This is a genomic window from Streptomyces sp. NPDC045022 (assembly GCF_056432605.1).
Window position 1 is genome coordinate 53,727 of the sequence record NZ_JBWKIR010000013.1, and the last position, 57,671, is coordinate 111,397.

Here is a 57,671-nt window from a genome sequence, read left to right on the forward strand (position 1 = left end):
TCCGCCCCGCGCCCACACCCGTTCCCGCGCTCGCAGCCGTCCCCGAAGTCCGCCCCGCGCCCACTCCCGCGCCCGCAGCCATCTCCGCGCCCGCAGCCGTCCCGGCGCCCGCAGCCGTCCCCGAGCCCGCAACCGTGCGCGCGCTCGCAGCCGTTGCCACGCCCGGAGTCCGCCCCGCGCCCACACCCGTTCCCGCGCTCGCAGCCGTCCCCGAAGTCCGCCCCGCGCCCACTCCCGCGCCCGCAGCCATCTCCGCGCCCGCAACCGTCCCGGCGCCCGCAACCGCCCCCGAGCCCGCAGCCGCCCCCGTGTCCTCCATCCGCTCCGTCGTCAGCATGATCAGGCCGCCTGCCGCCACCACTCCGCAGCCCAGGGCGAGCACGGTGCCGGCGCTGCCGTAGCGGAACGTCTCGCCGAACATGAGGATGCCGACCGCGGCGGCCAGCACCGGATTGACCACCGTCAGCGTGGCCAGCGGGGCGGCCAGGCCGCCGCCTCGGTAGGACGCCTGCGACAGCAGCACACCGGCCGTGGCGAACACGCCGATCACCGCGAGGGAGGACAGGTCGCCCAGGTCGATGTCCCGGGACCAGTCGACGGCGACGGTCTTGGTGAACACCGACGACATACCGAACGCGATGCCGGAGGCGGTGGCGAGGAGCACGCTGCGCACCGCCGGGTGCCGGTGTGCGGCCAGGCCCGCGAACATCAGCGCCACGACCGCCCCGCCGGTGACGAGCGCGACCGTCACCCGCTGGGCGCCGTCCAGGGAGTGCGCGTCGGAGGAGCCGACCAGGGACAGCAGAACGGCGAGGCCCACCGTGGCCATCAGGGCGCCCCGCCAGGCGGTCGCCCCGGCCTTGCGGCCGACGAACAGCGCCGCCATGGGCAGCGCGAAGACGATGGTCAGCGCGCCGAGCGGCTGTACGAGGCTGAGCGGACCGTAGGCCAGAGCCACGACGTGCAGCACGCCACCGAGGCCGTTGAGCGCCAGCGCCCCCCACCAGCTCGGCCGGCGCAGCGGCATGTACGCGCTGCCGGGGGAGGACACCGCGACCTGCTCCTGCATGATCGCGCCGCCCGCGTAGGCGAGGGCGGAGACGAACGACAGGAGCACGGACACCGCGAGGGCGCTCATCGGCGTCTCCTCTGCGTGAGGCGGGGGCCCGGGCCCTGCGGGCGGCGGCGGCCCGGAGCCCGGCGCGGCGGGCGGTCGGCTTCCATGGCCAACACTCTGCCCGCCGGCGGTCTTCCCGTCGTCGTACCTGAGCACGCAATGCGTCCTACTGCCGATGGAGTACACGAGCGCTGCGCTCATCCCTGGGACGGGTGACGTTTCACGCCAACCCCCTGTCCCGGCCTCCGGTTCCGGCCTGGTACTAGTACCTGTCGTGGACCTCGCCCCGGATCTCGCCGCGCTCCGCCCGCTCGGCGGCTTCTTCGTCCTGCGCATGTTTCCAGGCCGGGCCGGAGCGCCTGACGGGCCGGGGCCCGCAGGGCTGCCGACCCTCGCAGAGACTTACGTACGGGCCGCATCGGATGTTCACGGCGATGCGCTGACGTTGCGCGTCGACACGGTCGCGGCCCGGCTCGGAGCCCCGGAGCCGCGGGTTTCCGCCTCCATCGCGCAGCAGGGGCTGGCCGCCCGCCTGTGGTCGGTGGCTCTCGGCTGTGCCGTCCTGTACGGCCGGCTGCCGGACCTCGACGCACGACTGCTGCGCTGGAACCCCCTCGCGTCCGCCCCCGACGACCTGTGGCTCACCGAGCCGCGCCCACTGCCCGGCGACGCGGCCACCCTCGCCGACACCGTGCTGCACGGCCATCTGGAACCCCTAGGGGATGCCCTGAGGGCCCGTTACGGTGTCGCGGCGGGCCTGCTGTGGGGCAACGCCGGTTCGGCCCTCGCCGGCGCGGCCCGCGAACTGGACCGCTGGGCCCGCGCCCATGGCCGTACCGACGCGGCGGAACGGGCCCGCGCCCTCACCGGCGACCTCTTCGCCCACCCCCTGCTGCGCACCACCGGCATCCGCACCGGTACGGCCTTCCGCCGCCGCAGTTGCTGCCTGTACTACCGGGTGCCCGGCGGCGGGGTCTGCGGCGACTGCTGCTTCAACCGCCCGCCGCGCTCTTCCCCGCGCGCCGCATCTGGGCGACCATGAGGGGAACGTGCCGCCGAGACCAGGGGGTTGCCGGGTGCGAGTGGGACTGCTGACCCGGGAGTACCCCCCGGACGTGTACGGCGGCGCCGGGGTCCATGTGGAGTTCCTGGCACGGGAGTTGACCTCCCTGGTGGACCTGGAGGTGCACTGCTGGGGCGAGGGCCGCGGCGTCGGCGTGGTACGCCACCGCCCCTGGGCCGTCCTCGACGGCTCCAACGACGCGCTGCGCACCTTCTCGGTGGACCTCTCCATCGCCGCCGCCCTCGAAGGCCGCGAACTCGTCCACTCCCACACCTGGTACGCGGGCCTCGCCGGCCACTTCGCCAAGCTGCTGTACGGCATCCCGCACGTGGTGACCGCCCATTCGCTGGAGCCGCTGCGTCCCTGGAAGGCCGAGCAACTCGGCGGCGGGTACGCGTTGTCCGGCTGGGCCGAGCGCACCGCGATCGAGGCCGCCGACGCGGTGATCGCCGTCTCCGGGGCCATGCGCGAGGACATCCTCGCCTGCTACCCGGCGCTCGACCCGGCCCGCGTCCACGTCGTCCACAACGGCATCGACACGCACCTGTACCGGCCCGACCACGGCACCGACGCCCTCACCCGGCACGGCATCGACCCCGCACGCCCGTACGTCCTGTTCGTCGGCCGGATCACCCGGCAGAAGGGCGTGCCCCATCTGCTGCGTGCCGTACGGGAGATCGACGCGGGCGCGCAGGTGGTCCTGTGCGCGGGCGCGCCGGACACCCCCGAGATCGACCGCGAGTTCCGCGAGCTGTACGAGGAGCTGAGCCGGGTCCGCGAGGGCGTGTTCTGGATCCCGCAGATGCTGCCGCGCCCCGAGGTGATCCAACTCCTCACGCGCGCCGCCGTGTTCGCCTGTCCGTCGGTGTACGAACCGCTCGGCATCGTCAACCTGGAGGCGATGGCCTGCGGCACCCCGGTCGTCGCATCGCGGGCGGGCGGCATCCCCGAGGTCGTGGACGACGGCCGCACCGGTCTCCTGGTCGACGTGGGCGACGACTTCGAGGCGGGCCTCGCCCGGGCGCTGGACACCGTCCTCGGCGACCCGCAGGCGGCCCGGCGGATGGGCGAGGCCGGACGGGAGCGCGCGGTCGGCGAGTTCGGCTGGGACGCGGTGGCCCGGCGCACGGCGGGGCTGTACGAGGAGATCCTCAAGCAGGCTTAGTCCGGTCGGCTCGGGGCATCCATGGATCATCCAGGGTGAGGGGAGCGGCCATGCGTCGTGGAGGGCCATCGGTTCTCGGGATCGTACTGGCGGGCGGGGAGGGCAAGCGCCTGATGCCGCTGACCGCGGACCGGGCGAAACCCGCGGTCACCTTCGGCGGCACGTACCGCCTCGTCGACTTCGTCCTCTCCAACCTCGTCAACGCCGACGTCCTGCGCATCTGCGTGCTGACCCAGTACAAGTCGCACTCGCTGGACCGGCACATCACCACCACCTGGCGGATGTCCAGCCTGCTCGGCAACTACGTCACGCCGGTCCCGGCCCAGCAGCGCCTCGGCCCGCGCTGGTACCTGGGCAGCGCCGACGCGATCCTGCAGTCCCTGAACCTGGTCCACGACGAACAGCCCGAGTACGTGGCCGTGTTCGGCGCCGACCACGTCTACCGCATGGACCCGCGGCAGATGCTCCGGCAGCACATCGAGGGCGGCGCGGGCGTGACGGTGGCCGGCATCCGGGTGCCCCGTTCGGAGTCCGCCTCCTTCGGCGTGATCACACCGGGCTCCGACGGCACCACCGTCGAGCGCTTCCTGGAGAAGCCGGCCGACCCGCCCGGACTGGCCCACGACCCCGAGTGCGTGTTCGCCTCGATGGGCAACTACATCTTCACGACCAAGGCCCTCATCGAGGCGCTGCAACGGGACGCCGAGGACGGGCAGTCCGTGCACGACATGGGCGGCTCGATCCTGCCCCAGCTCACCGCGCGCGGCGAGGCGCAGCTGTACGACTTCAGCGACAACCACGTGCCCGGCGAGACCACCCGCGACCAGGGCTACTGGCGGGACGTCGGCACCCTGGACGCCTACTACGAGGCGCACATGGACCTGATCGCCGAGCGGCCCGCCTTCAACCTCTACAACCGCCACTGGCCCATCTACACCCACTCGGGTCAGCTCTCGCCGGCCCGGTTCAACGCGGGCGGCATCACGAGCGAGTCCATCATCAGCGCGGGCTGCCTGATCCGCGGCCAGGTCACCCGGTCCGTGCTGTCCCCGGGCGTACGCGTCGACCCCGGTGCGGTCGTGCAGGGTTCGGTGCTGCACGACAACGTCCGCATCGGCCGGGGCGCGGTCGTCCGCGGTGCCGTCCTGGACAAGAACGTCGAGGTGCCGCCCGGCGCGACGATCGGCGTCAACCCCGAGCGCGACGCGGAGCTGTACACCGTCTCCCAGGCCGGGGTCATCGCCCTGGGGAAGGGGCAGCGGGTGTCGTAGGGGGGCGCCGGCCCACCGCTTCCACAGCGGGCTCGGGTCGCCCGCAGCCGTGAGGGAGTCACGCCGGCGCTCTGACCGCCCGTCACCGTTCGGCGCCGTTCAGCACCGTTCGGCCCCGTCGCCTCCGCGACGCGTTTCGCTTAATCCTCACTGGATGCCCGGGTTCGGGCCGTTCGCCCCTCAGGATGCAGGCAACGATGTCGAACCTGCGGAGGTCATCCGACATGAGAGGGACCCGGCGCACGCGGCTGTGCCTGGCCGGGGTGATGGCAGCGTCCACGCTGATCGCCACCCCCGCCGCACGGGCCGCAGAGCGGACCGACGGCCACCTCACCGACCTGGTCAACCCCTTCATCGGGAGCCAGGACGAGGGCAACACCTTCCCCGGCGCGGCCGTGCCCTTCGGCATGGTGCAGCTCTCCCCGGACACCGGGCACAACACCGGCTACGACTACACGCAGGACCGCATTCGCGGCTTCTCCCTGGTCCACCTCTCGGGTGTCGGCTGCCGTATCGGCGGCGACCTGCCCGTGCTGCCCACCACCGGTGACGTCACACAGACGGACTACGGCAAGTACGCGGCGGGGTTCTCGCACGAGGACGAGGAGGCGAGCCCCGGCTACTACCGCGTCGGCCTCGCCTCCGGGATCCGCGCCGAGCTGACCGCGACCGGGCGCACCGGCGTGCAGCGCTACACCTTCCCGGCCACCGACAAGGCCAACGTGCTGCTGAACGCGGCCCAGTCGCTGCACAAGGCGGGCGGCAGCGCCGTGGAGATCCTCGACGACCGCACCGTGCGCACCGAGATCACCGGCCACGGCTTCTGCCGGGACACCGGCCCCTACACCGTCTACACGATCACCCGGTTCAGCCGGCCCTTCACCGCGTACGGCACCTGGGACGGGCCGTCCGTCACCCCGGGCGCCCGGAGCGGACACGGCGGTGCCTACGTCCGCTTCGACACCACCGAGGACCGCACCGTGGAGGCGACCACCGCGATGTCGTACGTGGACGCGCGCGGCGCCGCCGGCAATCTGCGCGCCGAGGGCGGCCGGCCCTTCGACGCCGTACGCCACCGGGCGCGCGAGGAGTGGGAGCACCGGCTCGCCGGCGTCCGTGTCCAGGGCGGCACGCGCACGCTCCGCCGCACCTTCTACTCCTCGCTGTACCGGTCGTTCCTCGCGCCCAACATCGGCAGCGACGCCGACGGCCGCTACACCGGCTGGGACCGCCGCACCCACCGCGCCGACGGGTTCACGTACTACCAGAACTGGTCGCTGTGGGACACCTACCGCACCCAGGCCCAGCTGCTCGCCCTGCTCGCGCCGCGGGAGTCGCGGGACATGGCCCGGTCGGTGGTCGCGATCGACGAGGACGGCGGCTGGCTGCCCAAGTGGGGCTACGGCCCGGTCGAGACGAACGTCATGAGCGGCGACCCGGTCACCCCGTTCCTCACGACCGCGTACCACATGGGCCTGCTCAAGGGGTTCGAGGAGCCCGCCTACCGCGCGCTGAGGAAGAACGCCGACGGCGTGCCGCCCGCCGAGTACCCGGGCATCGGCCGGGAGGCCAACTCCGAATACCTCGCAGGCGGTTTCGCGCCCTACGTCAAGGACCGGCCGCTCACCAAGATGGGCGACTCCGACTACCATCACGGCGCCTCCGTCACCCTGGAGTACGCGCTCGCCGACGCCATGCTCGCCCAGATGGCCCGCGGTCTCGGCCACGAGGACGACGCCGCCCGCTATGCCACCCGGTCGCGCAACTACCGGAACATCTTCGACCCCGCCACCGGCTTCTTCCGCGCCCGCGACGCCTCGGGCGCCTTCACCGGCTCGCCCGACCCGGCCCGCGGAACCGGCTTCCACGAGGGCACCGCCTGGCAGTACCAGTGGCTCGTCCCACAGGACCTGCCCGGCATGGTCGCTCTGATCGGCGGCAAGCGCGCGGCGAACGACCGGCTGGACTCCTTCTTCGCCTACGACCGGCTGCTCGCCGACCCCGAGAAGACCGCCCGCGAGGTGTGGGTGCACGGGGACGCGTACGCCTACTACAACGCCGACAGATACAACCCGATGAACGAACCCGACCTCATCGCGCCCTACACCTACCTCTCCACCGGCCAGCCCTGGAAGACCACGGACGTGGTGCACGCGGCGCTGACCCTGTTCACCGACGCGCCCACCGGCATGACCGGCAACGACGACCTCGGCACGATGTCCGCCTGGAACGTCCTGTCGTCCATCGGCCTCTTCCCGGTCCAGCCCGGCTACGACACCTGGGGCCTGTCCACCCCGGTCTTCGACCGTGTCCACCTCAGCCTCGACCGCCGGTACTGGCCGAGCGGCGGGCTGACGATCACCGCTCCCGGCACCTCCGCCGCCGACCGCTACATCCAGGCCGTCCACGCCGATGGACGGCCGCACGGGCGGACCTATCTGACGACCGGTGGCCTGCGCTCCCTGCGCGCGCTCGCGTTCACGGTCGGCCCGCGCCCGTCTGAGTGGGGTACGTCACCCCAGGCCGGGCAGCCGGTACTGAGGTGACCTCGCGTGTCACCTGGTCCCGCCCCTTTCGGAGGGGCGGGACTTAATCCGTTGTTAACTGAGCGTAGCCTGATAGTACTTGACCGTAATCGGCTGGCGGAGATTGACTGCAGATCTCACCTGTCGTCGACGCGCGAGGCAAGCCCGTGACTTCCGACCTGCTCGCTCCCCTCGACCTGGCCTTCTGGAACATGGAGTCCGACCGGTATCCGATGCACCTCGGAGCGCTCGGCGTCTTCGGCGCGCACTCGCCCACGGCCGGGGCCCACGCCGCCGACCTGCTCGCCGCCCGCGCCGCCGCCGTACCGGGCCTGCGCATGCGCATCCGCGACGTCTGGCAGCCCCTGGCCTTCGGCGGCGCGGCCCGCGAGACCGACCCGGACTTCGACCCGCTCAACCACGTACGGCTGCACGCCCCGACCGCCGACTTCCACGCGGTCGCCGGCCGGCTGATGGAACGCCCGCTGGAGCGCGGCCGGCCGCCGTGGGAGGCGCATGTACTGCCCGGCGAGGACGGGGTGTCCTTCGCGGTGCTGTTCAAGTTCCACCACGCCCTCGCCGACGGACTGCGCGCGCTGAAGCTCGCCGCCGGCGTCCTGGACCCGGTGGACCTGCCCGAGCGCGCGCCCCGCGCCATCGAGCCGCCACGCGGTCTGCTGCCGGACGTGCGCAAGCTGCCCGGCCTCGTCCCGGAGCTGGTCAAGGGCGCGCTGTCCGACGTGGGCCGGGCCCTGGACATCGGCGCCTCGCTCGCCCGGTCCACGCTCGGCATGCGCCCGTCCTCCGCGCTGACCTCCGCGCCCAGCGGGACCCGCTGCACCGCAGGTGTCGTCCTCGACATCGACGATGTGCACCGGGTGCGCAAGAGCGTCGGCGGCACCGTCAACGACGTGCTCATCGCCGTCGTCGCCGGTGCCCTGCGCCGCTGGCTGGACGAACGCGATGACGGCAGCGTGGACGTGGCGCCCCGCGCACTCATCCCCGTCTCCCGGCGCCGCCCGCGCACCGCCCACCCACAGGGCAACCGGCTCTCCGGGTACCTGATACCGCTTCCGGTCCACGACCCCGACCCGCTCGGCCGGCTCGCCGCCGTGCGCACCGCGATGGTCCGCAACAAGGACGCGGGCCCCAACCGGGGTGCCGGCGCCGTCGCGCTGCTCGCCGATCACGTTCCGGCGCTCGGTCACCGGCTCGGCGGGCCGCTGCTGGGGCAGGCCGCGCGGCTGTGGTTCGACATCCTGGTCACCAGCGTGCCGCTGCCCGGCTTCGGCCTCCGGCTCGGCGGCCACGAGCTGACGGAGGTCTACCCGCTGGCCCCGCTGGCGCCCGGTCAGTCGCTGGCGGTCGCGATCTCGACGTACCGCGGCCGCGTCCATTACGGGCTGGTCGCCGACGCGCGGGCGGTGCCGGACCTGGATGTGTTCGCCCGGGCGGTGTCGGACGAGGTGGAGACGCTGCTCTCCGTCTGCGAGGCCTGAGCGCCCGGCCTCCGGCCTTGGACGGGGTTCCCACCCGCACCACCCGTGCGGCTTTCGTCGTCGGGTGCGGGTGGCCCCCGCGGGGCGCACGCGCCGTCGGCGGCCGCGCGATCGTCGGGGGGTGAGCACGCCCCCCCCGAGCGGTGCGGCGTCGGGGCCTGCCTCGGTGCGGGGCCGGGGCTCTCACCGCGAGGCCGGGCGGCTTTCGCTGCGGGACCGGTCAGCTCTTTCCCGCGAGCCCGGGTGGGACGGCCCCGAGGACGGGCGGGAGCCCACCGGGCAGGCGGCCCGGGCCGGGGCCGGGGGGAGGGTCGTGGGGCCGGGAGGTTCTTTCCAGGAGGTCGGGCGGGAGGCCTGGAGGGCACGTGGGGGTCCCGTCCTGCGGGGAGGGCTCGGGCCGGGCAGGGGGGGGGCCGTGAGGCCGGGGGCTCTTTCTAGGGGTAGGGCGGGACGGCGCCGAGGTCGGGCGGGAGGGGTCCGCTGGGCAGGGCGGCCCGGGCCGGGCCGGGCGGAGGGTCGTGGGGCCGGGAGGTTCTTTCCAGGAGGTCGGGCGGGACGGCCCCGAGGGCAGGTGGGGGTCCCGTCCTGCGGGGAGGGGCCGGGCCGGGTAGGAGGGGCGTGGGCCGGGTGGCTCTTTCTGTGAGACCGGCGGGACGGTCTCGAGGCCGGACGGGAGGGCACGGGGCGGGGGGAAGGTCGGGAGGACGGGCGGCTTATTTCGTGTGGTCGGGCAGGATCGCCCCGACGACGGGCGGGCAGGGAGGGCACGGGGCCAGGCATGAGGGCCCGGGGCTCAGGCAGGAGGGCCGCGGGGCCGGGCCGACGGGTCGGGAGGCCGGGCTGTTCGGTGGGGTGGGCGGGCGGGTTTGGCCGTATGCCCCGTCGCTCCGTAAAATCCCCCGTTCGAAGGCGGGCGCGAGTCGGAGCGCTGCGCGGGTGATCAGGGAAGCGGCAGCGCGATGACGGTGACAGAGGACGGGTCTGCGTCCATGGAGGCCCCCATGGACGTCCCCACGGACGCCTCGATGGACGAGGTGGTCTACGGGCCCGGTATCGATCCGGAGCGGCTGGCCGTCTGCCTCAGCGTGCTCGAGGAACTCGACCGGCTCGACGTCGACCACCCCGACGCGATCAAGGTGCGCCGGGCCACCTCGCACATCTACCGGACGGTCAAGCAGCGCCGTCGCCAGGAGCGCCGGGCCGCCAAGACCGCGCACGACCGCGCCGTCACGGAGGCCACGGCCACCGGCTCCGCCGAGCGCATCGACGACGAGACCGAGGGCATCCTGCCCTCCTCGAAGGTCGACGAGGGCAGGATCGCGGGCATACTCCAGCGCCCCCGTTCCTGCTACACCTGCAAGACCCGGTACGTGGAAGTCGACTACTTCTACCACCAGCTCTGTCCGGACTGTGCCCGCCTCAACCGGGAGAAGCGCGACGCCCGCGCCGACCTCACCGGCAAGCGCGCCCTGCTCACCGGCGGCCGCGCCAAGATCGGCATGTACATCGCGCTGCGGCTGCTGCGCGACGGCGCGCACACGACCGTCACCACGCGGTTCCCCAAGGACGCCATCCGCCGCTTCAAGGCGATGGACGACTCGGCGGACTGGATGCACCGTCTGGAGATCGTCGGCATCGACCTGCGCGACCCGGCCCAGGCCGTCGCGCTGGCCGATCAGGTCGCCGAGGCGGGTCCGCTGGACATCCTGATCAACAACGCCACGCAGACCGTGCGCCGCCTGCCCTCCGCCTACGCCGCCCTGGTCGAGGGCGAGAGCGCCCCGCTGCCCGCCGGGGAGCTGCCCGCCCACCACGTGATCGGCGCCTTCAACTCCGGCGCGGTCGACGGACTGGCCGCGCTGCCCGTCGGTATCAGCGGCCTCGACGCACAGAAGGTCGCCGACCTCGCCCTGGTCGCGGGCAACGCCAGTGTCGCCCGGCACCTCGACGGCACGGCCATCGACGCGGGCGGCCTGGTCCCCGACGTCGTCGACACCAACACCTGGGTGCAGACCATCGAGCAGATCTCCCCGGTGGAGCTGCTCGAGACCCAACTGTGCAACTACACATCGCCGTTCATCCTGATCAGCAAGCTGCGGTCGGTCATGGCGGAGGCCGCCCGGAAGGCGCGGAGCGGACGCGCGTACGTGGTGAACGTCTCGGCCATGGAGGGCGTCTTCGCCCGCGGCTACAAGGGTGCGGGCCACCCGAACACCAACGCCGCCAAGGCCGCGATGAACATGGTGACGCGGACCAGCGCCCAGGAGATGTTCGAGGCCGACGGCATCCTCATGACCTCGGTCGACACCGGGTGGATCACCGACGAGCGCCCCCACTACGACAAGCTGCGCATGGCCGAGGCCGGCTTCCACGCGCCCCTCGACCTGGTCGACGGCGCCGCCCGCGTCTACGACCCGATCGTGTGCGGCGAGGCGGGCGAGGACCTGTACGGCGTCTTCCTGAAGGACTACGCACCCGGCAGGTGGTGAGCCGCCGGGCGGCCGAAGGCCGGTGACGTGCCGACCGGCTCGTAGTGTGGCCGGCGGCGGGGCGGCGGGGCGGCGGGGCGGCGGGGCGGCGGCGCGGCGGCGCGGCCGGGCGGGAGAGCGGGGGTGCCGGGTTACTGGCCGTCAATCCACCGCGCCGAGCCGCGAGTTGCGGGCCGCCACCAGTTCCAGCACCGTGCGCCAGTCCTCCAGCACGCCCGCGTCGAAGCCGCCCGTCCGGCTCTCCTCGTGCGCCTGACGCAGGCGCAGCGTATCGTCGTCGGTGGGGCCCGCGTTCCCGAGCACCAGCCGGAACACCCGCTCCCCGAGCAGGGGGCGCACCGCCTCGGCCGCACTCCGGGCCCGCGCCGTCTCGTCGCCCGGGCACAGCACCGGGCCGATGCCGTGGACCAACCCGGCCACCTGGAGTTCCTTGTCGGCGGGCCGGTTGCGACGCAGCAGCGCGGCGGTCCGCAGCGCGCGCTGGTACCGGCCGGCGTACAGCAGGTCCATCAGCTCCTCGACGCTGCGCAGCTCCATGCGTCGGTCCTTCCGCGAGACAGCCGTTGCCCGCACGCCAGCAGACCATGGCGAGCTTGCGGCCCGGCCAACGGCACTTGAATTGCGCCGAGTCCCGCCCCCGGGAAGCCCCGGCCCGTGATCGAAGAAACGTTCGCATGCGTAGGCCGAGTGGGTGATTCACTCTGTCGCGCGAGTGATGCGCGTTGTTACAGATAGCCCCATATTGGGGGGCATTGGGGGGTCAAGTGACATGCATGCGTTACAGCTTGTTTGCACTCCCTATCGAGCGGACGTCCGCTCATTTGGTTAATCTGGACTGGACGGACAGCAGTACGGGGTCCCACCCACACCCACCGTCCGTCCTGGGGTGAGCCGGTCGACAACGGCCTGCTCCGAGACGAGATACCGGCGCCACCGCGCCCGAACTGGCCTTCCATCCAGACCCGAGCGGGCGACGAGTGCCGGAGCGCAGACTGTCCGGTATGCCCCGAGGGTGACCCGACACATAAGGAGTGCGCGGTGACACCGGAGAAGACGAATCGCGAACAGCGCCCCAAGGAACGCACGGAGCGCGCGGGCCGCCGGGCCGGAGAGCTCGGCAGCCTCGAGGTGTGGGCCCGGTCCGCCCCGATCCGCCTCGCGGGGTACGAAGACGACCTCGCCGAACCCCACATCCTGCCCAGCGTCGACTGACGCCGGGGCCGGACCCGTCGCGATCGCCGATGGCATGGGCGTGGCAGACTCACGCCCATGCCGATCAGAGAAGCCGCGGCCGACGACTGGCCGCGGATCTGGCCTTTCTGGCACCGCATCGTCGCCGCCGCCGAGACCTACGCCTGGGACCCGGAGACCACCGAGGAAGCGGCCCGCGCGCTCTGGATGGACCCCGCCAAGCGCGTCTACGTCGCCGAGGACCCCGCCGGAACCGTGGTCGGCTCTGCCTACCTCACCCCCAACTACGGCGGACCGGCCGCCCGCGTGGCCAACGCGGGCTTCATGGTCGACCCGGACCACACCGGCCGCGGCGTCGGCCGGGCCCTCGCCGAGCACGTCCTGGCCGAGGCCAGGGCCCGCGGATACCGCGCGATGGTCTTCAACGCCGTGGTCGAGACGAACCCCGCCGTCGGCCTCTGGACGTCCCTCGGCTTCACGATCCTGGGCACGGTTCCGGAGGCGTACGAGCACCCACGGCACGGGAGGGTGGGGCTGCACATCATGTACCGGGCGCTGGACTAGGGTCTCGTTCTGATCATGCCGGGCTCGCGCATGATCCGAACGAAAGTCCCTGGACCCCGCTGCCGTCCGGCCCGCCACCGGTGCGGTCCGCCACCGGTGCCGTCCGCTGCCATGGGCGCAGGCGCTCCAGTTCCTCCGCCAGGTCCAGCAGGGTGGCCTCCGTACCCGGGCGGCCCACGAGCTGTACGGCGCAGGGGGCGCCCGAGGGCAGGGTGCCGAAGGGGACGGACATCGCGGGCCAGCCGGTCAGGTTCCACGGCGGGGTGAACGGCGAGTAGGCGGTGTTGGCGAGGATGTTGCGCAGCCAGCCGCGCTCGTGCCACGGACCGGCCTGGGGAGAGCGGCGGGCCAGCGCCGGGGTGAGCAGGACGTCGTGGTCGGTGAAGAAGGGCGTCAGCCGGTCGCGCAGGCGTTCGCGGCCGTCGCCGGCGCGGACCGAGCGGACGAAGCGCCGGCCCACCGCCGCGTGCACCCGGGTCCGCCGGGCCAGCCGCGCCGGGTCCAGGCCCTCGGCGTCCACCGCGGTCCCGGCCGTCCAGTGCCGCAACGACGTCACGCCCAGGGAGAGGGGGTACGGCGGCTCGGCCCGCCGTACGCGGTGCCCGGCCCGGGCCAGCAGCCCGGCCGCCTGCCGTACCGCGGTCGTATACGGCCTGCTCACGCCGACCCCGGCCAGCGGGCTGCGCACGGCGACGGCGATCTTCCTGCGTGACGGCTCCTGAGCCCGGGCGAGACCGGTGCCCGCGAGGACGCCGAACATCAGCCGCAGGTCCTCGGCCGTCGTGGCCAGCGGACCGTTCTCCGACATGCCGAACCAGTCGCCGTTGCCGATCTGCGCGGGTACCACCCCGTGTCCCGGCTTCAGCGTCACCAGCCCGCAGTTCGCGGCCGGGATGCGCAGCGAGCCCATGCCGTCGTTGCCGAGCGCGATCGGCACGAGCCCCGCGGCGACCGCCGCCGCGCTGCCGCCCGAGGAACCGCCCGCCGACCGCGAGAGGTCCCAGGGATTGCGGCTGATGCCGTACACGCCGTCGGTGGTACCGAAGACACACAGCTCGGGCACGTTCGTCAGGCCCACGACCACCGCACCGGCCGCCCGCAGCCGGGCCACCGTGACATGGTCCTCGGCGGCCGGTGTGTCCGGACCGGCGGCGGTGCCGTTGCGGTGGGACTCGCCTCGCACCGCCAGGTTGTCCTTCACGGCCACCGGCACGCCCGCGAGCGGCAGTTCGGCCAGCTCGGCACGGGAGGCGACCTCGTCGGCCTCGGCGAGCGCGGCCTGCGCGCGGACCTTCCGGAACGCCTCGATCCGTCCGTCGAGCCGCTCGATCCGCGCCAGGTGCTCGGCCACCACCTCCCGTGGCGTCACCCGCTTCTCGCGTACGGCGGCGGCGATCTCGGCGGCGCTCCGCCTGGCCCAGTTCCCCACGGGCACTCCTCGGTCAGTCGTCGGCCACTGGCTGGTACGCAACACGGCGCAGGGAGAACTGTGCCTGGTCGGGGTGGTTCCGTCGAGAGGCCGATGGCCGACGCCCGACGGGTCATCCGGTCAATTCCCCGCACACTCCTCCTTGCGGCCGCGGGTGGCACGTCACCGGCACGCCCCCGTCCTCAGAGGTCCGGCGAATCGGATGCGGGGGAACCGGTACGCTCCTCACGCCTGTCGGACGGAACGGCCCCCGTGCTGCCACGCCCCGTCAGCCGTGGCACCGGTACCCCCACCGCACGTGCCGTGTTGCCGTCCAGCAGTGCCAGCAGCTCCCGTGCCGCCGTGCGGCCGAACTCCGCGCTGTCGCGGGACAGGGCGGACAGGCGGGGCGTGACCATCCGGCAGAGAGCCGAGTCCTCCCAGGAGACCACCGACACGTCCTGCGGGACGCGGAAGCCGAGTTCGCCGGCGGCGGCGACACCGGCGACGGCCATCACGTCGTTGTCGTAGATGAGCGCCGTCGGGGCAGGAAGGTCGCCGAGGACCCGGCGGGTGACCGCCGCGCCCTCCGTGTCGGAGTAGTCGGTGGTCACCGAACGGACCTCGGTGAGGCCGCGCCGCTCCGCCTCCGCGCGCAGGGTGGCCGTACGGCGCTGGGTGTGGGCCAGCTCGGGCAGGCCGGCGATGTGGACGATCCGGCGGTGGCCCAGGGCCGTCAGCTCGTCCACGACGGAGGCCATCGCACCGGCGTCGTCCGCCCACACCGTGGACAGGCCGGGGTGGCGTACGTCGGGCGCGCCGCCGATCACCACCGCGGGCAGGCCGAGTTCGTCCAGCAGGCCGGGACGGGGGTCCTGCGTGCGCGGGTCGGCCACCAGGACGCCGTCGACCCGGTGCTCCGCCCACCAGCGCCGGTACACCGCGCACTCGTCGGCCACGTCCTCCGCCACCTGGAACAGCAGGCCCAGGTGGCGTTCGGCGAGCACCTCCTGGATGCCGGAGACGAGCTGCAGGAAGAACGAGTCGACGCCCAGGGTGTGCGCGGGGCGGGCGAGGACGAAACCGACCGTCGCCGCCCCCTCGCCGGACAGGGCGCGGGCCGCCGTGCTGGGGCGCCAGCCGAGCTGCTCGGCGACCCGGCGTACCCGGGCGCGGGTGGTCTCCGAGACACCGGGGCGGCCGTTGAGCGCGAACGACACGGCGCTCTCGGACACCCCGGCCCGCCGGGCGATGTCCTTCATCGTGGGCCGGCGTGCGGGGGACCGCTTGGTCGACACGTATCCGCCCCCTTTCTGACAGTGCTCGCTAATGCGCTTGAGTGTCAAGACCCTAAAGCGCATTAGTGGATGACGGCAAGCTCGCGCTGAACACGTGCTGACCTGCACTGATCAAATGCCTCTGGCTTTAGCTCGGTCGAATGCATTGACTTTCCCCGAAGGGGCCGGGCAAGGTCACTGCCGCCACCAACAGCCCGACGCCGCAAGGGAGCCGTGTCCCCGTGCCCATACCTCGCAGAGCCCTCGCCGCTGCCGTCGCCCTCGTTCTGCCGCTGAGCGCCTGCGGCTCCGGCGGTGACGACGCCGGTTCGACCGACGCCTCCGGCAAGGTCGAGGGCGACATCACCTTCCAGACCTGGAACCTGCGCGCCAACTTCAAGCCGTACTTCGAGGGCCTGATCGCCGACTTCGAGCGCAAGTACCCCGGTACGCACGTGAAGTGGGTCGACCAGCCCGCCGAGGGCTACCCCGACAAGCTCAGTGCGGACGCCGCCGGCGGCACCCTGCCCGACGTCGTCAACGTCTCCCCGGACCTGGCCGCCCCGCTCGCCAAGGCCGGACTGGCCCTCGACCTCGACAAGTCCGCCGCCACGTACAAGTCGGAGTACCTGCCAGGAGCCTGGGCCAGCCACCAGGTGCCGGGACTGAGCGGCACGTACGCCTTCCCCTGGTACCTGAACACCGGTCCGCTCTTCTACAACAAGGCCCTGTTCGAGAGGGCCGGGCTCGACCCCGACCAGCCGCCGAAGACGTACGGCGAACTCTTCGCCGACGCCCTGCGGATGGCGAAGAAGAGCGACGGCAAGGTCGCCACCCTCGCCAACGTGCCCACCATCGAGGACTTTGGGCGCTACGGCGTCCCGCTGATGAACGAACAGGGCACCGCGTTCGCCTTCAACGACGCCAAGGGAGTCGAACTCCTCGGCAAGTACAAGGAGCTGTACGACGCCAAGGCGCTCGACCCGCAGGCACTGACCGCGACCCCCGAGTCCTCCGGCAAGAAGTTCCTCACCGGTGCCGTCGCCATGAACCCGGGCAGCGCCCTCGACCTCGGCAACTTCAAGAAGAACGCGCCGGGCCTGTACAGGAACATCGGCATCACCGACCAGATCACCAGCACCGGACACGTCAACATGTACGTGATGGGCGTGATGGTCAACTCCCGCACCAAGCACACGCCGGCCGCCGTCGCCTTCGCGCACTTCCTCACCGACGCCCGGAACCAGATGTCCTTCGCGAAGAAGGTCGCCATCTTCCCGAGCACCGCCGGATCCCTGGACGATCCGTACTTCACCAAGGAGGACGGCACCGACGAGACACGCGTGCGCATCGCCGCCGCCAAGTCCCTGAAGAACGCGGTCAACTACACCCCCGTGCTGTTCAGCGACCAGATGAAGACCGCGCTGCGCAACGAGGCCGCCAAGGCACTGCAGGGCAAGGAGAGCCCCAAGGAAGCCCTCGACAACGCTGTCAACGCCGCCGACCGTCTCCTCCGGCAGGGCTGACCGGCCATGGCCACGCCCACCGCTTCCACCCGGGTGCGCCGCCAACTGCCCACCAGTCCGTGGCTGTTCGCCGCTCCCGGGCTGCTCGTCACCGGCGCCTTCGTGCTCTACCCGTTCGTCTCCACCGTGGTGAACTCCTTCACCGACCGCCGCACCCTGCTCCCGGGCCACTTCGTGGGCCTCGCCAACTTCCGCGAGCTGCTCCACGACGACATGTTCTGGACCGGGCTGCGCAACAGCTCGCTGTACATCGTCGGCGTCGTACCGGCCCTCGTCGTCCTGCCGTTGCTGCTCGCCCTGCTGGTGCAGAAGAACATCCCCGGCATCGCCTTCTTCCGCTCCGCCTTCTACACCCCGGTCGTCGCCTCGATCGTCGTGGTCGGGCTGATCTGGGTGTGGCTGCTGGACGAACGCGGCCTGGTCAACTCGATGCTGGAGGCGGTGGGGATCGGCCGGGTCGGGTTCCTCAGCGACCAGTGGCTGCTCCTGCTGAGCGCGATGGCCGTCACGGTGTGGAAGGGCCTCGGCTACTACATGATCATCTACCTCGCCGCGCTGGCGAACGTGCCGCGCGAACTGCACGAGGCCGCCGCCGTGGACGGCGCCGGACCGGTGCGCCGCTTCTTCTCGGTCACCGTCCCCGCCGTCCGCTCCACGATGGTGCTGGTCGCCGCGCTCTCCTCGGTCGCCGCCTTCAAGGTGTTCTCCGAGGTGTACCTGATGGCGGGCCCGAGCGGCGGTCCGGCCGGCGAGGACACCACCCTCGTGATGCTCGTCCAGCGCACCGGCACCGGCCTCACCGGCCGGGTCGGCTACGCCTCCGCCCTCTCCGTCGTCGTGTTCGCCGTCACCGTCGCGCTGATGCTGCTCGTGCTGCGCGCCGACCGGAGGGAGGAGACATGAGCGTCCTGGAGAAGGTACGGCCCGAGCGAACCGTGCCCACCGGCGCCGCCGGCGAGCCCCGCCTCACCGACCAGCACGGCCACCGCATCCGGGCCGGCGAGCTGGTCTGGCGGTACCTGCTGCTGCTCGCCGTCCTCGCCCTGACCGTCGGCCCGTTCCTCTGGCAGCTGTCCACGTCCCTGAAGAGCCCCACCGAGGACATCTACAGCTCCCCGCCGACGTTCCTGCCCGGCCACCCCACCCTGCACAACTACGCACGGGTCGCCGACACCATCCCGGTCTGGGACTACGCCCTGAACTCCCTCAAGGTCGCCGTCGCCAACGTCGTGACGAACTGCGTCGGTTCGGCGCTCGCCGGGTACGCCCTGGCCCGGCTGCGCTACCGCGGCCGGCGGGTGGCCACCCTCGTCTTCGTCCTGGCGATGCTCGTGCCCGTCGAGGGCATCGTCATCGCCCAGTTCACCACCATGCGCGAACTCGGCCTGAACAACACCCTCGTCGGGGTCGTCCTGCCCGGCGCGATCGGCGCGATGAACGTGCTGCTGATGCGCAACGCCTTCCGCAACCTGCCCTACGAGATCGAGGAAGCGGCCTACGTCGACGGCGCCGACGTCTGGCAGCGGTTCCTGCGCATCGCTCTGCCCTCGGTGAAGGGCACCCTCGCCGTCGTCGCGATCTTCGCCTTCATGGGCGCCTGGGACGACTTCCTGTGGCCGCTGATCGTGCTCAGCGACCCGTCCAAGTTCACCCTGACCATCGGCCTGAACTATCTGCACGGCACCTTCGCCAACGACGAGCGTCTCGTCGCAGCCGGCACCGTGATCGCCGTGGCACCGCTCATCGCCCTCTTCGCCTGCCTGCAGCGGTACTTCTTCCGCGGGGTCGGCGAAGGCGCCGTCAAGGGCTGAACCCCACCCCCGTCCGCAAGGAGCAAGGACACCCATGCCCCCTGCCGTGCGCTTCGGCGTCAACTACACCCCCAGCGAGGGGTGGTTCCACCACTGGCTCGACTTCGACCTCGACTCCGTACGCGCCGACCTCGACGCGATCGCCGCGCTCGGCCTCGACCACATCCGTGTCTTCCCGCTCTGGCCGTACTTCCAGCCCAACCGGGCCCTGATCCGCCCACGCGCCGTCGACCAGCTCGTGGCCCTCGCGGACGCGGCCGCCGAACGCGGCCTGGACGTCAACGTCGACGGCCTGCAAGGACACGTGAGCAGCTTCGACTTCCTGCCCGCGTGGACCCGCACCTGGCACCGCCGAAACCTTTTCACCGACCCGGACGTGATCGACGGCCAGGCCGCCTACCTGCGCACCCTCGCCGCCGCCCTCGCCGGCCGGCCCAACTTCATCGGCATGACCGTCGGCAACGAGGTCAACCAGTTCGCCACCGGACCCCACCCCGACCCCGACCGGATCACGGCCGAGGAGGCCGGACGGTGGCTCGCCCGGATGCTCGCCGCCTGCGCCGAGGGCGCCCCGGACCGGCTCCATCTGCACGCCTCCTACGACGCCGCCTGGTACCAGGACGACCAGCCCTTCACCCCCGGCCACTCCGCCCGGCTCGGCGACCTCACCGCGGTGCACTCCTGGGTCTTCAACGGCACCGCTCAGCGCCACGGCCGCACCTCCGTACCGGCCGGGCACCACGCCGCGTACCTGGTGGAGCTGAGCAAGGCCTGGGCCGACGCACCGCACCGGCCGGTGTGGCTCCAGGAGGTCGGCGCCCCCGCGCCCCTCGTGCCCGCCGAGCACGCCGCCGCCTTCGCCGAGGCGACCGTCACGAACGTCCTCGACTGCCCGGACCTCTGGGGCATCACCTGGTGGTGCTCCCACGACGTCTCGCACGAGCTCGCCGACTTCCCCGAACTCGAGTACTCACTCGGTCTGTTGACCAACGACCGGCAGCCGAAGGACATCGCCCGGGTGCTCGCCGCGGCGGCCCGGGAACCGCACCGGGTCCCCGCCGTGCGCGGTACGGCCCTCGTCGTGCCCGCCGAGCCGGGCCACCGCTCGCGATGCGCCCCGGGCGGCCCGGTCTTCGACGCCTTCTTCCGGCTCGTCGCCGACGGGGCCCGTCCCACCACCGTGCTGGACACCCGTGCCGACGACAGGGAACACCTCGTCGCGCGCGGCATCACCGAAGTCGTCACTCCCGACCAGGTACTCCCCACCCCATACGGAGGCACCCGCTCGTGAACCCCACCAGACGCACTGTCCTGATCTCCGCGACCGCGGCCGCCCTCACCCCTGCCCTGCCTGTCGCCGCGGCCCCGCGCGCCACGGCCGCGACCCCGCCGTACGCCTCCTACTGGTACCCGGACTCGCTCCCCGCCGGCAGCCCCGGCACCGGAATCACCTGGCGCAGCCTGAAGACCTGGCGCGCGGCCGACGACCCCGACCTCGCCTTCAACGCCGCGTCCGTGCCGCTCGCCGCCCGCTTCACCCCGGCCCCCGCCAACGCCACCGCCCGCTCCGGCCAGGCCCGGATCCAGGCCCTGGTCTCCTTCGGCCCCACCGCCGGCAACCCCTCCCAGGGCTCGGCCACCGCCGACTACTACGCCCTCACCCACTGGGCGTACCTCGACGAACTGGTCTTCTGGGGCGGCTCGGCCGGTGAGGGACTGATCCTGGCGCCGAACGCGCCGATCGTGGACGCCGCCCACCGGCACGGCGTCCCCGTCCTCGGCACCGTCTTCCTGCCGCCCACCGCCTACGGCGGACAGCTCCAGTGGACCCGCGACCTCGTGCGGAAGGATCCCACCGGGCACTACCCGCTCGCCGCGCAACTCGTCGCGGTGGCGGCGGCCCACGGCTTCGACGGCTGGTTCGTCAACGCCGAGACGGGCGGCGGAAACACCGCGCTCGGCACGGCCATGATCGGGTTCGTCAAGGAGCTGAAGGCCCTCGCGGCGGCCAGGGGACAGCGGGTGACCTGGTACGACGCGATGACCGTGAACGGCACGGTCAGCTGGCAGGGCGCCCTGGACAGCCAGAACCAGGCGTTCTTCCAGGCCGCCGACGCCATGTTCGTCGACTTCCGGTGGAGCGCGGGCACGCTGGCCGCCTCGGGGACCAAGGCGGACCGGCTTGGGCGCAGCCGGTACCAGTTGTGGGCAGGCGTCGACGTCGAATCGAACGGGCCGGACACGTCCGTGAACTGGGACGCGATCGTGCCGGCCGGGAAGCCGCACCTCACCTCGATCGGCTTCTACCGGCCGGAGTGGACCCGTAACCACCTGCCCGCCGACCAGCGCGCCCCGCAGGACTTCCACGCGGCCGACGACCGGTTCTGGAGCGGGCGGTCGCTCGACCCCTCCCGGCCCGACGGCGCCGACCCGTGGCGGGCGCCGGCGGTGTCGGTGGCGGACCGCTCGACGGTGACCTCGGTGCCGTTCGCCAGCGTCTTCAACACCGGGCACGGGCTGCGGTGGTACGAGGAGGGAGCCGTCGTCTCCGACACGCCCTGGAACCACCTCGGGCTCCAGGACCGGCTGCCGTCCCGGCGGTGGGTGGTGCGGACGGCGGGGGAGCGGCCGACGGTCACCTTCGACTTCGCCGACGCCTGGCGGGGCGGCAGCAGCGTGCTGGTGGCCGGTGAACCGGATCAACCGCTGGTCGTGGATCTGTACGCGACCCGGCTGCCGATCGGTGTGAACACGGTTGTCGAGCTGACGTACCGGAGCGAGGCTGGGAGTGTGAACGTCGAGCTGGCGGTGGCGACGGCCGAACCGAACGGCGCCGGGACGGCCCCGCCGTACACGTATCTGGCTGTGAATCCGGTCAACAGCGGCGCCCCGGAGAAGTCCGTCAACGGCTGGCAGACCGCGACCCTCCCGCTCACCGGGCTGTCCGGTTCCGTCCATGCCCTCGGCGTCCGGCTCAGCGCCACCGAGGGCCCGGTGCGCTGGCGGCTGGGCGGGCTCGCCGTCCGGAACGCGGTCACCACACCCGCCGCACCCTCCGGCGTCCGTGTCACCGCGGCGAACGGCGGCGACCTGCGCCTCGCCTGGAACGCCGCCCCCGGCGCCGTCCGCCACCACACCCTCCACCGCCTCCTCCCCGACGGCAGCCGCCGCTTCCTCGGCGCCACCGGCCAGCGCGCCTTCTTCCTTTCCGGCCTGCGGCCCGAGCAAGGCGAGACGGCCGCACGGTTCGAACTGCGCGCCGTGGGGGAGCTCTACAACGCCTCGAACCCCGTGACCCTCACCCACCCCTGGTAAGCAACCGGAACCCCGCAGGGAGCACCCCGCATGCATGACGACCGCACTCTGGTGGAAGCCCGCCTCCGGCGTGTCCTCGACGAACGCATCCGCCCCGCCGTGTACCCCGAGTCGGTGCCGCTGCGGGTGGCGGTATGGCACGCGCCCGGCGAGCCGGTGCCGGTCGCGCAGGGGCTCGCCGCCGAGCCCGAGCCGATCGAGGTCGGCGCCCGGTGGGGTGCTCCGTGGGGCACGAGCTGGTTCCGGGTGACGGGGACGGTGCCCGGGGCGTGGGCCGGGAAGACCGTTGAGGCCCTGCTCGACCTGGGCTTCGACGAGAACATGCCCGGCTTCCAGTGCGAGGGTCTGGTCTACCGGCCCGACGGCACCCCGGTGAAGGGCCTGAACCCGCGCAACCAGTGGGTCCGCGTCGGCGCGCCCGTGGCGGGCGGCGAGGAGGTGTGCCTGCACATCGAGGCCGCCTCCAACCCGGTCATCCTGGACTACCACCCCTTCCTGCCGACGAAGCTGGGTGACAAGGAGACCGCCGGGAGCGAGCCGCAGTACACGCTGACCCGGATGGACCTCGCCGTCTTCGACGAGACGGTGTGGCAGCTGGTGCTGGACCTGGAGGTGCTGGGTGAGCTGATGGCCGAGCTGCCCGTGGACTCCGCTCGCCGCTACGACATCCTGCGCGCGGTCGAGCGCGCCCTGGACGCCGTGGACCTGCAGGACGTGAACGGCACGGCCGGCCGGGCCCGTCGGCAACTGGCGGGTGTGCTGTCGGCGCCCGCCGTGCCCTCCGCGCACCGGATCAGCGCCGTCGGGCACGCGCACATCGACTCGGCGTGGCTGTGGCCGTTGCGGGAGACGGTGCGCAAGGTGGCCCGTACGACGTCCAACATGACCGCGCTGCTCGAGGACGAGCCGGAGTTCGTGTTCGCCATGTCCCAGGCGCAGCAGTGGGCGTGGGTGAAGGAGCACCGGCCGGAGGTGTGGGCGCGGGTGAAGAAGGCGGTGGCGGAGGGGCGGTTCGTGCCGGCCGGCGGGATGTGGGTGGAGTCGGACACCAACATGCCCGGCTCGGAGGCGATGGCACGTCAGTTCGTGCACGGCAAACGGTTCTTCCTCGAGGAGTTCGGCGTCGAGAACGAGGAGGCGTGGCTGCCCGACACCTTCGGTTTCGCCGCCGGGCTGCCGCAGATCATCAAGGCGGCCGGGTCCAAGTGGCTGCTGACGCAGAAGATCTCCTGGTCGCAGACGAACAAGTTCCCCCACCACACCTTCCGGTGGGAGGGCATCGACGGCACCCGGATCTTCACGCACTTCCCGCCCGTCGACACCTACAACTGCTCCATGAAGGGCGGCGAGATCGCCCACGCGGCCCGCAACTTCAAGGACAAGGGCAGGGCCAGTCACTCCCTAGCGCCCACGGGCTGGGGCGACGGAGGCGGCGGCGCGACCCGCGAGATGGTCGCCAAGGCGGCCCGGCTGCGCGACCTCGAAGGCTCGGCCACCGTCGTCTGGGAGACACCGCGCGCCTTCTTCGAGAAGGCCGCGGCCGAGTACCCCGAGCCGCCCGTCTGGGTCGGCGAGCTGTACCTCGAACTGCACCGCGCCACCCTCACCAGCCAGGCGAGGACCAAACAGGGCAACCGGCGCAGCGAACACCTGCTGCGGGAGGCCGAGCTGTGGGCGGCCACCGCTGCCGTACGCACCGGGTTCCCCTACCCCTACGAGGAACTGGACCGCATCTGGAAGACGGTCCTGCTGCACCAGTTCCACGACATCCTGCCGGGCTCGTCCATCGCCTGGGTGCACCGGGAGGCCCGCGCGACCTACGAGCGGATCGCCGACGCGCTGACCGCCGTCATCGAGGGCGCCCAGCGCGCGCTGGCCGGGGAGGGCACGACCGCGCTGGTCTTCAACGCGGCCCCGCATCCGCGCTCCGGCGTTCCGGCGGGCGGTGCGGCCACCGCGGCGGTGGAGGGCGGGACGACGCACACGCCCGCCGCGGACGGCGGTCACGTCCTGGACAACGGCCTGCTGCGGATCACCGTGGACGTCCGGGGCCTGGTCGTCTCCGTCTACGACCCCGCCGCCGACCGCGAGACGATCGCCCCCGGCAGGGCCGCGGGCCTTCTCCAACTCCATCCGGACTTCCCGAACATGTGGGACGCCTGGGATGTCGACTCGTTCTACCGCAACACCGTCACCGACCTCACGGACGCCGAGTCGGTCACGGCCGGCGAGGACGGCGCGTCGGTGCGGATCGTCCGCTCCTTCGGCGACTCCCGGGTCGTTCAGGTGCTGTCACTGCCGCCGGGAGAACGGCGGCTGCTCATCGACACCGAGGTGGACTGGCACGAGACGGAGAAGTTCCTGAAGTTGGCCTTCCCCCTGGACCTGCACGCCGAACGGTACGCCTCGGAGACGCAGTTCGGGCACGCCTTCCGTCCCACACACACCAACACGTCCTGGGAGGCGGCCAAGTTCGAGGCCTGCAACCACCGCTTCGTCCACCTGGAGGAGCCCGGCTGGGGTGTCGCGGTCGTCAATGATTCGACCTACGGCCATGACGTGACCCGGACCGTGCGGTCCGACGGCGACCGCGGTACGACGACGACCGTTCGCGTGTCCCTGCTGCGTGCCCCGCGCTTCCCCGACCCCGAGACCGACCAGGGCGTCCACCGCTTCCGGCACGCCCTGATCCCGGGCGCCGGGATCGGGGACGCGGTCCGCGAGGGCTGGCGGATCAACCTGCCCGAACGCCGGACGACCGGTGCCCGGGAAGTGACCCCGCTGGTCACCGTGGACACCGAGGCGGTCGTGATCACGGCGGTGAAGCTCGCCGACGACGGCAGCGGTGACGTGGTGGTCCGCTTCCACGAGGCCCACGGAGGCCGGGCCCGGGCCACCCTGAGCGCCGGCTTCGACGTCGCGGACGTCACCGTGACGGACCTGCTGGAACGTCCGGGCGGCGACGGGGAGCCGCCGGTGCGCGACGGCGACCGGATCACCGTACGGCTGCGGCCGTTCGAGCTGATGACCCTGCGGGTCCGCAGGGGCTGAGCACACCGTCGCGGCGCCGGAAGAGGCTCATCAAGCCCCGCCCGGCGCCGGTTCGGCGCGGCGGTCCAGCACAGTCCCACCCCCCTGGCGGAACTTCACGCTCGCCGACCTGGAACCCGAGGCCCGCGCCGCCGACCGCCGTTGCCGAGGCCGGCCTCGTCTACGACCTGGTGGTCCTGCCCCACCGGCTCCCCGCCTGCGTCGAGGCGGCCGCCGCCCTGCCCTCGCTCGTCCTCGTCCTGGACCACCTGGGCAAGCCGCCCGTCGCGGAACGCGCTGCCGTGTACGAGGGCACCGCACGGCGCGTCTACGACCTCTGAGTCACCCCCGCCAGCCGTGTCGGCGGCAGGTACTCCCGCACGTACGTCCGCTCCCAGCAGGCGCCCGTCTCCCGCAGCTCCCGCCAGGTGGTGTAGCGGTAGCGGAAGAGGCGGGCCCGGACGTAGTGGGGCGGGGTGTCCGGCGGGAAAGGGGAGCGGCGCAGGAGGCGCAACGTCTCGCGGTCGTTCTCCAGGAGCCGCTCCACCAGGCCGCCGAACCACTCCCCGGCATACGCGGGCGACAGCGCGGCGAACCACATCAGCCAGTCCAGGCGGAGGTGGTAGGGCGCGTACTGGCGTGGCCAGCGGCGTGGGTCGCCCGGCTTGCCCTTGAACTCGTACTCCCGCCAGTCCGAGTCCTCCCTCGGCGCGTCGTCCAGCGTGCCCTCGACCACCACCTCGTAGCGCACCCGGCTGACGCTGCCGAAGGCGCCGTAGGTGTTCACCAGGTGCAGGGGGTCGAAGGAGCGGTTCATGACCTGACGGCGGGAGATCATGTTCCGCACCGGGTGGTAGCTCAGGAAGAGCAGCAGCGCGGCTACCGCCAGTACCACGACCTCGTACCACAGGGGCGCCGACGGCACGGACGGCGCGGCCCCCGGGAGCCGGAGCGCGGACAGGGCCAGCACGATGGTGATCCAGTTCAGCCACGAGAAGTTGCCGGAGAGCACCAGCCACAGCTGGGTGACGATCATCAGGGCGGCCGCCGCCGAGGCGACCGGCTGCGGAGTGAACAGCAGGACCGGCACCACCAGTTGTGTGACGTGGTTGGCGGCCACCTCCACCCGGTGCAGCGGTCTCGGCAGATGGTGGAAGAACCAGCTCAGCGGCCCCGGCATCGGCTGCGTCTCGTGGTGGTAGTCCAGGCAGGTCAGCTTCCGCCAGCAGGCGTCACCGCGCACCTTGATCAGCCCCGCGCCGAACTCGACCCGGAACAGGATCCAGCGCAGCAGGAACAGCACGACGACGGGCGGTGCCACCTCGTCGTTGCCGAGGAACGCCGCCAGGAAGCCGGTCTCCAGCAGCAGCGACTCCCAGCCGAAGGCGTACCAGGTCTGGCCCACGTTGACGATCGACAGATACAGCGCCCAGGGCACCAGCCACAGCAGGACCGCTGCCCACAGCGGCAGTTCGGAGTCCGCCCCGGCGAGCAGGGCCGCCGACACCGCGCAGCCCGTCCACGCGCAGGCCGCGAAGAAGCGGTCCGAGTAGTGCGCGTGGAACAGGCTCGGGGCCCGTCCGAAGCGCACCCGCGCCACGAAGCGGGGGATCGGCAGCATGCCGCGCTCCCCGAGCAGGGCCCGGAACTGCAGGGCCGCCGTCAGGAACGCGAAGAGATACACGGCGGCCAGCGCCCGCTGGAGAACCAGCCGGCTCAACCAGTAGCCGGGTGCGGTGAACCAGTCCACAGCGGTGCGCGCCCTTCTTCGCGGCCAGACGTTCCCCGGGTTGCCACTCGAGCAAGCCCGATGCGGAAAACAAGGGAAATGACCTACGGTGATGTGGCGTGTGCGAAGCGCAAACACACCGAGTCGAAGAATCGGGCAAATCCTGGCATGGTGGCCCCATGGCTGATCGGGGAGCGCGTGCCCTGTCACTCCCGGAGGACTGGCCCGCCCATCCGGACCCGATTCTCGCGCTCAACCGCATGGGCAGCTTCGACTGGGACCTGGACACCGGTCTCTTTCACATGGACGCGCAGGCCTACGAGGTGTTCGACCTGCTTCCCGAGGAGTACGACGACCGCCCGGAGACGCTCGCCGTCCGGGTGCCGCCGCCGGAGGCGGCCCGGCTCGACTCGGTGGTCGCCCGGGCCATCAAGGACGGCAGCGAGAACTACGGCACCTACTTCCGCATCCGCTGCCGCGACGGCACCTCGCGCTGGACGCACACCCAGGGCTACATCCGGCGCGACGGATCGGGCCGTCCGCGCCGCGTCGTCGGCATCGTCCGCGACGCCACCCAGGAACTCGCCGACAGTGAGGCCCGCAGCCTCAGGGCCGCCCAGGACCAGGCGCTGCGCCAGCAGACCAACATCGTCCAGGTCATCTCGGCCGCCCTCGCCCACGCCCGCAGCGTCCAGGACGTCATCGACGTGCTGAAGGACACCCACGGCGTCCGCCACCTCGGCGCGGCGAGCCTGGTCATGGGCCTGGTGGAGGCGGGCCGCATCCGGCTCGTCGCCGAGGGCCCCGCAGCCAGCTTCGTCCCCGGCACCCGCGTCACCCGGACGGACGAGCCGTACCCGATGAGCGAGGTCGTCCGCACACTCGTCCCGCGGTTCATCGAGTCCCCGGAGGAGTTCGCCGAGGAGTACCCGATCCTCTGGCCGCACCTGACCGGTCTGCACATCACCTCGGCCGCCTATCTGCCACTGATCGCCCAGGCCCGCCCCATCGGTGCCATGGGCCTGCTCTACAGCGACCGGCGCGGCTTCTCCGCCGAGGAGCGCGCCGTGCTGGTCGCGCTCGGCAGCAGCATCGCGCAGAGCCTCATGCGGGCCATGCTCTACGAGCAGGACAAGGACCTCGCCCAGGGCCTCCAGCAGGCCATGCTGCCCCGCACCATCCCCAGCGTCCGCGGCGCCGACATCGCGGTCCGCTACCGTTCGGCCGCCCTGGGCCGGGACATCGGCGGCGACTGGTACGACCTGATCCCGCTGCCCGGGGGTACCCCCGCTGGGGGAGGCCGGGTCGGCGCGGTCATCGGCGACGTCCAGGGCCACGACACCCACGCCGCGGCCGTGATGGGCCAGCTGCGGATCGTGCTGCGCGCCTACGCAGCCGAGGGGCACACCCCCGCCACCGTGATGGCCCGCGCCTCCGTCTTCCTCCACGAACTCGACACCGACCGCTTCGCCACCTGTCTGTACGCGGAGGCGGACCTGGCCACCGGCGTGGTCCAGGTGGTCCGGGCCGGCCACATCGACCCGCTGCTCCGGCACGCCGACGGCACCTGCCGTCGGGTCCCCGTCGAGGGCGGACTCCCGCTCGGCCTGTCCGCAGAGTTCGGCCGCCTGGAGTACCCCGTCTCCACCCTCGAACTCGATCCCGGCCACACCCTGCTGCTGTGCACCGACGGACTCGTCGAGCAGCCCGGCACCGACCTCGACGACGGTATGCGCGGCCTCGCGACGCTCATCTCCGACGGCCCGGACGACGTCCGCGCCCTCGCCGACCGGCTGATCCGGATGGCCGAGGAGCGGGGCGGCGACGACGACGTGGCCCTGCTCCTGCTGCGCCGCCGGGTCCCGCAGGCCCCGCAGGCCCCGCGGGCCGGCGGCCGGCTCCAGCAGCATGTGGCGCCCGGTGACCCGGAGGCCCTCATCCAGGCCAGGCACATGATTCGCGCCGCCGTGCGCTCCTGGGGCGCCCGCGACCGCGCCGACGAGATCGAGCTGGTGGCCGACGAGCTGATCACCAACGTCCTGATACACACCGAGGGTTCGGCGATCGTCACCCTGCGGTCCCTCGAGGGCAGCGACCGCAGGCTCCGCATCGAGGTCGAGGACTCCTCCAGCGCCCTGCCGCGCCGTCGCGAGGCGGGTCAGGACGGCGTCTCCGGCCGCGGGCTGCTCCTCGTGGACCAGCTTTCCGACGCCTGGGGCGTCGAGGCGCGCGGTGGCGGCAAAGCGGTGTGGTGCGAGTTCCGGGTGCCGTAGCGGCCGGCCCCGACGGACCCGCCTGGCGTTGTCGGTGCCGGATGGCACTCTGGACGTATGCCGGAACTGCCCGAGGTAGAAGCGCTGACGGACTTCCTCACCGAGCACCTGGCCGGCCGCCGGGTGGTGCGGGTGATGCCGGTCGCCATCAGCGTCCTGAAGACGTACGACCCTCCGGTCACCGCCTTCGAGGGCGGCGAGGTGACGGCCGTGCACCGGCACGGCAAGTTCCTGGACCTCGAGGCGGACAGCGGACTGCACCTGGTCACCCACCTGGCCCGCGCGGGCTGGCTGCAGTGGAAGGACCGGCTGCCGGACGGCCCGCCGAAACCGGGCAAGGGCCCGCTCGCGCTGCGCGTGGCACTGGAGACCGGCGAGGGCTTCGACCTCACCGAGGCCGGCACCCAGAAACGTCTCGCGGTGTACGTCGTCCGCGACCCGCGGGAGGTCCCGGGCATCGCCCGGCTCGGCCCGGACCCGCTCGCCGGCGACTTCGACGAGGACCGCTTCGCCGCCCTCCTGAAGGACGAGAGACGCCGGCTGAAGGGCGCGCTGCGGGACCAGTCCCTGATCGCGGGCGTCGGCAACGCCTACAGCGACGAGATCCTGCACGCCGCGAAGATGTCCCCGTTCAAGCTCGCCGCGTCCCTCACCCCGGAGGAGACCCATCACCTCTACGAGGCGCTGCGCAGCACGCTCACCGAGGCGGTCGAACGCTCCCGGGGAATGGCCGCCGGACGGCTGAAGGCGGAGAAGAAGAGCGGCCTGCGCGTCCACGGCCGCACCGGCGAACCCTGCCCGGTGTGCGGCGACACCGTCCGCGAGGTCTCCTTCAGCGACTCCTCGCTCCAGTACTGCCCCACCTGCCAGACGGGCGGCAAGCCGCTGGCGGACCGGCGGCTGTCCCGGCTGCTGAAGTGAGTTCTCACGGCGCCTCGAGGGTCACCAGGGGCTCTCCGTCCGCCGCGCGGACCTGGTAGCGGGCGATCTGGTCCGGGTGCATCTCGGCGGCGCCCAGTGTCGTGGTGGGTCCGGTGCCGTGCCCGGGATCGGTCCAGCCGGCGACGGTCTGTTCCGTGCCGTCACGGCCGATCGCGACGAGCCGGCAGGCCCGCGGACCCGAGCCGTCCTTGACCTCCAGCCGGAGGTCGCTGCCCCAGTCCTGGTCCTCGGAGGTGACCCGCGCCCACACCCCGGTGTGCGGATCGGTCGCCGCGGTGACGCGCGCGGTCGGCTCCGTGTGGCCGGTGAAGGCCACGATCCCGGGCCCGGCCACGGCCAGCACCACCGAGGCGGCCAGGCCGTACAGCAGCCGGCGGCGCCGTGCCCGCCGGTGGCGGGAGATGTCGCCGAGCAGCCGGTCCAGCAATCGGGGACCGGGCTGTGCCATGGGAGGCACGAAGCGCGGGGTGGCCCGGCGGTAGAGCATCAACTGCCGGGTCGCAGACCCGAATTCGGTCACGTGTGCCGTGCACCGAGGGCACTCCATGAGGTGGTCCTCGAAGCGGAAGGCCTCCGCCTCGTCCAGCACGCCGAGCGCGTACGCGCCGACGTCGCGATGCCTTTCCAGGGACCTCATGCCGAATCCTCGTGCCGAAGGGTGGGGGAAGGGTTACTCCTTGCTCCCACCCGTACGCAGCGGACAGCCGAATCACTCAAGCCACGCACAGAATCCCGGACAGAGATTCGGAGCGGCCCGGCCCGTGGATTGGTATGAATTCGAGCCTGTTCAGAAGAGATGGATCGCGAGGTGCCCGAGGGGCAGCCCGAGCCGCCAGGCCGGGGTCCACACCTTCGGTCCGTCGTCCTCCCCGAACACCGCACCGCCGCCCGGTACCGCGTCCAGATCCGGGGCGAGGAGTTCGGTCTCCTCCAGCCAGCGCCAGGCCCCCGCCGCGAGCGCCAGGTCCGGCGAGGGGATGCCCGCCTCGGCGTCCTGGGCGGTCAGCTCGGCCAGGCGCTCGCCCACCCAGTCCCGCCACGGCTGGTCGTAGGCGGTCAGCGACAGCCAGTGCTCCAGCTGCGAGATCACCCGGATCCCGGAGAGTTCCCCGTCGGTGTCGGACAGGAAGACGGTGAGCGCCAGCGCGTCCCGGCCGGCCCGGAACTCGAAGGACGTCGGCGGCATCAGATCGCCGGTGCGCAGCAGCTCGTCGGCGATGTACTCGGCGTACATCCAGGCCATGGGGACGGCCAGCTCACCGCCGCCGGTGCCGTCCGTGCTCTCGTGACCTCTGTGCAGCATCCCTTCCTGCCCTTCCTCCGGTACGTGCGCGTGGTCCAGCCCCGGACCCCGCCCCCGCCCGGAACGCGGATGAGGACAGCCCATGCCCGAACGGGGGCCACAGCAAGGCGCTTTGCCGAGGTTTGACCTGGCTTCCGGTTTCACCGCAGGTCGGCTGCATAACCCGGAAGGACCCGGCGCAGGGCGCGCAGCGCGTAATACGCGCGGGACTTCACGGTACCGGGTGGGATCCTCAGGGTTTCCGCCGCTTCCGCCACACTGGCCCCGCGGAAATACACGAGTACAAGAACGTCACGGTGTTCCGGCGTGAGTGTCTTCACAGCCTCCCGGACGTCCAGCATCGCGGCGGCCCGCTCGGCGTGGTCGGCGGTCACCCGGGCGTTCTCCGGCACCGCGTCGCCGACCTCGGGCGGCCGGGCCAGCCGGGCCCGCCGGGCGTCGATCGCGAGTCGCCGTGCGACGGTCAGCAGCCAGGGCCGTACGGAGTCGAAGTCGTCGGCGTGCAGCGCCTCGGGATGCTGCCAGGCGCGTACCAGGGTCTCCTGTACGAGGTCCTCGGCGCGCTGCCGGTCCCCGTCGCAGAGCCTGAGCAGCAGGGCGAACAGGGGACCGCCGTGCTCGCGCTGGAGCGCGGCCAGCTCGTGCTCGGCGGTCGTCGTCCCGCCGGGCGGTCTCGTCGTCCCGTGGGTCGGTGTCGTCGTCCCGTGGATCAGTGAGGTTCCGGCCGTCATGGCCGTATGGCAGCGCAGGGCGCGGCCGGTGGACAGAGGGCGTGCGGGGTTGTGCGGCGGACGGTCGATCGCGTCCGGCGAACGGTCGGGCAAACGGTCGGGCAAACGGTCCGGCACGGCACCGGACGGGTTAATGAGACCACCTGGGTTGTTTACGCGGCGTGCCAGATTCGTACCCATATGCCCGTCACGGCTTTGTCTGTAAATACGAAGATCTTGGGGTGAGCTGATGATCGGTCGCAGGCAACAGATGGCCCTGGCCCTGACCGCCGTCCTCGCGGCGGCGGCCGCCTGCCAGAACCATGAGCGGCAGGATTCCAAGCCTCCTGCGCCCGCCGCCTCCGCCGCCCGCGGCTTCACCCTCGTCGCCTCCGGCGACGTCCTGCCGCACAACTCCGTCATCGACCATGCGGCCTTCGACGCGAACGGCAGCGGCTTCGACTTCCGGCCCATGCTCTCCGGGGTCGAACCGGTCGTCTCGCGGGCCGACCTGGCGCTGTGTCACATGGACACCGTCTATGGCGCCGACGGCGACTACTCCACCTACCCCACCTTCAAGTCCCCGCCGCAGATCGCCCTGGCCCTCGCCGCGACCGGCTACGACGGTTGCTCCACCGCCTCCAACCACGCCCTGGACGACGGCGACCGGGGCATCCGGCGCACCCTGGACGCCATGGACGAGGCGGGTCTCAAACACGCCGGTACCGCCCGCAGCGAGGCCGAGGCCCGCTCGGCCACGCTCCTCCGGGCGGGCCCGGCCAAGGTCGCGCACCTGTCGTACACGTTCGGCACCAACGGCCACCCACTGCCGCCCGGGCAGCCCTGGGCCGTCAACCTGATCGACCCGAACCGGATGATCGCCGACGCCCGCGCCGCCCGCCGGGCGGGCGCCGACGTGGTCGTGGTCTCCGTGCAGTGGGGCACCGAGTGGCGGGACGAGCCCGACCGGCTCCAGACCACCCTCGCCGAGCGGCTCACCGCCTCGGCGACGAAGGGCCGCCCGGACATCGACCTGATCCTCGGCACCCACGCCCACGTCCCGCAGGCCTACGAGAAGGTCAACGGCACCTGGGTGATCTACGGCATGGGCGACCAGATCGCCGGTGAGATGTTCAACGACCAGGGCGTCCAGGACCGGCGCGGCAACGAGTCCACCCTCGGCCGCTTCACCTTCACCCCGCCGGCCCGGCCGGGAGGCCGCTGGCAGGTCGCCAAGGCCGAGTTCGTCCCCCAGCTGTACGACCTCGACGCCGGCCGGGTCCTCGACGTCAACCAGGCGATCGCCCAGGGTGCCGATCTGGAGAACGTGCGCGACCGGATCAAGGAGGTGGTCCTCAGCCGCGGGGCCGCCGGGGACGGCCTGGTCATGGCGGAGTGATCACTCGGCGGGCCGCTGCGTGGCGAGCGCCGAGCGCCGGTAGGAGTAGCCGAAGTAGATCACGCACCCGATCAGGAACCACACCGCGAACCGCACCCAGGTCTGCCACTGCAGGAACGTGATCAGCCAGATCGAGAACACGACACCCAGCGCGGGCACGAACGGCATCCCCGGCGTACGGAAGGTGCGCGGCAGCTCGGGCTGCCGGTAGCGCAGCACGATCACCGCCACGCACACCACCACGAACGCCAGCAGGATCCCGATGTTGGTGAGTTCGGCCGCCTGCCCGATCGGGACGAACCCGGCGATGGCGGCCGACGCCACCCCGACGATCCAGGTGACCCGGGTCGGCACGTGCCGCGTCGGGTGCGTCTTGGCGAACCAGGGGGGCAGCAGCCCGTCACGGGACATGGAGAACCACACCCGGGTCACGCCCAGCATGAACGTGAACATCACCGTGAGGATGCCGATGATCGCCCCCACCGCGATCACATCCGCGAGCCCGCTCAGCCCCACCGACTCGAACGCCGTCGAGAAGCCGCTCTCCGGGTCGATGTCCTTGTAGTTCTGCATGCCGGTCAGGACCAGGCAGGCCGCCACGTACAGCACCATCGAGAACGCCAGCGAGTAGATGATCGCCTTCGGCATGTGCCGCTGCGCGTCCTTCGACTCCTCCGCCGCCGTCGACATCGCGTCGTAGCCGAACACCGCGAAGAACACCGTCGCCGCACCGGTGAACGCCCCGCTGATGCCGAAGGGGAAGAACGGGTGGTAGTTCGCCGTGCTGATGTGGAACACGCCCACCCCGATCACCAGCAGCACCACCAGCACCTTGAGCGCCACCACGAACGTCTCGAAGCGGGCCGCGCTGCGGATGCCCAGGTTCAGCAGCCAGGCGATCAGCAGGCACAGCACGGCCGCGAACAGGTCGACCCGGTGGCCCTGCCCGGTGCCGGGCGCGCCCAGCATCCAGTCGGGCAGGTTCGCGCCCATCGCCTCGACCAGGAAACTGAAGTAACCGGAGATGCCGATGGCCACCACGGCCACGATCGCCGTGTACTCCAGCAGCAGGTCCCAGCCGATGAACCAGCCCGCGAACTCACCGAGCACCGCATAGCCGTAGGTGTACGCCGACCCCGCCTTCGGGATCAGCCCGGCGAACTCGGCGTACGACAGCGCGGCGCAGGCGCTCGCGAGACCGGCGATCAGGAAGGACACCAGCACCGCGGGCCCGGCGATTCCGTTGGCCACCGTGCCGGCCAGCGTGAAGATGCCCGCGCCGATGATGCCGCCCACACCGATCGCGGTGAGCTGCCAGAGCCCCAGCGACCTGTCCAGGCGAGGGCCCTCGCCGACCTCCGTCTCCTCGATGTGTTCGATGGGTTTGCGGCGGAGAATCCCCTCACCCATACGGAGCCTGGCCATGCGCCTCACCTCTTCGCCGACGGCAAACGGCTGACGGCGGATCATGATGTCTCAGGCACGCCCCGGACGGAAGACGCCACGCACGGCCCGGGCCGGTGCCCGAGGACGAGATGCGGGCCGGCCGGGCGACCGGGCGGTGAGACCGGCGCGCACGGCGGCCCGGCGGCCCCCCCCGTGCTCCTGCGGCGACCTACGGAACGACCGTCACCGGCCAGCGTCCCGCCTTCACCAGCCGCACCGCCACCGAGCCGATGATCCGGTGCCCGGCCTGCTCCGACGCACCCACCACCACCGCGTCCGCCTTGAGTTCGCCGGCCGCCTTCACCAGGCCGTTGTAGGGGTCGCCGCGGAAGGTGTGGAACTCCCAGCGCAGGTCGAATATCCCCTTGACCCGCTCGGCCGCCTCGCGGATCTGCGCGATCAGGTCCTCGGCGATCTCGTCGGTCGTCTCCGCCACCGGCGCCCCGAGCGCCGCACCCGCCGCGAGCACCGGCTGCACGTACACCACGGCCAGCATCGCGTGCTGCCGCCGGGCCAGACCACCCGCGTACGCGGCGGCACGCAGCGAGGAGTCGGAGCCGTCCACCCCGACCAGGATGACCTTCGGCCCGTCGGTGCCCCGCTCGAACTGGTGCGAGTGCTGTTCGTGCTGTTCCGTCACGGCCGTGAGGCTATCGGAAGCGACGATTCCAGGCGCGGGGGCCGCCCGACCGGTCGTGCGACCGGCATTCGGCACCGTCTCGACGGGCGAGCCGCCCGGCCCCTTCCTAGAGTCGGAACCATGACTGCCACCGCGGAGCCCGCCGCACGGAGGGACGCCACGGCACCGATACGGCCTCCCGCCGGCGGGCGCCTCGGCTGGGTACCGGAGGCCTTCGCGACGCTCTTCGCGGCGCTCGGCCTGCTGTGCGCCCTGCTCGCGTTCATCGTCCCGCTGCGCCGGCTGCTCCGCCCGGTCGTGCGCACCCTCGACCTGCTGCTGGTCCCGATCAGCGCCAACCTCGCCTACGCCGTCTTCCTCTTCCTGCTGGCCGGCGCCACCGCGGCCCGCAAGAGGATCGCCTGGTGGCTGGTGGTCGTCTACCTCGGCCTGCTCGTCCTCGACGACATCCTCGGCGTGGCCCTCGGCCGGTACGCCGAGTCACTGCCGTCCCTGGTGCTGTGCGCGCTGCTGCTGCTCCTGCTGGTCGTGGCCCACAAGGAGTTCTACGCCGCCTCCCGTCGCGGAGCCGTACGGCGGGCGCTGGGCGTGCTGCTGGCCGGCCTCGCCGTCGCGATCCTGCTGGGCTGGGGCCTGGTCTCGCTGTTCCCGGGCTCCCTGCCGCAGGGCCAGCACCTGGCCTGGGCGGCCGGCCGGGTGTGCGGCGGACTGGTCTCCGACAGCTCCTTCGACGGCCGGCCGCCGCGCGAGGTCACCTTCCTGCTCGGCCTGCTCGGCGCGCTCGCCCTGCTGAACGCCGCAGCCACGCTGTTCCGTTCCCAGCGCCTGGAGGCCGCCCTGCACGACGACGAGGAGGCCCGCATCCGCGCTCTCCTCGCGGCCTACGGCGAACGGGACTCCCTCGGCTACTTCGCCACCCGCCGCGACAAGGCCGTCGTCTTCTCGCCCAGCGGCAAGGCCGCCGTCACCTACCGTGTCGAGGCCGGGGTGTGCCTGGCCAGCGGTGATCCCGTCGGTGACCCGGAGGCCTGGCCGCGTGCCATCGAGGCCTGGCTGGACGTGGCCCGCCGCCATGCCTGGGTGCCCGCCGTGATGGGCGCCTCCGAGGACGGCGCCCGCGCCTACGCCCGGGCCGGGCTCGGCGCCCTCCAGCTCGGTGACGAGGCGATCGTGCACGTGGCCTCCTTCGACCTGAACGGCCGGGACATGCGCGTCACCCGGCAGGCCGTACACCGGGTCCGCCGCACCGGCGCCACCTGCCGCATCCGCCGCCACGCCACCCTCACCGAGCGGGAGATGGAGGAGATCGTCGACAAGGCCGACGCCTGGCGCGACACCGAGACCGAACGCGGCTTCTCCATGGCCCTGGACCGGCTCGGCGACCCCGCCGACGGCGACTGCCTCCTCGTGGAGGCCCTCGGCGAGGACGGCCGGCTCCTCGCGCTGCTCTCCTTCGTGCCCTGGGGCCGCGACGGCGTCTCCCTGGACCTGATGCGCCGTGACCGCGCCGCTCCCAACGGGGTGATGGAGTTCATGGCCGCCGAACTGTGCGCCGCGGCCCCCCGACTGGGCGTGCACAGGATCTCGCTGAATTTCGCCGTCTTCCGGTCGGTCTTCGAGGAGGGCGCCCGCATCGGCGCCGGCCCCGTCCTGCGGCTCTGGCGCCACCTGCTGCTGTTCTTCTCCCGCTGGTGGCAACTGGAGGCGCTGTACCGCTCCAACGCCAAGTACCACCCCGAGTGGTACCCGCGCTTCATCTGCTACGGCGACACCGCCTCCCTCGCCCGCATCGGCCTCGCCTCCGGCATCGCCGAAGGCTTCGTGTCCGTACCTTCGATGCGCAAACTCTGGGGAAAGGGGCACCCGAAGAGCGGGCAGCGGCCCGCCACGACCGAAGGGCTGCCGTCCCTGACGGCGCTCGGCCTCGTCGGAGGGGACCCGGCCGGGCCCGCCGCCCCGGACGCGGGCCTGCCCGACCAGGTCCGCGTCCGGCACCGCAGACTCGACCGGCTGCGCGCCGACGGCACCGACCCCTACCCCGTCGGCGTCCCCGCCCCCACCCATGCCCTTGCCGACCTGCCGCCCGACGCGGACGTCACCGTGGCCGGACGCGTCATGCTGGTCCGGGACTTCGGAGGCATCGTCTTCGCCGTGCTGCGCGACTGGTCCGGCGACCACCAGATCGCCCTCACCCGCGACGGCTCCGGCCCTGCCCTCGGGCGCTTCACCGCCGACACCGACATCGGTGACCTCATCACCGCCACCGGCCACACCCGGCCGAGCGACCAGGGCGAACCCACCGTCTTCGTCACCTCCTGGCAGCTCACCGGCAAATGCCTGCGCCCACCGCCGGGTTTCCGGCTTCGCTCAAGCAGGAGGGACACTCATCCCGGCAGGAGGCGCGGCCTCACCGATCCCGAGGCCAAGGTCCGCCGCCGCTACCTCGACCTCGCGACCGACCCCGACGCCCGCGACGTGCTCCGCGCCCGCTCCGCCGCCGTACAGGCCCTGCGCCAGGGCCTGCTGGAGCGCGGTTACCTCGAGGTCGAGACCCCGATCCTCCAGCAGATCCACGGCGGCGCCAACGCCCGCCCCTTCACCACCCACATCAACGCCTACGACCTCGACCTGTACCTGCGCATCGCCCCCGAGCTGTACCTGAAGCGGCTGTGCGTCGGCGGCCTGGAGAAGGTCTTCGAGATGGGCCGCACCTTCCGCAACGAGGGCGTCTCCCCCAAGCACAACCCCGAGTTCACGATGCTGGAGGCCTATCAGGCCCACGCCGACTACGGCGTCATGCTCGACCTCGTCCGCGAGCTGATCCAGGGCGCGGCGACCGCCGCCTTCGGCTCCCCGGTGGCCCGCAGGGGCGGCGAGGAGTACGACATCTCCGGGACCTGGCCGGTGAAGACCGTGTACGGGGCGATCTCCGAGGCGCTGGGGGAGGAGATCGGCCCCGGCACCGAACTGCTGCGGCTGCACCGGCTGTGCGACCGCGCGGGAGTGCCGTACACCGGGGACGACGGGCCCGGTGACGTCGTGCTGGAGATGTACGAGCGGCTGGTCGAGGAACGGACCGGGCTGCCCACCTTCTACAAGGACTTCCCCACCGACGTCTCCCCGCTCACCCGGCAGCACCGCACCGACCCGCGGCTCGCCGAACGCTGGGACCTGGTCGCCTTCGGCACCGAACTCGGCACCGCTTACTCCGAGCTGACCGACCCCGTCGAACAGCGCCGGCGCCTCACCGAGCAGTCGCTGCTGGCCGCCGGCGGCGACCCGGAGGCCATGGAGCTGGACGAGGACTTTCTGGAGGCCCTCGAATACGCGATGCCCCCGACCGGCGGACTGGGCATCGGCGTCGACCGGCTCGTCATGTTCCTCACCGGCCTGACGATCCGCGAGACGCTGCCGTTCCCGCTCGTACGCCGCCGCTGAAACCTCCGTTCACTGCGCCGTACGGGTGTATTCGCGCCGCCGCACCGGTGCCGTTGTGGTGCGCCGGAGCCTGGCGGGGCGACTGATGAGTCATGCAGAAGGATCAGTTGTTCACGCGGCGCCGGACGCTCCTCGCCGGCGCCGCCGCTGTCGGGGCCGCGGGCACCGCCGGACTCGTCCTGGCAGGCAGCGGCGAGGAGGCCGCCCGGACCGCCGCCCCCGTCGCCGGTCCGCAGGCCCGCCAGGCACTCAGACCCTCCGCCTTCCGGCTTCAGCCGCTCACCGGATACGGACCGCCACGCGCCGCGCCCCGCAAGCTGAAGGTGCGCGAGGAACCCATCCTGCGGGTCTCCGGTCGCGGCCGGCACATGGTGCTGACCTTCGACGACGGCCCCAACCCGGAGTACACCCCGCACATCCTGGACACCCTCGCCAAGTACGACGTCCGGGCGATGTTCTTCGTATGCGGCGAGATGGCCGTCGACAACAAGGAACTGCTGGCCCGGATGGCCGAGGAAGGCCACGTCGTCGGCAACCACACCTGGACGCATCCACTGCTGACGACCCTCGACCGCAGGGAGATCCGGTCCGAGATGGAGCGCACCACCGATGTGATCGAGGAGGCCTACGGCGAGCGCCCCCAGTGGTTCCGCGCACCCTACGGCGCCTGGAACCGGGCCGCCTTCCAACTGGGCGCCGAGATGGGCATGGAGCCGATGGCCTGGAGCGTCGACACCACCGACTGGGAGGTGCCCGGCACGGACACCATCATCGACCGCGTGGAGGGCGGTGCCGCCCCCGGTGTCGTGGTGCTCTCCCACGACGCCGGAGGCGACCGCTCGCAGACCGTCCGGGCGATCCGTGAATGGCTGCCCTATCTGATCGACTCCGGATATCGCCTCACCGTGCCGCGCCGCCGTACCTGACCGGGTTCTCGCCCGCCCGGTCACGCGGCGTCAGGTGACCGCTGCCAGGCGGGCGAAGGCGACGACATTGCCGTCGTAACCGTTCTGCTTCGAGAAACCGCCGCCGCAGGTGATGACCCGGAGTTCCGGAGTTCCCTTCGAGCCGTACACCCGGTCGCCGGGGAAACTGCTCTTCTCGAAGACCTCGACTCCGTAGATCTCGAACACCGCGGTCTTTCCGTCCTTGCGCAGGATCTCGATCCGGTTCCCCTTCTTCAGGGCCCCGAGGCCGTAGAACACGGCGGGGCCCTGTTTGTTGTCGACGTGGCCGACGACGACGGCGGTGCCCTTCTCGCCGGGGGAGACGGCACCGGTGAACCAGCCCGCCACGTTGACTTCTTCCGGCGGTGGCGCGCCGACCATGCCGTTCGCGTCCAGCCCGACCGGCATGACCGGCGCGTCGACCTGGATCGCGGGGATCCGGACCCGGTCGACGGCCGAGAACGGCAGCGGGGCGGGCGCGGCGGCGAAGGTGTCCGGGGCGGTACGGGTGTCCGGTGCCGCCGCCGACGCGGGCTGCGGGGGGCCGACGTCGAACTCCCCCGAACCATTGCGAATGAGCGCGAGGCCCGTCAGCAGAACAAGCGCTATCACGCCCCAGGGGGCACGCTTCTTCCGCCGCTCCTCCTCTTCGGCAAGCTCGGACAGCTCGGACGCCAACATTCGCCATCCCCTCTCGACGCGGCCGTCGCCACTCCGTCGCGCATGGGAAAACGCTAAGTCCCGCGCGCGCGGCGGGCGACGGGGCGACGGGCGAACGGGTGGCCCGGCGCTTTTCCGGTGCGCCATCCGAGTTGCAGTCTCCAGGAATTTTCTGACGGTCCGTGACCTGCGGCAATATCAGATTGTGTGGTTTTCGTTCGGCGTGTTGCCTCACCAGGACGGACCATTCTCGACATGCGGGCGTGTTCCGCGCGTCTGAGGGTCTTTCCGGGAGGTGTTTTCTCGCCGATCGACCGGGGACCGGACCCGGGCGCCTCCCGCGGAGGATCACATGCGAAACCAACGTGCACTGGCGGCCGCGTGCAGCGCGGTCGCCATGCTCGGGCTCGCCGTCCCCGTGGCCGTCGCGGACGGCATGGGCAACGGGGGCGGCCCGTCCAACGACACGGGGATCATCGCCGGCACGGGCACGGGCACCGGTGTCGGCGGCCTCACCGGCGTCGGCATCGGCGGTATCAACGGGGTCGGTGGTATCAACGGCCTCGGTAACGGTAACGGCCTCGGCGGCTTCAACGGCCTCGGCAACGGTAACGGCCTCGGCGGCTTCAACGGCAACGGCAACGGCAACGGCCTCGGCGGCTTCAACGGCACCGGCCACTTCGACGGCCACTTCAACGGCAACATCAGCGGCAACGGCAACTTCAGCACCAACGGCCGGGGCGACAACTTCGGCAATGGCCGGGGTGACAACTTCGGCAATGGCCGGGGTGACAACTTCGGCAATGGCCGGGGTGACAACTTCGGCAATGGCCGGGGTGACAACTTCGGCAACGGCCGAGGCAACGGCAATGGCCTGGGCAACGGCAATGGCCTGGGCAACGACGCCGGTGGGCGCGGAGACGGCTTCGGCGGTGCGGACGGCTTCGGGGGCGTGGGTGGTGACTTCGGCGGCAGGGGCGACGGCAACCCACGCAACATCGTCGTCACGCCCAGTGTGATCCCCGCCGCGGGCCGGCTCACCGTCACCGTGGACGGCTGCCGTGGCGGCGAGATGACCTCCCGTGCCTTCCGCACCGCCCCGCTGACGCCGTTCCGCGGCGACACCGCGCGGGGCGTCGTCACCGTCGACCGTGACGCCCGGCCCGGCCGGTACGACATCACTGTCCGCTGTGACGGCCGTACGCTGACCCGTCCGAGGGCCTTCACCGTGCTCGGCGGTGTGCAGGGCGGCTTCGGTGGCAGCAGGTCCAGCGGCGCGACGCCCGCGGACATGGCCATCGGCGGTGGCCTGGTGGCCATGGCCGTGATCGGCGGCGGCGCCTTCTGGCTGCGCCGCCGGCACGAGAAGCGCGTCTGAGTCCGTTGCGGCCGTCCCCACGGCACAGCGCGGCGCATGTCACGACAGGCCCGAGCCCCGGTACCTCGTGGGAACCGGGGCCGACGGGCTACCCCGTGATGTTCGGGAACAGGTTCAGGAACGGCTCCGCGGTCACCGCGATGCCCCGGCTGTAGGGGGCGTCGAGGTCCCAGATGAGGAACAGCATGAAGGCGATGGTCGCGGAGAACAGTCCGGCCAGGATCAACTCGCGCGGGGTACGCCGGATCTGCAGCGCGAACACCATGCCGATGGTGATCACCGCCCCCGCGAGCAGCCCCCACCACACCACCGGCGGCATGGTGGCCTCCGTGGAGCCGGCGCGCGCGTTGCGGGCCTGGTCGGCGGCGGCCATCTGGTCCAGCAGCGGCTGGTAGGTCTGCGCCTCGAAATCGTTCCGTGGCTGGTAGTCGGTGACGTCCTGCCGGACCTTCCGCAGCAGTTCGGTGCCGCGGTCGGTGACGTGCTCGGCGTCCGCCATCGTCCTCCACTCGGTGTGCACGACGTAGCCGACGTAGGCGTCGATGTCGTCCCGGACGCGGTCACGGACGTCCGGCGGATAGACCCGGACCCGCTCCGAGATCTCGTGCAGCGCCTGGGCCTCGGACTGCACGTAGTCCTGGGCGGAGCTGCGGGCCTCCCACACGCCCGCGATGGCCAGGCCCAGGACGATGGCGTACACGACGCCGATCCACATCGTCATGTACTCGATGACGTCCGGGGTCTCGCTCGGGTCCTCGTCCTCGGGGGCCCTCTTGTGCCGCACCAGGGTGACGATCACCACCACGGCACAGGCCCCCAGCATCGCGAGGACGAGAACAAGCCAATCCGACAACGGGTGCCTCCAGAAGTGAGCGGGCCGGCGCGTCAGCGCGGGCGCAGCGCCGCGACGGCGACGATCGCCGGAACGGTGATGAGCAGGACGTAGGTGACCGGCGTGGTGTGGCCGGGTGCGCGGTGGCTGATCGGGTGGGGGTGGTAGGCCGGATAGCTCACCGGCGTCACCGACGGCCGCGGGGTCGGCTTCGGCGGCGCCTTGGGCTGGGGCCTGGGTGCCGGGGGCGGCGGAGGGGGTGTGGGCGCCGGCCGGGGTGCCGGGGGAGCCGGGGTGGGCCGGGCGGGCGGCCGCGGCCTGGGGGTGGGTTTCGGCGTCGGTTTCGGCGTCGGTTTCGGCGTCGGCCGCGGGTGCGGCGTCGGCTCGGGCGGCGGCGGTGGTTCCGGAGTCGGGGTCGGCGTCGGCGTCGGGGTGGGTGTGGGCGTCGGCGGGCACGGCGGCGGGGTCGGCTCCGGGCAGGGCGGGGGAACAGGCCAGTGGTGACCGCCGGCGTAGGCCACCGCCACCGCCACCGTGCCGTCCGGGCCCGTCGACGCGGAAGCGCAGGCGTCGGCCGACGCGCTGCCGACCGGGCAGCCCACCAGGGTCCAGGTCAGCGTCAGCAGCGCCAACGCCCTTGTGGCGGGCGCGCATCGGGTCACTTCGGGTCCATGCACGACGAAGATCATGAGGTGCTAAAGGCGGATGTATGCCCGTAGTGCCCCGGGATTGCCTCGAAGGAAGGACATGGCGCGATCAATGGTTTGACCCGCCGAAGTGCGCCGACCGGCGTGATGCGTACACCCGTACACCCGTACGCCGGCGGCGCGTGTCACCGCATCCGGAAAGAAAAACCCGAAGAACTTCCCGTCCCGTTGAACGCTCCGGCCCCCGCGCCGCGTACCCATGACCGTGCGGCGGCGCGGCAAGGCGCGCCGCAAGTCGCTGCAACATTCAGGCAATGATGGGGAGTTGACGATGAAGACCTCCTGGCGGACCGCCTCACTGGTGGCCACAGCCGCTTCGGTGCTGGCGCTCACGACGGCGTGCGGTCAGGACAACGCCGGTGCTCCCGCGTCGTCGGCCCAGAACGTCGGGGCCACAGCGCCCGCGGGCGACTACGGCAATCCGGGCACCGGGACCGTGACCGGCGCGGCCAACGGTTACGGCGCCGACGGCAGCCAGAGCTCCAGCTCCCCGACCCCGGCCGCCCCCGCGGGCAAGCTGGCCGTGGCCGCCAACCCCGACCTGGGCGACGTGCTGGCCGACGGTTCCGGCCTGACCCTGTACCGGTTCGACAAGGACACCGCGAATCCGCCCAAGTCGAACTGCGACGGCGACTGCGCCACCACCTGGCCGCCGGTGCCCGCCGACGACGCCACCGCCGGCGCCGGCATCGACAAGGCGCTGCTCGGCGAGGTCACCCGCGCCGACGGCAGCAAGCAGCTCACCGTCGGCGGCTGGCCCGCCTACCGCTACGCCAAGGACGTCAACGCCGGTGACGTCAACGGCCAGGGTGTGGGCGGCAAGTGGTTCGCGCTCGCCCCCGACGGCAAGAAGGCGGCGCTGTCCTCCCTGCCCGGACTTTCCGTCCGCAAGGACGCCAAGCTCGGTGACATCGTCGTCGACAAGAACGGCAGGACGGTCTACCGCTTCATGAAGGACCAGGCCTGGCCGAAGTCCGTCTCCAACTGCACCGGCGCCTGCCTGGAGAAGTGGCCGGCCGTCGGCCCGGTCAGCGCCGACGACACCAAGGGCGTGAAGAAGAAGGGGCTCATGCCCTTCACCCGGCCCGACGGAGTGAAGCAGATGACGGTCAACTGCTGGCCGATCTACACCTTCTCCGGTGACAAGGCTGCCGGGGACACCAACGGTCAGGGCGTGGGCGGCACCTGGTACGCCGTCTCGCCCGACGGCAAGCCGGTCGGCGCGCCGGGCAAGTAGATCACCTCCCCAGGGTCGATCGCCCCGCCCTACCGGCGCGCGACCGAAGGTCCGCCCCCTCCGCACCGCACGGAGGGGGCGGATCGTTGTATGGGGGCTTACGCCGCCGGATGCCGGCACAGCCGTCACGCAGCGGGGTCATACGGGCACTTGCCGCAGGCAGTGACCGGGAACGGATGGTCAATTTCCGTTTCAGGTCGCCCCTTTGGCAGGCGATCAGTAGCCTCTGCTCGAACACCGGATCGCCTACGCCTGTCGTCCACGCCTTGGAGAGATACATGGAGCGTCCCGCCTGGGCCCCACGGAGCATCGACATCTCGGTGCCCAGCGTCTCGCGGATCTACGACTACTACCTGGGCGGTTCGCACAACTTCGAGGTCGACCGGGAAGCCGCGCGCAAGGCCATGGAGTTCATGCCGGGCCTGCCGAAGGTCATGCAGGCGAACCGGGCGTTCATGCGCCGGGCCGTACGTTTCGCGGCCGAGGAGGGCATCACCCAGTTCCTCGACATCGGCTCCGGCATCCCGACCTTCGGCAATGCGCACGAGGTCGCCCAGACGGTCGTACCAGGAGCCCGTGTCGTCTACGTCGACCACGACCCGGTCGCCGTCGCGCACAGCCAGGCGGTGCTGGCGGGGAACGACCACGCGGACGTGGTCGCGGCGGATCTGCGCAAGCCGCAGGAGATCCTCGCGAGCCCCCGACTGCAGCGGCTGATCGACCTGAATCGGCCAGTGGCCCTCCTGCTCGTTGCCATACTGCACTTCGTGGAAGACGCGGACGACCCGTACGGTGCGGTGGCGGAGCTGCGCGACGCGCTCGCGCCCGGCAGCCTGCTGATCCTCACCCATGCCTCGTACGAGGGAATCCCCGTGCCTGCCGAGCGGGCCGAGGGCGCGGTGGACGTGTACAAGGACATTCGCAACCCGCTGATCATGCGCTCGCGCGACCAGATCGCGCGGTTCTTCGAGGGGTACGACATGGTGGAGCCCGGACTGGTGCCGATGCCGCACTGGCGCCCGGAGTCGGCGCCGGAGGACGAGGATCCGTATGCCTTCTCCGGATTCGCCGGCGTGGGGCGTACGGCGTGAGCGCGGAGCCGGACGGGCCGGAGGGCAGACTGCGCCGGCTGACGACGATCTGGAGCCGGGCGGTCTTCCCGGTGACCTCGACGTCGCTCACCCGCGCCGAGTTCGAGGAGCGACTCCTGCCGCTCGCACGCAGGTTGAGCGAGCTGCTGCGGACGCACGGCTTCGACGCGGACGGCGCAAGGGCGGTCGGCGCGGCGCTGGTCGAGGCGCACTGCACCGACCCCGAGGCGCTCACCCGCAGCCTGGACTGCATTGACGCCTACCTGGTCCTGTACTGCGGCGAGGACGGCCCCCAGGACGGACTGCGTCTGCGTTCCTCGCGGTTGCAGCACGCGATGGCCGCCGGATACGCGCAGGCGCTGCGCGAGCGCACGCTCGCCGAACAAGAGGCCATCGCCCAGGCCGCGTTGCTGGCGCAGGGAGTGGTGGCCCAGGCCCTGCACGCCAGCGAGGCACGCTTCCGCGCGGTCTTCGAAGGCGCGGCCATAGGAATCGGCATCGCCGACCTGGAGGGCAACGTCCTCCAGGTCAACGAGGCGCTGCTGCGCATGTTCGGGCTCACCGAGCAGTCCCTGCGCGGCCGCCAGGTGCTGAGCTGGGCCCACCCCGAGGACGCGCCGCAGACGTGGAAGCTCTATGAGGAACTCGTCCGCGGCGAGCGCGAGCACTACCACGTGGAGAAGGCGTTCAACCGCCCCGACGGCACGGTCCTGTGGACCAACCTGACGGTCTCCCTGCTGCGCGACGCCGACGGCAATCCGCAGTACCAGCTCGCCCTCATGGAGGACACCACCGAGCGCCGTCTGCTGAACCTCCGGCTGCGCTACGAGGCCACCCACGACGCGCTCACCGGTCTGCCCAACCGCACCCTGTTCTTCGAGCGGCTGGAGAAGGCCCTGGGCGCCGGCAACGGCCAGCGCTTCGGGCTGTGCTACCTCGACCTGGACGGCTTCAAGACCGTCAACGACAGCCTGGGCCACGCGGCCGGTGACCGGCTGCTGGTGGAGGTCGCCGACCGGCTGCAGTCCTGCGCGACCGCGCCCGGCGAGATGGTCGCCCGGCTCGGCGGTGACGAGTTCGTGGCGCTGACCACCGGGCCCGGCACCGAACACGAGGTGGACGAACTCGCCGAGCGGATCATGAACGCGCTGGTCACCCCGATCAGCATCGACGGCCGGGACCTCATGGTCCGCGGCAGCCTCGGCATCGTCGAGGGCCCGGCGGGCGAGCGCACCGCGGCCGAGGTCCTGCGCAGCGCCGACATCACCATGTACCGGGCCAAGTCGGCGGGCGGCAACCGTTCGGAACTGGCCGATCCGGAGGCCGACGCCCGCGCGATCACCCGTCATGGTCTGACCACGGCTCTGCCCACCGCCCTGGAGCGCGGCGAGTTCTTCATCGAGTACCAGCCGCTCGTCCACCTCGGCGACGGCAGTGTGCGCGGCGCCGAGGCCCTGGTCCGCTGGCTGCACCCGCAGCACGGTGTCCTCGGCCCCGACCGGTTCATCCCGCTCGCCGAGCACACGGGCCTGATCGTGCCGCTGGGCCGCTGGGTCCTGGAGGAGTCCATCCGCCAGGCCCGCGCATGGCGAGAACGGTACGGCCACGAGGCGTCCGCCGGCCCGCTGCGCATCAACGTCAACCTCTCGCCCGTCCAGCTCAGCCACTCGGGTCTGGTGCAGGACACCGTCGACATCCTCGAGCGCGCGGGGGTGGCGCCGGACGCCCTGTGCCTGGAGGTCACCGAGTCCGCGCTGATCGGCGCCGACGACGATCTGCTCAAACCGCTGCGCAGACTGGCCGAGATGGGCGTCGACATCGCGCTGGACGACTTCGGCACCGGGTACTCGAACCTGGCGAACCTCCGCCGCCTGCCGGTGAGCGTCCTCAAGCTGGATCGCTCCTTCACCCGGGGCATGCAGCAGTTCCCCGCCGATCCGGTCGACCTGAAGATCGTCGAGGGGATCGTCTCCCTCGCCCACAGCCTGGACCTCGCGGTCACCGTGGAGGGCGTGGAGACCGGCGTCCAGGCCGAGCAGTTGCGCGTACTGGGCTGCGACACGGCCCAGGGCTGGTACTACGCCCGGCCGGGTCCACCAGAGAGACTGCACGACCTGGCGCTGGTGGACGCGACGGGCTGACGGGAAGGGGGGGCGCCCTGTCCAGTGCCCGGCGAGGCAGCGCCTCCGAGAGCGGCGCGGGGAACCGCGCGGGAAGCGGCCACGCATCCGTGCCCCGGGCGGCGCCGCCGGGGCAGCCACAACCGGGCAGGAAGCGCCCTCACCGCTCGAGCAACATCCGCTGCAACTCCCGGGCGGCCCGCGGCGGAGCCACATCGCTCCGGTGTGCCAACGCGATCGTCCGGTGCAACCCCGGCCGAGCCAACGGAGTGACCCGCAGCCCCCGGCCGGCCCGGGCGGCAACCATCCGCGGCACCACGGCCACCCCCAGCCCCGCCCGTACGAACCCCAGCACCGCGTCCATCTCACCCCCCTCGACCGCGAAGTCCGGCTCGAAGCCCGCGGAGCGGCACGCGGCGACGGTCAGCTCCCTGAGGTCGTAGCCGTGCCGGAACATCACCAGCCGCTCACCCTCCAGGTCCGCGATGTGCACGACCCGGCTGCCCTCACGCGCGGTACCCGGCGCCGGCACCTCGGGTGAGGACACCACCACGAGGTCCTCCCGCAGCAACTCCACCGTGGTCAGCGCGGGCGCGGGCGACGGCAGCGGCAGCACGACCAGGGCCAGGTCGAGCGCGCCGCGGGCCAGCTCCCGCACCAGGTCGTGCGAGCCGCTCTCCTCGATCAGCAGCTGGATGCCGGGATAGCGGTCGTGGAAGGCGCGCAGAACGTCCGGCAGCAGCCCCGTGCACAGGCTCGGCGTCGCCCCCAGGCGCACCCGTCCCCGTCGCAGCTGCGCCAGCTCCTGCACCTCGTGCCGCGCGGTGTCCGCGTCCGCCAGGATGCGCCGGGCCAGCGGCAGCAGCGCCTCGCCCGCGTCGGTGAGCGTGATGTTGCCCCGGGCGCGCAGGAACAGATCCGCGCCCAGCTCCCGCTCCAGCGCCTTGATCTGCTGGGACAGTGACGGCTGGGCGACATGGACCAGCTCGGCGGCCCGGGTGAAGTGCCGGGTCTCGGCGACGGCCACGAAGTACTGGAGCTGCTGGAACTGCATCCTGTCAGGATAGCCGGAGCCTATGGAAACAAGCCGTACCATGTCTTGGACCGATCGGGTCCCCCGGCCCTAGCGTGCTGTTCATGGCGATGGCAACGCGGACGGACCGACGGCCGTCCATGGCGCGCACGATGTGGGACTCCTCCGTCGGCAAGAAGACGGTGATGGCCGTCAGCGGCGTGATCATGCTGCTTTACCTGGTCGCGCACATGATCGGCAATCTCAAGATCTACTTCGGCGCGGGCGAGTTCAACCATTACGGCCACTGGCTGCGCACCGTCGGCGAACCCTTCATGCACTACGAGTGGACGCTCTGGCTCATCCGGGTCGTCCTCGTCGTCGCCGTGGTCGCCCACGCCACGTCCGCCTACCAGCTCAGCCGCCGCGACATCAACGCACGGCCCAGCAAGTACGTGCACAAGAAGCCGAGGGCGAGCTACGCGACCCGCACCATGCGCTGGGGCGGGATCATCCTGGGCCTGTTCATCGTCTGGCACATCCTGGACCTGACCACCGGCACCGTGCACCCGGGCGGCTTCCAGGAGGGGCACCCGTACCAGAACGTCGTGGACACCTTCTCCACCTGGTACGGCGACGTCGTCTACATCGTCGCGATGCTCGCGCTCGGACTGCACATCCGGCACGGCTTCTGGAGCGCCGCCCAGACCCTCGGCGTCGGCAGCCGCGCCCGCGACCGCGCCCTGAAGGCCCTTGCCGACGTCCTCGCGCTGCTGCTCACGGCCGGCTTCATCGCCGTACCCGTGGGCGTCATGACCGGAGTGGTGAGCTGACATGACTACCTACGCGGACTACACGACCGGAGAGCCGGTCGTCGACGGCAAGGCACCCTCCGGCCCCATCGGCGAGCGCTGGGACAAGCGCCGCTTCGAGGCGAAGCTGGTCAACCCCGCCAACCGGCGCAAGCACACGGTCATCGTCGTCGGCACCGGCCTCGCCGGCGGCTCCGCCGGCGCCACGCTGGCCGAACAGGGCTACCACGTCGTCCAGTTCTGCTACCAGGACTCCCCGCGCCGGGCCCACTCCATCGCCGCGCAGGGCGGAATCAACGCGGCGAAGAACTACCGCAACGACGGCGACTCGATCCACCGGCTGTTCTACGACACCGTCAAGGGCGGCGACTTCCGGGCGCGTGAGTCCAACGTGCACCGGCTCGCCCAGATCTCCGTCGAGATCATCGACCAGTGCGTCGCCCAGGGCGTGCCGTTCGCCCGGGAATACGGCGGCCTGCTCGACACCCGTTCCTTCGGCGGTGTGCAGGTCTCCCGCACGTTCTACGCCCGCGGCCAGACGGGCCAGCAGCTCCTGCTGGGCGCCTACCAGGCGCTGTCCCGGCAGATCGCCGCGGGAAACGTGGAGATGCATCCACGCACCGAGATGCTGGACCTGATCGTCGTCGACGGCCGGGCCCGCGGGATCGTGGCGCGCGACCTCGTCACGGGCAGGATCGACACGTACTTCGCCGACGCGGTCGTCCTGGCCAGCGGCGGCTACGGCAACGTCTTCTACCTGTCGACCAACGCCATGAACTCCAACGCGACCGCCGTCTGGCGGGCGCACCGGCGCGGCGCCCACTTCGCCAACCCCTGCTTCACACAGATCCATCCGACCTGCATCCCGCGCACCGGCGACCACCAGTCCAAGCTGACGCTGATGAGCGAGTCCCTGCGCAACGACGGCCGGATCTGGGTGCCCAGGGCCAAGGGGGACAACCGCCCGCCGCACCAGATCCCCGAGGACGAACGCGACTACTACCTGGAGCGCATCTACCCGTCCTTCGGCAACCTGGTCCCGCGTGACATCGCCTCCCGCGCCGCGAAGAACGTCTGCGACGAGGGCAGGGGAGTGGGCCCCGGCGGCCAGGGTGTCTACCTGGACTTCGCCGACGCCATCAAGCGGATGGGCCGGAAGGCCGTCGAGGCCAGGTACGGCAACCTCTTCGACATGTACCAGCGGATCACCGACGAGGATCCGTACGAGGTGCCGATGCGGATCTACCCGGCCGTGCACTACACGATGGGCGGCCTGTGGGTCGACTACGACCTCCAGACCACCGTCCCCGGCCTGTTCGCGATCGGCGAGGCCAACTTCTCCGACCACGGCGCCAACCGGCTCGGCGCCTCCGCGCTGATGCAGGGCCTGGCCGACGGCTACTTCGTCCTGCCGGCCACCATCAACGACTACCTGGCCCGCAACCCGCACCAGGAACCGGTGACCGCCGAGCACCCCCTGGTCCAGGAAGTGCTGGCGGAGACCGAGGACCGGCTGAACCTGCTGCTGGCGGTGGACGGTGACCGTACCCCCGACTCCTTCCACCGCGAACTCGGCGAACTGATGTGGGAGTTCTGCGGCATGGCCCGTACGGAGGCGGGACTGCACAAGGCGCTCGAGCGCATCCCGCTGATCCGCGAGGAGTTCTGGCGGCGCATCAAGGTCCCCGGCAGCGGCGAGGAGTTCAACCAGTCGCTGGAGAAGGCCAACCGGATCGTCGACTACCTGGAGCTCGCCGAGCTGATGTGCCTCGACGCGCTGCACCGCGCCGAGTCCTGCGGCGGCCACTTCCGCGAGGAGTCCCAGACCCCCGACGGCGAAGCGGCCCGCGACGACGACGCGTTCTCCTACGCCGCCGCCTGGGAGTTCACGGGCACCGGCGAGGCGCCCGTCCTGCACAAGGAAGACCTGGTCTTCGAGTACGTCCACCCCACCCAGCGGAGCTACGCATGAAGCTCACCCTGCGCGTCTGGCGGCAGCGGAACGCCGACGCAGAAGGAGCCATGTCCACCTACGAGGTGGACGGCATCTCGCCCGACATGTCCTTCCTGGAGATGCTGGACGTCCTCAACGAACAGCTCATCCTCTCCGGGGAGGAGCCCGTCGCCTTCGACCACGACTGCCGCGAGGGCATCTGTGGGGCCTGCTCGCTGGTCATCAACGGCGACGCGCATGGACCCGAACGGACGACCAGCTGTCAGCTGCACATGCGGTCCTTCCAGGACGGCGACACGATCGACATCGAGCCGTGGCGGGCCGCCGCCTTCCCGGTGATCAAGGACCTGGTGGTCGACCGGTCCGCGTTCGACCGGATCATCCAGGCCGGCGGCTACGTCACCGCGCCGACCGGGTCCGCGCCGGAGGCGCATGCCACGCCGGTGCCGAAGGCCGACGCCGACTTCGCGTTCGAACACGCGGAGTGCATCGGATGCGGGGCGTGCGTGGCCGCCTGTCCCAATGGTGCGGCGATGCTGTTCACCTCCGCGAAGGTCAACCACCTCAACGTCCTGCCGCAGGGAGCGCCCGAGCGGGAGGCGCGGGTGCTGGACATGGTGGCGCAGATGGATGAGGAGGGGTTCGGCGGGTGCACCCTGGCCGGTGAGTGCGCGACTGCCTGCCCGAAGGGGATTCCGCTGGTGTCGATCACGAGCATGAACAAGGAGTGGCTGCGGGCCACCCGGAAGGTGGGGAAGCGGTAGCTCCGTCGGGGGTGCGGGTGGTGTGGCTGGTCGCTCCCAGGCGGCGGAACCGCAGCGGAACACAGTCCCGCGCCTCCGTGTCGCCGCACTGATCGTTCGCCGAGAAACGGCGGGCGGGCGGGGCCGGGAGCGGTGCTCTTCCCGGCCCCGTCTGGTTTTCTCCCCCCAACCCCCGCCCACGCCGTTCAACAAGCTCACACCCGCTCTCCGGGCACCGGTCACGCGCGCGCCAACCGGCATCGGAAGAACAGGACCGGCAGACCGGACCGCCGGACTGCCACTCCTCGCCGCCCCCGGCCCGTGACCATGGAGAGAGCCATGACCGGCGTCACCACGCTCGACCGTCCTCCGCAGCCCGCGGCACCCACCCGCTACACCGTCACCCTCGCCCGCGACGAGGCCGACGTCCGCGCCGCGCAGCGGCTGCGGCACGACGTCTTCGCCGGGGAGTTGGGCGCCCTGCTCACCACCCCTGAGCCGGGCCACGACGTCGACGCGTTCGACGCGTACTGCGACCACCTGCTGGTGCGCGACACCGTGACCGGGCACGTCGTCGGCACCTACCGGCTGCTGCCGCCGGAGCGGGCCGCGGTCGCCGGACGGCTGTACTCCGAGGGCGAGTTCGAACTGACCGCGCTCGACCCGATCCGTCCCGGCCTGGTCGAGGTCGGCCGCTCCTGCGTGCACCCCGACCACCGCGACGGCGCCGTCATCGGCCTGATCTGGGCCGGCATCGCCCGCTACATGGTCGACCGGGGCCACGAGTGGCTGGCCGGCTGCTGCTCCGTGCCGCTCGCCGACGGCGGCGCCCTCGCCGGCGCCACCTGGGAGCGGGTGCGCGCCAAGCACCTGGCACCCGAGGAGTTCCGGGTACGGCCGCTGCTGCCGTGGACGCCGAACGCCGGGGCCCCGGGCGGACTCCGCGAGCTGCCCGTCCTGCTGCGCGGCTACCTCCGCCTGGGCGCGTGGGTGTGCGGCGAGCCGGCGCACGACCCGGACTTCGGGGTCGCCGACCTGTACGTGCTGCTGTCGATGCGCCGGATCAACCCGCGCTATCTGCGGCACTTCCTCTCCCTCGTACCGGCCTGATGAGCGTCTGGCTGCCGAGCGCGCCCTGCACCCCGGGCGCCTGCGTGGAGCCGGCCCGGACCGCCGCGGCCGTACCCCGTGCCGTACTGCGGCTGACCGCGGTCGCGGTGCTGGTGCTGGTGCTGGTGCTGGCGGGGATCGCACTGTCCCCGTTCGGCGGGAGGATCCCCGCCGAATGGGTCAGGCGATGGTGCCGGATGATCGTGCGGGCCGTCGGGGTCCGGGTCACCGGCACCGGCACCGGCACCGTGGCGCCGGCCGGCGGGCTGCTGCTCGTCGCCAACCACGTCTCCTGGCTCGACATTCCACTGCTGACCGCCGTACGTCCCGCCCGGATGCTCGCCAAGAGCGAGGTCGGGCAGTGGCCGGTGGCGGGCGCGCTGGCCGCGCGTGGCGGCGCCCTGTTCATCGAACGCGACCGGCTGCGCGCCCTGCCGGGCACGGTCGCCCGGATCGCCGACGCCCTGCGCGAGGGCGCGGCCGTGACCGCCTTCCCGGAGGGCAGCACCTGGTGCGGGCGGGCCCACGGACGCTTCCGCCGGGCCGTCTTCCAGGCCGCGCTGGACGCGGGCGTGCCCGTGCAGCCGGTCAGCCTGCGCTACCGGCAGCAGGGCGGTGGGCCCGGTACCGCGGCGGCGTTCGTCGGCGAGGACACCCTGCTCGCGTCCCTGTGGCGGGTGGCCCGTACCCGGGGCCTGGTCGCCGAGGTCGAGATACGGCCGGTGATACCGCCGGGCGCCCACCCCGACCGCCGCGCCCTCGCCCACGCGGCCCAGCCGAGCACGCCCGAGCCCGCCTGGACCCACGCGGCCCTGGTCACCGGCCGACCACTGACCTCGCGCACCACCACCCCCAGGGCGCAGGACATGACCCGCGCCGGGTAGACGCACAGCCCCTGGACACGCCGAGCCGCCGTTCGCTGGGCGGGGGATGCGCGACGCCCCGCCGGGCGCTGGGCGGCCCGGGGCGGGCGAAGCCGTTGTCGGCCCGGTGGGCTGGGGGTTGCTGCGTGACGGGTGGGCGCTGTGTGTGGGCGGGTTCTGGCGGGCCGTGCCGCTGACGGGTGGGCGCTGTGTGTGGGCGGGTGGCGGGCGGAGCCGCTGGTCGATGGGCGGTGGGATGCTCGGGGCCGGGCAGGCGGCGCTGGGCGGCCCGGGGCGGGCGAAGCCGTTGTCGGCTCGGTGGGCTGGGGGTTGCTGCGTGGCGGGGTGGGCGCTGTGTGTGGGCGGGTTCTGGCGGGCCGTGCCGCTGGTCGATGGGCCGGGGGTGATGCGTGCCGGGCAGGACGTAGTGCGTACGGCGTCGGGGTGGGCCCGGGTGGGCCGAGTTGTTGTTCGCTGGGTGAGCCGGGGAGGGCGCTGCGTGCCGGGTTGCGCCCAGAGGGTCCGGGGCGGGGTCTGTTCGGCGGGCCGGGGCCGGCCGGGAGGCTGTGCCGTGCGGTCGTGCGTCAGGGCATGACCTGAGCCAGATAGGGTGCCGTCGCGCCGGCCTGCTCCCGGGCCACCCGCTCCGGGGGACCGGACGCCACGATCCGGCCGCCTCGGTCGCCGCCGCCCGGTCCCAGGTCGATCACCCAGTCGGCGCCCGCGACCACCGTCATGTCGTGCTCGACCACCACGACCGTGTGCCCGGCGTCGACCAGCCCGTGCAGCCGGTCCATCAGCACCTCGACGTCGGCCGGGTGCAATCCGGTCGTCGGCTCGTCCAGCAGGTAGAGGGTGTGGCCGCGGCGGCCGCGCTGCAGCTCGCTCGCCAGCTTGATCCGCTGGGCCTCGCCGCCGGACAGCTCGGTCGCCGGCTGGCCGAGCCGCAGATAGCCGAGGCCCACGTCGAGCAGCGTGCCCAGGCTGCGGGCCGCGGCCGGGATGTCCGTGAAGAACTCCGTCGCGGCCTCCACCGTCAGGTCGAGCACCTCGGCGATGTTCCGTCCCCGGTACGTCACCACGAGCGTCCCGGGGTTGTAGCGGGCGCCGCCGCAGTCCGGGCAGGGCGCGTACGTGCTCGGCAGGAACAGCAGCTCGACGCTGACGAACCCCTCGCCCTGGCAGGTCTCGCAGCGTCCTCCGGCCACGTTGAAGGAGAAGCGCCCGGCGCCGTACCCGCGCGCCCGCGCCTGTTCGGTGGCGGCGAACACCTTGCGTACGACGTCGAACAGACCCGTGTACGTGGCCAGGTTGGAACGCGGGGTGCGTCCGATCGGCTTCTGGTCCACCCGGACCAGACGGTCCACCCCGGCGAGGTTCTCCGTCAACTCCCCGATGAGCGTGGACTTCCCGGAGCCGGACACCCCGGTGACGGCGGTGAACGCGCCGAGCGGGAACTCGGCCGACACCGCGCGCAGGTTGTGCCGGGTCACCGGACCCACCTTCAACCAGCCGCGCGGCTCACGGACTTCACGAGCCGGCCCCGGCGACTCGTCGAAGAGGAACGCGGCGGTCGCCGACTCCTCGACCGACGCCAGCTCCGCCGGCGGCCCGCTGTACAGCACGCGTCCACCGTGCTCGCCCGCGCCGGGACCCACGTCCACCAGCCAGTCGGCGCCGCGCACGACCTCCAGGTGGTGCTCCACGACGAACACCGAGTTGCCCGCCGCCTTCAGCCGGTCCAGCACGGTCAGCAGTGCCTCGGTGTCCGCCGGGTGCAGTCCGGCGGACGGCTCGTCCAGCACGTACACCACGCCGAAGAGTCCGGAACGCAACTGCGTGGCGAGCCGCAGTCGCTGCAGCTCGCCCGCCGAGAGGGTGGGGGTGGCCCGGTCCAGGCTCAGATAGCCGAGGCCCAGCTCGACCACCGGTGCGATCCGGGACGTGAGGTCCCGCGTGAGGACCCTGGCCGTCTCCGTGGGGCCGGCCGGCAGTGCGGCCAGTTCGGTCAGCGGCAGCGCGGCCAGCTCGGCGATGGTCCGGCCGCCGAAGGTCACCGCCAGCGCCTCGGGCCGCAGCCGGCTGCCCCTGCAGGCCCGGCAGGGCGCACTGGTCAGGAAGCGCTCCGCCTTCGCGCGCAGCGTCGGGGACTTGGTGTCCGAGAAAGTCTTCAGCACATACCGGCGGGCGCTCATGTACGTGCCCTGGTACGGCCGTTGGATGCGGTCGGCGTCCCGGACCGGGTGCACGGTGACGACCGGCTGCTCGTCCGTGAACAGGATCCACTCGCGCTGTCCGGCGGGCAGGTCGCGCCAGGGCCGGTCCACGTCGTGGCCGAGCGCGTCCAGGATGTCCCGCAGGTTCTTTCCCTGCCAGGCGCCCGGCCAGGCGGCGACGGCGCCCTCGCGGATCGACAGCGAGGGGTCCGGGACCAGCAACTCCTCGGTCGTCTCGTGCACTTGGCCGAGACCGTGGCACGCGGGGCAGGCGCCGGCCGCCGTGTTCGGCGAGAACGCGTCCGAGTCGAGCCGTTCGGCGCCCGGCGGGTACTCGCCGACGCGCGAGAACAGCATGCGCAGGGAGTTGGAGAGGTTGGTGACCGTGCCCACCGAGGAGCGCGAGGTGGGGGACGAACGGCGCTGCTGCAGCGAGACCGCGGGCGGCAAACCGGTGATCTCGCCGACCTTGGGCGCCCCGACCTGGTGGATCAGCCTGCGCGCGTACGGCGCGACCGACTCGAAGTAGCGCCGCTGGGCCTCGGCGTAGATCGTGCCGAAGGCCAGGGACGACTTCCCCGAGCCGGAGACGCCGGTGAACACGGCCAGTACGTCCCGCGGGATGTCCACGTCGACGCCCCTGAGGTTGTGCTCGCGGGCGCCGCGGACGCGGACGTACGGGTCATGGGGGCTGTGCATCGGGGGGACACTCCGTACGGGCCTGCCGGGAGGGGGCAAACCCCGCGATCCTAGCCCGTCCCCGGCTCGTCAGGACTGCGGGGGCCGGTCCTGCGGGTTGCCGAACTCGTCCCTCAGCCTGTCCTGTCCGGTGTCGACCTGCGATTGGTACTTGTTCCC

General features: G+C 72.0%; 44 protein-coding genes and 1 pseudogene (1 of these 45 only partly in view). 29 read left to right on the forward strand and 16 right to left on the reverse strand.

Going from position 1 to position 57,671, the window contains the following annotated elements; translation table 11 throughout:
* Positions 1 to 1,138 (reverse strand): DMT family transporter (locus AC07C1_RS23440; RefSeq protein WP_478941822.1); only part of this gene is annotated, 1,138 nt, incomplete at its 3' end.
* Between the two features lie 253 nt (positions 1,139 to 1,391).
* Here AC07C1_RS23440 and AC07C1_RS23445 point away from each other — a divergent pair.
* The 6 genes from AC07C1_RS23445 to AC07C1_RS23470 all read left to right on the forward strand — a co-directional run bounded on the left by AC07C1_RS23445 (position 1,392) and on the right by AC07C1_RS23470 (position 11,129).
* Positions 1,392 to 2,159, forward strand: a complete 768-nt coding sequence (locus AC07C1_RS23445; protein ID WP_478941823.1) for a (2Fe-2S)-binding protein — start codon at positions 1,392 to 1,394, stop codon at positions 2,157 to 2,159.
* Between the two features lie 34 nt (positions 2,160 to 2,193).
* Positions 2,194 to 3,345 (forward strand): glycogen synthase, encoded by a 1,152-nt coding sequence (glgA, locus tag AC07C1_RS23450; RefSeq protein ID WP_478941825.1) that lies wholly within the window; start codon positions 2,194 to 2,196, stop codon positions 3,343 to 3,345.
* 50 nt (positions 3,346 to 3,395) lie between these two features.
* On the forward strand, positions 3,396 to 4,616 hold the full coding sequence (glgC, locus tag AC07C1_RS23455; protein WP_478941827.1) for a glucose-1-phosphate adenylyltransferase: 1,221 nt from the start codon (positions 3,396 to 3,398) through the stop codon (positions 4,614 to 4,616).
* A gap of 224 nt (positions 4,617 to 4,840) precedes the next feature.
* The gene (locus tag AC07C1_RS23460; protein ID WP_478941828.1) at positions 4,841 to 7,162 is read left to right on the forward strand and encodes a GH92 family glycosyl hydrolase; all 2,322 of its coding nucleotides are present in this window, start codon (positions 4,841 to 4,843) and stop codon (positions 7,160 to 7,162) included.
* Positions 7,163 to 7,308: 146 nt separating this feature from the next.
* The gene (locus AC07C1_RS23465; RefSeq protein WP_478941830.1) at positions 7,309 to 8,640 is read left to right on the forward strand and encodes a wax ester/triacylglycerol synthase family O-acyltransferase; all 1,332 of its coding nucleotides are present in this window, start codon (positions 7,309 to 7,311) and stop codon (positions 8,638 to 8,640) included.
* A 959-nt stretch (positions 8,641 to 9,599) separates the two neighbouring features.
* Positions 9,600 to 11,129, forward strand: a complete 1,530-nt coding sequence (locus tag AC07C1_RS23470) for an SDR family NAD(P)-dependent oxidoreductase (protein ID WP_478941832.1) — start codon at positions 9,600 to 9,602, stop codon at positions 11,127 to 11,129.
* A gap of 141 nt (positions 11,130 to 11,270) precedes the next feature.
* Here AC07C1_RS23470 and AC07C1_RS23475 read toward each other — a convergent pair whose 3' ends face one another.
* Entirely contained in the window at positions 11,271 to 11,666 is a 396-nt protein-coding gene (locus AC07C1_RS23475) for a hypothetical protein (protein ID WP_478941834.1), read from the reverse strand.
* A 501-nt stretch (positions 11,667 to 12,167) separates the two neighbouring features.
* Here AC07C1_RS23475 and AC07C1_RS23480 point away from each other — a divergent pair.
* Together AC07C1_RS23480 and AC07C1_RS23485 are read left to right on the forward strand one after the other, a co-directional pair.
* On the forward strand, positions 12,168 to 12,341 hold the full coding sequence (locus tag AC07C1_RS23480; RefSeq protein ID WP_478941836.1) for a hypothetical protein: 174 nt from the start codon (positions 12,168 to 12,170) through the stop codon (positions 12,339 to 12,341).
* Positions 12,342 to 12,398: 57 nt separating this feature from the next.
* Entirely contained in the window at positions 12,399 to 12,884 is a 486-nt protein-coding gene (locus AC07C1_RS23485) for an N-acetyltransferase family protein (RefSeq protein ID WP_478941838.1), read from the forward strand.
* A gap of 13 nt (positions 12,885 to 12,897) precedes the next feature.
* Here AC07C1_RS23485 and AC07C1_RS23490 read toward each other — a convergent pair whose 3' ends face one another.
* Positions 12,898 to 14,313 carry an amidase gene (locus AC07C1_RS23490; RefSeq protein WP_478941840.1) on the reverse strand — a complete coding sequence of 472 codons (1,416 nt, stop codon included), beginning with the start codon at positions 14,311 to 14,313 and terminating at the stop codon, positions 12,898 to 12,900.
* Positions 14,314 to 14,495: 182 nt separating this feature from the next.
* A complete protein-coding gene (locus tag AC07C1_RS23495; protein ID WP_478942087.1) occupies positions 14,496 to 15,554 on the reverse strand; it encodes a LacI family DNA-binding transcriptional regulator in 1,059 nt (352 codons plus the stop codon).
* Between the two features lie 257 nt (positions 15,555 to 15,811).
* Here AC07C1_RS23495 and AC07C1_RS23500 point away from each other — a divergent pair, with 257 nt between their 5' ends.
* The 7 genes and pseudogenes from AC07C1_RS23500 to AC07C1_RS23530 all read left to right on the forward strand — a co-directional run.
* Complete coding sequence (locus AC07C1_RS23500) at positions 15,812 to 17,095, forward strand: ABC transporter substrate-binding protein (RefSeq protein WP_478941842.1); 1,284 nt, start codon at positions 15,812 to 15,814, stop codon at positions 17,093 to 17,095.
* Positions 17,096 to 17,101: 6 nt separating this feature from the next.
* On the forward strand, positions 17,102 to 17,998 hold the full coding sequence (locus tag AC07C1_RS23505; RefSeq protein WP_478941844.1) for a carbohydrate ABC transporter permease: 897 nt from the start codon (positions 17,102 to 17,104) through the stop codon (positions 17,996 to 17,998).
* The gene (locus tag AC07C1_RS23510; protein ID WP_478941846.1) at positions 17,995 to 18,906 is read left to right on the forward strand and encodes a carbohydrate ABC transporter permease; all 912 of its coding nucleotides are present in this window, start codon (positions 17,995 to 17,997) and stop codon (positions 18,904 to 18,906) included. The genes AC07C1_RS23505 and AC07C1_RS23510 overlap by 4 nt, the downstream gene beginning before the upstream one ends.
* A gap of 34 nt (positions 18,907 to 18,940) precedes the next feature.
* Complete coding sequence (locus tag AC07C1_RS23515; RefSeq protein ID WP_478941848.1) at positions 18,941 to 20,197, forward strand: glycoside hydrolase 5 family protein; 1,257 nt, start codon at positions 18,941 to 18,943, stop codon at positions 20,195 to 20,197.
* A complete protein-coding gene (locus tag AC07C1_RS23520; RefSeq protein ID WP_478941850.1) occupies positions 20,194 to 22,221 on the forward strand; it encodes an endo-beta-N-acetylglucosaminidase in 2,028 nt (675 codons plus the stop codon). Before AC07C1_RS23515 ends, AC07C1_RS23520 begins: the two co-directional genes overlap by 4 nt.
* Before the next feature lie 30 nt (positions 22,222 to 22,251).
* Positions 22,252 to 25,272, forward strand: coding sequence for an alpha-mannosidase (locus AC07C1_RS23525; protein WP_478941852.1), 3,021 nt, complete (start codon positions 22,252 to 22,254; stop codon positions 25,270 to 25,272).
* Between the two features lie 104 nt (positions 25,273 to 25,376).
* Positions 25,377 to 25,550 (forward strand): annotated as a pseudogene (locus AC07C1_RS23530) (amidohydrolase family protein); the annotation flags it as partial.
* Positions 25,551 to 25,579: 29 nt separating this feature from the next.
* Here AC07C1_RS23530 and AC07C1_RS23535 read toward each other — a convergent pair.
* Positions 25,580 to 27,001 carry a lipase maturation factor family protein gene (locus tag AC07C1_RS23535; RefSeq protein WP_478941854.1) on the reverse strand — a complete coding sequence of 474 codons (1,422 nt, stop codon included), beginning with the start codon at positions 26,999 to 27,001 and terminating at the stop codon, positions 25,580 to 25,582.
* 158 nt (positions 27,002 to 27,159) lie between these two features.
* On the opposite strand from AC07C1_RS23535, the gene AC07C1_RS23540 reads away from it, so the two are divergent.
* Positions 27,160 to 29,253: a SpoIIE family protein phosphatase gene (locus tag AC07C1_RS23540; RefSeq protein ID WP_478941856.1), complete on the forward strand. Its 2,094-nt coding sequence runs from the start codon at positions 27,160 to 27,162 to the stop codon at positions 29,251 to 29,253.
* A gap of 57 nt (positions 29,254 to 29,310) precedes the next feature.
* A complete protein-coding gene (locus AC07C1_RS23545) occupies positions 29,311 to 30,174 on the forward strand; it encodes an Fpg/Nei family DNA glycosylase (RefSeq protein WP_478941858.1) in 864 nt (287 codons plus the stop codon).
* Between the two features lie 4 nt (positions 30,175 to 30,178).
* Here the strand turns inward: AC07C1_RS23545 and AC07C1_RS23550 are convergent, their stop codons facing one another.
* From AC07C1_RS23550 to AC07C1_RS23560, 3 genes are all read right to left on the reverse strand, one after another.
* Positions 30,179 to 30,832 (reverse strand): zf-HC2 domain-containing protein, encoded by a 654-nt coding sequence (locus AC07C1_RS23550; RefSeq protein ID WP_478941860.1) that lies wholly within the window; start codon positions 30,830 to 30,832, stop codon positions 30,179 to 30,181.
* Between the two features lie 150 nt (positions 30,833 to 30,982).
* Positions 30,983 to 31,498: a hypothetical protein gene (locus AC07C1_RS23555; RefSeq protein WP_478941862.1), complete on the reverse strand. Its 516-nt coding sequence runs from the start codon at positions 31,496 to 31,498 to the stop codon at positions 30,983 to 30,985.
* 140 nt (positions 31,499 to 31,638) lie between these two features.
* The gene (locus AC07C1_RS23560) at positions 31,639 to 32,229 is read right to left on the reverse strand and encodes a sigma-70 family RNA polymerase sigma factor (RefSeq protein WP_478941864.1); all 591 of its coding nucleotides are present in this window, start codon (positions 32,227 to 32,229) and stop codon (positions 31,639 to 31,641) included.
* Positions 32,230 to 32,458: 229 nt separating this feature from the next.
* On the opposite strand from AC07C1_RS23560, the gene AC07C1_RS23565 reads away from it, so the two are divergent.
* The gene (locus tag AC07C1_RS23565) at positions 32,459 to 33,607 is read left to right on the forward strand and encodes a CapA family protein (RefSeq protein WP_478941866.1); all 1,149 of its coding nucleotides are present in this window, start codon (positions 32,459 to 32,461) and stop codon (positions 33,605 to 33,607) included.
* Here the strand turns inward: AC07C1_RS23565 and AC07C1_RS23570 are convergent, their stop codons facing one another.
* Together AC07C1_RS23570 and AC07C1_RS23575 are read right to left on the reverse strand one after the other, a co-directional pair.
* Positions 33,608 to 35,032 (reverse strand): amino acid permease, encoded by a 1,425-nt coding sequence (locus tag AC07C1_RS23570; RefSeq protein ID WP_478941868.1) that lies wholly within the window; start codon positions 35,030 to 35,032, stop codon positions 33,608 to 33,610. It lies immediately after the preceding gene.
* A gap of 190 nt (positions 35,033 to 35,222) precedes the next feature.
* Positions 35,223 to 35,693, reverse strand: coding sequence for a universal stress protein (locus AC07C1_RS23575; RefSeq protein ID WP_478941870.1), 471 nt, complete (start codon positions 35,691 to 35,693; stop codon positions 35,223 to 35,225).
* Positions 35,694 to 35,813: 120 nt separating this feature from the next.
* Between AC07C1_RS23575 and lysX the strand changes: the two genes are divergently transcribed.
* Together lysX and AC07C1_RS23585 are read left to right on the forward strand one after the other, a co-directional pair.
* Positions 35,814 to 39,131 (forward strand): bifunctional lysylphosphatidylglycerol synthetase/lysine--tRNA ligase LysX, encoded by a 3,318-nt coding sequence (lysX, locus tag AC07C1_RS23580; protein WP_478941872.1) that lies wholly within the window; start codon positions 35,814 to 35,816, stop codon positions 39,129 to 39,131.
* Between the two features lie 92 nt (positions 39,132 to 39,223).
* A complete protein-coding gene (locus AC07C1_RS23585; RefSeq protein ID WP_478941874.1) occupies positions 39,224 to 40,057 on the forward strand; it encodes a polysaccharide deacetylase family protein in 834 nt (277 codons plus the stop codon).
* Positions 40,058 to 40,087: 30 nt separating this feature from the next.
* Here AC07C1_RS23585 and AC07C1_RS23590 read toward each other — a convergent pair whose 3' ends face one another.
* Positions 40,088 to 40,759 carry a class F sortase gene (locus AC07C1_RS23590; RefSeq protein ID WP_478941876.1) on the reverse strand — a complete coding sequence of 224 codons (672 nt, stop codon included), beginning with the start codon at positions 40,757 to 40,759 and terminating at the stop codon, positions 40,088 to 40,090.
* Positions 40,760 to 41,690: 931 nt separating this feature from the next.
* On the opposite strand from AC07C1_RS23590, the gene AC07C1_RS23595 reads away from it, so the two are divergent.
* Positions 41,691 to 42,116, forward strand: a complete 426-nt coding sequence (locus tag AC07C1_RS23595; RefSeq protein WP_478942089.1) for a hypothetical protein — start codon at positions 41,691 to 41,693, stop codon at positions 42,114 to 42,116.
* An 88-nt stretch (positions 42,117 to 42,204) separates the two neighbouring features.
* On the opposite strand, the gene AC07C1_RS23600 is transcribed toward AC07C1_RS23595, so the two are convergent.
* Positions 42,205 to 42,969, reverse strand: a complete 765-nt coding sequence (locus AC07C1_RS23600) for a bestrophin-like domain (RefSeq protein WP_478941877.1) — start codon at positions 42,967 to 42,969, stop codon at positions 42,205 to 42,207.
* Positions 42,970 to 43,001: 32 nt separating this feature from the next.
* On the reverse strand, positions 43,002 to 43,130 hold the full coding sequence (locus tag AC07C1_RS23605) for a hypothetical protein (RefSeq protein ID WP_478941879.1): 129 nt from the start codon (positions 43,128 to 43,130) through the stop codon (positions 43,002 to 43,004).
* 796 nt (positions 43,131 to 43,926) lie between these two features.
* On the opposite strand from AC07C1_RS23605, the gene AC07C1_RS23610 reads away from it, so the two are divergent.
* The 3 genes from AC07C1_RS23610 to AC07C1_RS23620 all read left to right on the forward strand — a co-directional run bounded on the left by AC07C1_RS23610 (position 43,927) and on the right by AC07C1_RS23620 (position 48,124).
* Complete coding sequence (locus tag AC07C1_RS23610) at positions 43,927 to 44,892, forward strand: SCO0930 family lipoprotein (protein WP_478942091.1); 966 nt, start codon at positions 43,927 to 43,929, stop codon at positions 44,890 to 44,892.
* A 278-nt stretch (positions 44,893 to 45,170) separates the two neighbouring features.
* Entirely contained in the window at positions 45,171 to 45,983 is an 813-nt protein-coding gene (locus AC07C1_RS23615; RefSeq protein WP_478941881.1) for an SAM-dependent methyltransferase, read from the forward strand.
* Positions 45,980 to 48,124 carry a putative bifunctional diguanylate cyclase/phosphodiesterase gene (locus AC07C1_RS23620; RefSeq protein WP_478941883.1) on the forward strand — a complete coding sequence of 715 codons (2,145 nt, stop codon included), beginning with the start codon at positions 45,980 to 45,982 and terminating at the stop codon, positions 48,122 to 48,124. The genes AC07C1_RS23615 and AC07C1_RS23620 overlap by 4 nt, the downstream gene beginning before the upstream one ends.
* A 139-nt stretch (positions 48,125 to 48,263) precedes the next feature.
* On the opposite strand, the gene AC07C1_RS23625 is transcribed toward AC07C1_RS23620, so the two are convergent.
* Positions 48,264 to 49,157 (reverse strand): LysR family transcriptional regulator, encoded by an 894-nt coding sequence (locus AC07C1_RS23625; protein WP_478941885.1) that lies wholly within the window; start codon positions 49,155 to 49,157, stop codon positions 48,264 to 48,266.
* A 119-nt stretch (positions 49,158 to 49,276) separates the two neighbouring features.
* Between AC07C1_RS23625 and AC07C1_RS23630 the strand changes: the two genes are divergently transcribed.
* From AC07C1_RS23630 to AC07C1_RS23650, 5 genes are all read left to right on the forward strand, one after another.
* Complete coding sequence (locus AC07C1_RS23630; RefSeq protein ID WP_478942093.1) at positions 49,277 to 49,948, forward strand: succinate dehydrogenase; 672 nt, start codon at positions 49,277 to 49,279, stop codon at positions 49,946 to 49,948.
* A 1-nt stretch (position 49,949) separates the two neighbouring features.
* Complete coding sequence (locus AC07C1_RS23635) at positions 49,950 to 51,899, forward strand: fumarate reductase/succinate dehydrogenase flavoprotein subunit (RefSeq protein ID WP_478941887.1); 1,950 nt, start codon at positions 49,950 to 49,952, stop codon at positions 51,897 to 51,899.
* The gene (locus tag AC07C1_RS23640) at positions 51,896 to 52,645 is read left to right on the forward strand and encodes a succinate dehydrogenase/fumarate reductase iron-sulfur subunit (RefSeq protein ID WP_478941889.1); all 750 of its coding nucleotides are present in this window, start codon (positions 51,896 to 51,898) and stop codon (positions 52,643 to 52,645) included. Before AC07C1_RS23635 ends, AC07C1_RS23640 begins: the two co-directional genes overlap by 4 nt.
* A gap of 318 nt (positions 52,646 to 52,963) precedes the next feature.
* Positions 52,964 to 53,734, forward strand: coding sequence for a GNAT family N-acetyltransferase (locus tag AC07C1_RS23645; protein WP_478941891.1), 771 nt, complete (start codon positions 52,964 to 52,966; stop codon positions 53,732 to 53,734).
* Positions 53,734 to 54,618 carry a lysophospholipid acyltransferase family protein gene (locus AC07C1_RS23650; RefSeq protein ID WP_478941893.1) on the forward strand — a complete coding sequence of 295 codons (885 nt, stop codon included), beginning with the start codon at positions 53,734 to 53,736 and terminating at the stop codon, positions 54,616 to 54,618. Before AC07C1_RS23645 ends, AC07C1_RS23650 begins: the two co-directional genes overlap by 1 nt.
* Before the next feature lie 563 nt (positions 54,619 to 55,181).
* Here AC07C1_RS23650 and AC07C1_RS23655 read toward each other — a convergent pair.
* Both AC07C1_RS23655 and AC07C1_RS23660 read right to left on the reverse strand, forming a co-directional pair.
* Complete coding sequence (locus tag AC07C1_RS23655; protein ID WP_478941894.1) at positions 55,182 to 57,512, reverse strand: ATP-binding cassette domain-containing protein; 2,331 nt, start codon at positions 57,510 to 57,512, stop codon at positions 55,182 to 55,184.
* Between the two features lie 69 nt (positions 57,513 to 57,581).
* Positions 57,582 to 57,671 carry the end of an antitoxin gene (locus AC07C1_RS23660; protein WP_478941896.1) on the reverse strand. 99 nt of this gene lie beyond the right edge of the window, so 90 of the gene's 189 nt are visible here — the last part of the coding sequence; its start codon lies beyond the right edge, outside the window — the gene reads right to left on this strand; its stop codon occupies positions 57,582 to 57,584.

What these genes read in the sequence shown, in the direction of transcription:
- glgC (WP_478941827.1), top strand. Translation starts at nt 3,396, where the DNA reads ATGCGTCGTGGAGGGCCATCGGTTCTCGGGATCGTACTGGCGGGCGGG.
- AC07C1_RS23460 (WP_478941828.1), top strand. Translation starts at nt 4,841, where the DNA reads ATGAGAGGGACCCGGCGCACGCGGCTGTGCCTGGCCGGGGTGATGGCA.
- AC07C1_RS23470 (WP_478941832.1), top strand. Translation starts at nt 9,600, where the DNA reads ATGACGGTGACAGAGGACGGGTCTGCGTCCATGGAGGCCCCCATGGAC.
- AC07C1_RS23475 (WP_478941834.1), bottom strand. Translation starts at nt 11,666, where the DNA reads ATGGAGCTGCGCAGCGTCGAGGAGCTGATGGACCTGCTGTACGCCGGC.
- AC07C1_RS23485 (WP_478941838.1), top strand. Translation starts at nt 12,399, where the DNA reads ATGCCGATCAGAGAAGCCGCGGCCGACGACTGGCCGCGGATCTGGCCT.
- AC07C1_RS23495 (WP_478942087.1), bottom strand. Translation starts at nt 15,554, where the DNA reads ATGAAGGACATCGCCCGGCGGGCCGGGGTGTCCGAGAGCGCCGTGTCG.
- AC07C1_RS23505 (WP_478941844.1), top strand. Translation starts at nt 17,102, where the DNA reads ATGGCCACGCCCACCGCTTCCACCCGGGTGCGCCGCCAACTGCCCACC.
- AC07C1_RS23510 (WP_478941846.1), top strand. Translation starts at nt 17,995, where the DNA reads ATGAGCGTCCTGGAGAAGGTACGGCCCGAGCGAACCGTGCCCACCGGC.
- AC07C1_RS23515 (WP_478941848.1), top strand. Translation starts at nt 18,941, where the DNA reads ATGCCCCCTGCCGTGCGCTTCGGCGTCAACTACACCCCCAGCGAGGGG.
- AC07C1_RS23525 (WP_478941852.1), top strand. Translation starts at nt 22,252, where the DNA reads ATGCATGACGACCGCACTCTGGTGGAAGCCCGCCTCCGGCGTGTCCTC.
- AC07C1_RS23540 (WP_478941856.1), top strand. Translation starts at nt 27,160, where the DNA reads ATGGCTGATCGGGGAGCGCGTGCCCTGTCACTCCCGGAGGACTGGCCC.
- AC07C1_RS23545 (WP_478941858.1), top strand. Translation starts at nt 29,311, where the DNA reads ATGCCGGAACTGCCCGAGGTAGAAGCGCTGACGGACTTCCTCACCGAG.
- AC07C1_RS23550 (WP_478941860.1), bottom strand. Translation starts at nt 30,832, where the DNA reads ATGAGGTCCCTGGAAAGGCATCGCGACGTCGGCGCGTACGCGCTCGGC.
- AC07C1_RS23555 (WP_478941862.1), bottom strand. Translation starts at nt 31,498, where the DNA reads ATGCTGCACAGAGGTCACGAGAGCACGGACGGCACCGGCGGCGGTGAG.
- AC07C1_RS23560 (WP_478941864.1), bottom strand. Translation starts at nt 32,229, where the DNA reads ATGACGGCCGGAACCTCACTGATCCACGGGACGACGACACCGACCCAC.
- AC07C1_RS23565 (WP_478941866.1), top strand. Translation starts at nt 32,459, where the DNA reads ATGATCGGTCGCAGGCAACAGATGGCCCTGGCCCTGACCGCCGTCCTC.
- AC07C1_RS23570 (WP_478941868.1), bottom strand. Translation starts at nt 35,032, where the DNA reads ATGGCCAGGCTCCGTATGGGTGAGGGGATTCTCCGCCGCAAACCCATC.
- lysX (WP_478941872.1), top strand. Translation starts at nt 35,814, where the DNA reads ATGACTGCCACCGCGGAGCCCGCCGCACGGAGGGACGCCACGGCACCG.
- AC07C1_RS23585 (WP_478941874.1), top strand. Translation starts at nt 39,224, where the DNA reads ATGCAGAAGGATCAGTTGTTCACGCGGCGCCGGACGCTCCTCGCCGGC.
- AC07C1_RS23590 (WP_478941876.1), bottom strand. Translation starts at nt 40,759, where the DNA reads ATGTTGGCGTCCGAGCTGTCCGAGCTTGCCGAAGAGGAGGAGCGGCGG.
- AC07C1_RS23610 (WP_478942091.1), top strand. Translation starts at nt 43,927, where the DNA reads ATGAAGACCTCCTGGCGGACCGCCTCACTGGTGGCCACAGCCGCTTCG.
- AC07C1_RS23615 (WP_478941881.1), top strand. Translation starts at nt 45,171, where the DNA reads ATGGAGCGTCCCGCCTGGGCCCCACGGAGCATCGACATCTCGGTGCCC.
- AC07C1_RS23625 (WP_478941885.1), bottom strand. Translation starts at nt 49,157, where the DNA reads ATGCAGTTCCAGCAGCTCCAGTACTTCGTGGCCGTCGCCGAGACCCGG.
- AC07C1_RS23630 (WP_478942093.1), top strand. Translation starts at nt 49,277, where the DNA reads ATGGCGCGCACGATGTGGGACTCCTCCGTCGGCAAGAAGACGGTGATG.
- AC07C1_RS23635 (WP_478941887.1), top strand. Translation starts at nt 49,950, where the DNA reads ATGACTACCTACGCGGACTACACGACCGGAGAGCCGGTCGTCGACGGC.
- AC07C1_RS23640 (WP_478941889.1), top strand. Translation starts at nt 51,896, where the DNA reads ATGAAGCTCACCCTGCGCGTCTGGCGGCAGCGGAACGCCGACGCAGAA.
- AC07C1_RS23645 (WP_478941891.1), top strand. Translation starts at nt 52,964, where the DNA reads ATGACCGGCGTCACCACGCTCGACCGTCCTCCGCAGCCCGCGGCACCC.
- AC07C1_RS23650 (WP_478941893.1), top strand. Translation starts at nt 53,734, where the DNA reads ATGAGCGTCTGGCTGCCGAGCGCGCCCTGCACCCCGGGCGCCTGCGTG.
- AC07C1_RS23655 (WP_478941894.1), bottom strand. Translation starts at nt 57,512, where the DNA reads ATGCACAGCCCCCATGACCCGTACGTCCGCGTCCGCGGCGCCCGCGAG.